Below are 56,585 nucleotides of genomic sequence, written 5' to 3'. Positions count from 1 at the left end.
CATTTTTGGAAATCGCCTGAAACTTTTTCTTAAATTTTTCTTTGATTTTTTTCTATAAATTGTAAGTGATCCTCCATTTTTCTTTGGAATATCTGTTAGATAAATTAAGAAATTATACAATCTCGTAATATCATCTCTATGAGGACGCAGTCTGTATCCTCCTTTAGAAACCGAAAAATCAATATCTAAATTAACTTTTGGGTTAGTGTAATTGTTTCCTAATAATTTTTTTAATTCACTTGAATTTAATTTCTTTTTAATAGTAAATTTTTTTTGATTAAATATTTTTGGTTTGTGAGTGTTTGTCCAAGATTCATCTTTAAAATTTTTAGAAAAAAGAGTTTCAATTTTTTTATAAAATGCATTGCTATTAAAAAGTTTGAAGAGTTTTGCAGAATTATTTGAAGATTTAATATAGTTATTAAAATTTTTTGAGCCTTTATTAATTCTGCTTCGACCACCCATTATCATGTCATCAAAAGCTTTAGATTTACTAATTTCATCAATTAATAAATTGCAAGTATTTTTCTCAACGACTTTATCTCCAACTAGTACAGGAAAGTTACTTTTAATTTTTTTTAATCGATTAATTTTAAGCATTAACTATACATACCTTCTTTAACCTTGATCATTTTATACATCAGGTCATTTAAAGGTGTTTTTACTCCATGTTTTTTTCCAATTTTAGAAACAGCACCACTTATAAAATCAATTTCTGTTTTTCTTTTGTATTGAACATCAAAAGCCATTGAAGATTTGTTAGTTTGCATAGAATCTACAATTTTATTGAACATAAATAGACACTCATCTTCAGAAACATTAACTCCATCAGCAAGTGCTACTTCTCTTGTCTCTAAAATGATTTCTTTACCAAGCCCTCTTGAAACATCATTAGCCTTATTATTTAGGTAAAGATCGGTGTGATGTAGGTCAAATATAGCTGAAAGAGGACCAATCGCTGTTAGAGCAAAAAGCTTCATCCATTTTCTTTTTTTAACATCTTCAGCTGCAATCATTTCTAAATTATGTGCAGTAAAAGTATCAGCTATTTCTGTAATTCTTTCCGTTATTCCTCCTTCATATTCACCAATCCATGAAGGCAATGCGCCATGGTTCATTATATGACCTGGTCCTAAAATATTAGAAGCTTGTGTTGTTGTTCCACCGATTACTTTTTCATTTCCAACAATACTTTGAATTATTGCTTCATGACCAATTCCATTTTGAAAAGACATGAAAACTGTTTTTTCACCAATAATATTTTTAATGCTATTTAAAGCTGGTTCTAATGCAGTTGCTTTACACATAACAATCACTGCATCCATTTTATCTAACGATGATGGATCTGAAGTAGCATTAACTTTAATTATACGATCACCACCGTGACCATCCATTTTCAAACCATCTTTATTAATTGCATCGACATGTTCTTTCCAAACGTCAATTAAAGTTACATTTAAACCTTTTTCAGCTAGCAATCCTCCAAACAGGCAGCCCATAGCACCAGCACCTAGTACGGCTACTTTTAAATCTTTATTTATCATCGTTACCTTTTTAAAATTATTTATGTATAGAAATTATATATATTATCTATAGACAATATGCAAAATAAATTATAGCTTATTAACATCATGCAATTAAAAATAGAAAAAGGAACTTTCACAAATCATTCACTTGAAGATATAGCGAATGCATTAAAAAAAGGACTTTCGGAAAATTTTAAAAATGTTGAGGTAGAAGTTGTAGACTGTCCCAATCTTCGTGAATGGGATTGTCCATCTGAAGGGATAAGCGGCAATCAAAAAATCATTGATGTTGGTGGTGAGCCATACATGCATGATCCTAATTTTATCGGTGCTGAATTTGATTACCAAGAAATTTCTAAAATGATTGGATCAGAAAAATCTTATGCTTTAGGTGCAGGATCTGGTGCAATGTCGTGTTTAGATGGTCACTGCGGAGAATTAGTAATTAATGAAAATTTAATTACTGACGAGTCTAGATCTATAATTGCAAGAGTAAGTCCTGATAAAAAATGTATTGTTGAAAAATATAGCGCACGAAAACACGGTGGACTTGGAAATATTTATTATACAGATGGTAAACAAGGAAAAGTAATTAAAATAAAAATCAAAGGAAGATCAGGTAATCAAGGTTCACTTCCGCAAGCAATGAGGTCTTCATTATCAAATAATTTAAATCTTAAAGAAAATGAACATGTTGCTATCGCAGGTGTGTTTAGAATTTTAGAAGGAAAAGTAAGATCGCATGTTCAACCAGATTATAAAGATATTAAACATGAATACTATGATCCAAAACAAATGAAGTGTGTAAAAGATTTTCTTCAATTTTATGAACCTGTTGGTCCAAAATTGCAGTGTTATACAGTACTTTGGACTGGAGATCCTACAGGAGGAGAATTGAATTTAAGAGAGTCTGGTGAACATACACATTTTCATTCTTATGAACATGATAAAGATGCTGGTCATTATCATTTTGATGTAACACCAGATGAAATCGAATATGAGGGATATTTTAATACAGCTTCAGAAGTGCATAGAGTAAATAACATTTATAAAGAGCTACTAAGCAAAAATAGTATTGAATAGAAAACTTAATAAGTTTAAGTTTATTTAAATGAAAAGACAGTTTAAGTATCCAAAAAATTTTGAAGAACAGAAAAAAATTTCAAAATCAACTCAAAAAAGAATTACATTAGCTGAAATTTCACTTGGAGATTTTGAGGGAAGGTTAGCAAATGATTTATTAAATTGGTTTTCTCTGACACCTCAACATTGGATTATGCTTCACATGGTTATGCTTGCTTATTATAAAAATAAATCTATTACAAAAAATGAACTATTAAGAGTTATAGAGAAATCTTATTTAACTTCTAATGTTTATATCGATACAGCAATCAAGAAAGGTTATTTTAGAATTATTAGAAACGAAAAGGACAAAAGATCAATTTTTATTTTACCATCAGTTGTTACCATTAAGACTTTTGAGGAATTTATTGATCGAAGAGACGTTCTTTATAAAGGTATTTAATGAAGAATGTATATACATGGGCTGCAAAACCAGCCAAAAGATCAACTACAGTAGGTGATTTAAAAGCAGCCAAAGGTAAAAGAAAATTTACTCAAGTTACCGCAAATACTGTTGATGAAGCTTCAGCTTCTGAAAAAGCTGGCTTTGATATGATTATTGCTAACGCTAAAAATGTTATTCCAGTAAGGGAAGGGTCTAAAAATCTTTTTTTAACTGCAGCTTTAGTTTTGAACGAATTTGTTACAGCAGATGACATTATGCGTGGAGCTTTTAAAGCTTTAGAAAACGGCGCTGATGCAGTGATGACACCAAGAAGTATGGACATAGTAGAAATGCTAGCAAAGGAAGATGTGCCTGTTATGGGTCACTTAGGATTAGTTCCAAGAAAATCAACTTGGATAGGTGGACTTCGAGCAGTTGGCAAAACTGCAAATGAGGCTTATGAGTTATTCCAAAAATTTAAAAGATTAGAAGATGCAGGAGCTTTTTCTGCTGAGTGTGAAGTAATACCTGAAAATGTAATGGGAGAAATTTCTAAACGAACAGATATTGTAACTGTCTCTTTAGGATCTGGAAGAAATGCAGATGTGATGTATTTATTTATGGAAGATATTTGTGGTGATACTGAAAATCCTCCAAGACATTCTAAAGCTTATGGAAATTTATTAAAACTTAGAAATGAAATTAAGGTTGAAAGAGTTAAAGCTCTTAAAGCATTTAAAAAAGATTCTATGGCTGGAAAGTTTCCAAGCAAGAAACAATCCTCTAATTTAGATAAAAATCAGTTTGAAGAATTTTTAAATCAACTTGATTAATAAGTAGCGTCGTTGTCTTTTTTAGACAAAGAACCTTTCATCTTATCAACAGTTGCTTTAGCGCCAGCACTTAAAGCTCTTAAATCAGAAGCTATCGTTACAAAATCAAAACCTTTTTCAATCATCTTCGTTGCGTATTCTGTTGTACCATTGTGAATTCCTGCAAAAATATTATTTGTCTTTGCATGTTCTAGAATTCTCAAAATTTCTGAATAAGCCTTTGTTGTTTCAGCTCGATCAAATCCAGGTTTTTCACCGATTGCTAAACTTAAGTCTGCAGGCCCAATATAAATACCATCAACACCTGGTGTTGACATTATCTCATCTAAATTTTCTAAAGACTCTTTAGTTTCTATCATTGCTAATTTAAGAATTTCTTCATTAGCGTGATCTGCATAATCTGCACCACCATAAATTAATCCTCTAACAGGACCAAAGCTTCTGTAACCATCAGGTGGGTACATACATGCTTGAACAAAATTTTCAGCTTCTTTTCTATTACTGACCATTGGACAAACAATTCCATAACAACCAGCATCTAAAATTTTCATTATTTGTCCTGGCTCATTCCAATTAACTCTAGCAAGTGGAGTGACATCTGTTGTCGAAATTGTTTGAAGCATCGGAAGAGCATTACTGTAATCAACTAATCCATGCTGCATATCTATAGTTAATGAGTCCCAACCTTGATGTGCCATTGCTTCTGCAGATGCAGTACTTGGAATTGCGCACCAACCATTAATGACGGGTTTACCGTCTTTCATCATTTGTTTAATTTTATTTTTTCTCATAATTATACCTTTAATGCCATGTGAGTGTATTTAACGTTTAGATAGTCTTTGATCGCCATTGATCCACCTTCACGTCCATAACCAGTTTGTTTGATACCACCAAAAGGAGCTTCTGCTACAGCAACTGCACCAGTATTAACAGCGACACAACCAGATTCTAACATTTCAGAACCTCTGTTCGCTTGGTCCATGTTATTTGTATACAAATAACTACATAAACCAAGGTCGTTATTGTTTGCTCTTTCAATAACTTCATCAAATGTTTTAAACGTAAGAACGGGTACGAGAGGACCAAATGGCTCTTCTCTCATAATCGTAAAATCGTCTTTTACATTATCAAAAACAGTTGGCTCATAAAAATAACCTTTGTTAAAACCCGAAGGTCTTTTTCCTCCCATCAAAACATTGGCTCCTTCATTTTTTGTTGTCTCAACTAGTTTTTCAATTTCATCTAATCTTTTTGCAGTAGTTAAAGGACCTAAGATAGTTCCTTCATCCATACCATTTCCAATTTTTAATTTCTTTGCTCTATCCATAAAAGCTCCAAGAAATTCATCTTTTTTATTTTCTTGGATATAAAATCTATTTGGAGAGATACAAACTTGTCCATTGTTTCTGAATTTTGCAGTAATCGCAATATCTGCAACTTTATTCATATCAACATCATCACATACAATAAAAGGTGAATGACCACTAAGTTCCATTGTTACTCTTTGAACTTTATCTGCTGCTTTCTTTAATATTAATTTACCAACTCTTGTTGAACCAGTGATTGATACTTTTTTAATAATATCAGATTCTAATAATTCATTTGAAATTTCTGCAGGATCACCAGATAATAAATTAACCACACCATCAGGTACACCTGCTTCTTTACAAATATTAACTAATTCCATAACTGCACCAGGTGTAATTACATCAGGTTTACAAATTACAGAGCAACCTGCAGCTAGTGCTGTTGAAATTTTTCTAGCAGCTAAAATGATTGGAAAGTTCCATGGTATTAAAGCAGCCACAACTCCTACTGGCTGATAATAAACATGAACTCTTGTATCAGGAAATCTACTCTGAACTGTTTGACCGTAAATTCTTTTTGTTTCTTCAGCATTCCACTCAAATATATCAGCTCCTCCACCAACTTCTCCAACTCCTTCAGCAAGAGGTTTACCAACTTCAAGTGTTAACCATTTAGCAAGAACATCTTTTTTCTCTCTCATTAGATCTGCAATTTTTCTAATTACATATGATCTTTGCCATGGAGTAGTGTTACTCCAAACTTTAAGACCTTTCTCAGCTGACTTTAATGCTTTTTGTACATCTACTGAAGATGCTTTTGATGCTTTTCCAATCACTTCCTCAGTTGCAGGGTTGATTACATCATATGTCTCTTTTTTTTCTGCTTCTTGCCATTTTCCATCAATGAATTGTCCAAATTTGCTATACATAATATTTTATTTTTTTAAGGTTTACTAAGTTGGGTTTTTTAATTTATAAATATAAATATATATAAACATTATACATAAAAAAAATAAACCCAATTATGAAAAAAATCACTCTTACTTGTGCACATGCAATCGTTAAATATTTAATTGCTCAAAAAATATTAATTAATGGCAAAAAAGAACCACTCTTTCCTGGTGTCTTTGGAATTTTTGGACATGGAAACGTAGCGTGTTTAGGTCAGGCACTTGAAGAAAATCAAAAAGAATTACCAACTTATAGAGGCCATCATGAGCAGAATATGGCTTTAACTGGAATAGGTTATGCCAGAGCTAAGAGAAGACAACAAATTTTTGTTGCTACTTCATCTGTTGGCCCAGGAGCAACCAATATGGTTACTGCAGCAGCAGTAGCGATGAGTAACAGATTGCCAATTTTATTTTTACCAGGTGATACTTATGCAAATAGAATGCCAGATCCAGTATTGCAACAAGTTGAACATTTTAACAATCCAAGTGTAACTGCAAACGATGCTTTCAAACCAGTTACAAGATATTTTGATCGTATAACTAGACCTGAACAAATAATTCAATCATTTCCTATAGCAGTTCAAACAATGTTAGATCCTGCTGATTGTGGCCCTGCTTGTATTGCTTTAAGCCAAGATATCCAAGGCCAAACTTTTGATTATCCAGAAGAATTTTTTCAAGAGAAAGTTCATACAATTAGAAGACCAAGACCAGATGAATTTCAAATTAAAGAGGCAGCTGAAAAAATTAAATCTTCAAAAAATCCAATCATAATATCTGGAGGGGGAGTTTTTTATTCAGATGCAATGGAAGAGTTAAGTCAGTTTGCAATTAAACACAATATTCCAGTTACACAAACTGTAATGGGTTATTCAACAATGAAGAGAGATCATTCTCATTTTGCAGGTCAAATCGGAGGACTTGGTGGAAAAAATACAAACTCATTAGCAAAACAAACTGATCTTGCTATTGCAATAGGTACAAAGCTAGCTGATTTTACTACTGGATCATGGGCTAATTTTGAAAACGAAAATTTCAAATTAGTTTCAATCAATGTATCAAGATATGATGCTAACAAACATTTGGCTCAAGCTGTTGTTGGAGACGCAAAAGTTTCATTAACTGAACTTTCACAAGCTTTAGGTGATTGGAAAGCAGGAGAAGATTGGAATAAGAAATCTCAAACAGAACTTAAGTCATGGAATGAACATATAGATAAAGAGAGCGCTCCAACTAATCAGGAAGTTCCAAGTTATGTTCAGGTAATTGGTGCTATTTATAGAAATTCTGATCCAACTGATATTGCAGTTACAGCTGCAGGAGGTTTGGTAGGTGAAGTAATCCAAGTATGGAGACCAAGAGAGCTTAATACTCATGAAACAGAGTGGGGCTTTAGTTGTATGAGTTATGAAATATCTGGAGCATTAGGAATTAAGATGGCTAATCCAGATAAAGAAGTGATCTCATTTGTAGGTGATGGATCTTATCTATTAAATAATACTGATATTTATTCTTCAGTGATTACAAAAAATAAATTGATCATAGTTGTTTGTGATAACGGTGGCTTTGCAGTTATAAACCGACTTCAATTATTCAAAGGTGGAAAAGAGTACAATAACTTATTGAAGAGCTCAAACACACCTGGCTTAGTTGATGTAGATTTTGCAAAACATGCAGAAAGTATGGGTGCAAAATCAGAACACGTTACTTCAATTTCAGATCTTGAAGCTGCGTTTAAAAGAGCTAAAGCATCTGATGTAACTTATGTTATTTCAATTAAAACTCATGCTTATAAATGGGTAGAAGGATCATCTTTTTGGGATAGCCCAACTTTAGAAATTCCAACTACTAAAGAAAATGAAGAAGCTTTAAAACTTTATAAAGAAGGAAGAAGTAAACAAAGACAAGGTATTTAATCCTTTATGAATAAAGTATTTAAAGTAGGTCTTATAGGATGTGGTCATATTTCAGAAACTTATTTTAGAGCTCAAGAGTATTTCAACAATATCAGGATTGTTAAATGTGCTGATATCAATATGGAAACAGCAAAGAAGTGTGCAATCCATTATAATATTGAAGCAGTAACTGTTGAAGAACTTCTTAAAGATAAAGAGATTGAAATAATATTAAACCTTACAATTCCTGGTGCACATTTTGAAGTTTCAAAAATGGCTTTAGAAAATGGTAAGCATTCTTATGCTGAAAAACCTATGGCTGTTAACTTTGAACATGGAAAAAAATTAGTTGAACTTGCTAAAGAGAAAAATCTTTATATTGGAAATGCACCAGATACTTTTTTGGGTGGGGGCATTCAAAAAACTCGTGAACTCATTGATAACGGTGTAATTGGTGAAATTAAATTAGGTAATGCTATTTTTGCTTTCCCTGGAGTGCAATCTTATCATCCAAACCCAGAACCTTGGTTTGCTGAAAATGAAGGGGGTCCCGTAATAGATATGGGTCCATATTATCTTACGGCATTAGTAAATTTAATTGGTCCAGCAAAACAAGTACAAGGAAGATGTACAAAAGTTTTTGAAGAAAGAGAAATTGGGATAGGCCCAAAAAAAGGTCAAAAATTTAAAGTAGAAACTCCAACAACTTATCTTGCAACTATACAATTTGAAAATGATTGCATCATACAGATTACTTTATCTTTTGATGTGGTTGCTCATCAAAGAAACCACATAGAGCTATATGGTAACAAAGGATCAATTATTGTTCCTGATCCAAATATGTTTGGTGGATCTGCCTTTGTTTCAGTAACTGCTGGTGGTAATTGGGGTGAACATAAAACCGACATGATGCCTTTAGGAAAAATTAATATTAAAAGTCAAAGCTCAAGAGCAAATGAATCTCCAACAAATGCAAATTATAGAGGAGCTGGTCTATCAGAGATGGCTTATGCAATTGAAAACAATTTAGAACATAGATGTAATGGAGAGCTTTCTTTACATGTTTTAGATATAATAGATTCAACTATGAGAGCTTCTCAAACAGGTATACCACAAGAAATAAAGACAACTTGCAAGAAACCAAAACCTTTTACTTTAGAAGAAATAAAAAAAATATTAAACTAATCATAAATTTTTATTTTAATGAAAGTTCAATATTTTGATTTAAAGGATAAACGTGCTTTAGTTTCAGGTGGAGCATCTGGTATTGGTGCATCAATAGTTGAACATCTTTGTGAACAAGGTGTTGAGGTTTATTTTTTTGATATAGATAAAAAAGAAGCTCAAAAATTAATTTCTAAAATTAAAAAGAAAAAACAAAAAATACCTACTTTTCAATTTTGTAATATTAAAAATATAAAAAAATACAAAACTCTAATTCAAGGTATTATTAAAAAAAAAGGTCCAATTGATATTTTGGTAAATAATGCATCCAATGATCAAAGGCACACACTTGAAGAAGTTACCGAAAAATACTGGGATGACAGAATGGCAATAAATTTGAAACACTATTTGTTTGCTATTCAAGCAGTTAAAAAAAGTATGATTAAAAACAAAGGTGGATCAATAATAAATTTAGGTTCTGTTAGTTGGATTAGAGGAGCTGTGATGTTTCCAGCTTATAGTACAGCAAAAGCTGCAATTTTTGGTTTAACTAAATCTCTAGCTAGAGATTTAGGACAACACAATATTAGAATAAACTCAATTGCACCTGGTTCAGTTGCAACTAAAAGACAGTCAAAATTATGGTTAAATCCAAAATTTAAAAAAGAAATTCTGGATAAACAGTGTCTTAAAAAACAAGTATTACCTGAGGATGTCTCAAGAATGGTTTTATATTTGGCATCAGATGTTTCATCTGGATGCACTAAACAAAATTTTACGGTAGATGCTGGTTTAATATAAGGCTTAGCTTAACTTCTTTTTATTTTCAGCCATTGATAATGCAATTTTAAATGAATTTAAAATTGGAGCTAAATTAGCTTCATTTTTTCCAGCAATTGCAAAAGCTGATCCATGTGCAGTAGTTGTTACAGGAACTGTTAACCCACCTTGAACTGTAACCCCTCTGTCAAAACCAAATGCTTTAAGTCCAGACTGAAGTGCATCATGATACATTCCAACCATACAATCATGGTTTTTATTTTTATAAGCAACCACAAAAGATGTATCACATGGTAACGGACCATCTGTATTAAATCCAAGTTTTTTTGCTTCTTCTATTGCTGGAATAATTTCATCTTTTTCCTCGGTGCCAAATTCAGCATGTGGGTTAAGTGCCTGAACTGCTATTCTAGGATTTTTTACGCCATTCAATTCCATAACTTCATTAATTAATTTAATAGGCTTTAAGATATTTTCTTTTGTGATGTGCTGTGCAACTTCTTTAATTGGAATGTGAGAGGTTACTCTTGCAGTCCAAAAATTATCTATAACATTAAACTCACAACAAAAACTTTTTACATCTAATTTTTCAGCCATTAATTGTAATTCATCTGAATGGGTATTTCCTCCAAGTTTCAAACTTGTTTTATTCATTGGAGCAAAATTGATTGCATCAATTTTTTTTTCTTTAGCAAGATTTAGTGCTAAATCTAAAGCCTCTAAAACACTTTCACCCGATTCTTTTGAAGGTTCAGCTATTTTATATTTATGGTTTTTTCCTTTTGAAATGTCTAGTAAATATCTGTTCGATTTATTAAAATCAATTTGATCAAAGCTTTCTACGACTTCAAGTTGGTGAGAATTGCCAGTTACATTATTTCCACTCTCGAGAATTTGTTTTTCACCAATAACAACAATATTTGCTTTGTTAATTATTTCCTCACTTAATAGTTTTGAAATAAGTTCAGGTCCTATTCCCGCAGGATCACCAAGTAGTAGAGCTATGTTAGCTTTTGTTTGAGTCATTTTTTACTTTACGTTTTGTATCAGAATATGATTATATATTTATATATAAGTTATATATATAAAAACTAAATAAACTAAAGAGGGAAATAATGAAAAAAAGCTTTAAACTATTTTTAGCAGCTGCTTTTTTAGTAACTGAATTTTTTGTTGTAGCTCTTCCATTAATGATCACTTCAGCAAAAGCTGATGGACATCCAATACAAGCAATTACTCACGCTGGTTTTGGTGGTGGAACTGACGTTACTACTAGAATGATGTTATTAAGAGCGAGAAGAGTTCTTAAACAAGATATGCAGTTAGTTAACAAAAAAGGTGGTGGTGGAGCAGCATCTATGGATTACATGATGTCTTTACCTGCAGATGGTAACCACACTTTAACTTGGACTACTGGTCACGCAGTATCAATGGCTTTAGGAAAAACTAAAGTAAAATTAAGCGATATGCAGCCTTTAGCAAGAGGTACAGACGATCCTCAATTATTTGTTGTTAACTGTAACAATGAAATTAAAGATGCTAAAAAATTCATTAGCGCGCAAAAATCAAAATCACTAAAATATGGAACAACACACACTGGTGGTATTGATGATGTTAGTGCAATTGCATTTACTAAAAAAGGTGGATTAACAGATCCAACTATTGTTGCTTACAAAGGTGTAGCGCCAATTAAAACTAACCTAATCAAAGGTGATATCGATGTAGGTGTTTTAAACTTAGGTGAAGCATTAACTGAAATCAACGAAGGTAAACTTTGTGTATCAGTTGTTTTAGCAAATAATAGAATGGCTAAAATTGGTGACTCTCCAACAGCTAAAGAATTAGGAATTCCTGTTTCTTTATCCACTGTTAGAGGTTTCGTAACTAAAAAAGGTGCTCCAGCAGACAGAGTAAAACAGTTAGAAGCTGGAATGATGAAAGCTATGAGCCACAACTATTACAAAAATTTCTTAACTGAAATTGGTCTTGATGACACTAGTGTAGTTGGTGCTGACGAGTGGGGTAAGCAAATGGAAGAAATGCTTGCTGAAATGACTGCTCAGCTAAAAGCTTTAGGTTACATTAACTAATCTAATTAAAAGTACATTTGAATATGAAAAATGTACAAAAACAAAAAAGGGCAAACAAAAGTTTGCCCTTTTTTTTTAGAGATGAGTTTAAAGTCTCTTTTGTAATTATTTTTATTTCTGTAGCATTATTAATCACTACTTTTACTTTTGATATTGTTCCTCCTATTTTAAATAGAGGAATACAGCCTGCAACATTTCCAAAGGCACTTTTGGTTTTAATAATAGTAATGACTTTATTGATTTATTATTTAGCAACAAAAAATCCTTGGAAGGTTCAAAAAAAATTACCAAAATCATTCTATTTAACACTTTCAAGTTTTGTAATTTTTTTAATCATCTCAAAAACTTTAGATTTCTTCTTGGCAATTTCAGTTTTATCTATTTTTGTTTCTTATTACTGGGGTGAGAAAAGAATATTCTATTTATTACTTGTTGGAATTATATTTCCTGTGATTGTCTTTATTTTTTTTGAAACAATTTTAGGTCTAAGATTTCCACCTGGAATTATAACTAACATTTATTATAGCTAGATGGATAATTTATTATTGATGATGGCTCCATTATTTAGCTCAAAGCTATTATTGGTTTTATTTTTTGGAACTTTGTTTGGATTAATTTTAGGTGTGTTACCTGGTTTAGGTCCTACAACTGGCGGTGCATTAATTTTACCTTTTACAATGACACTTGATCCATTGTCAGCAATTGTATTGTTAACTTCTATTTATTGTGCAGGTACTTATGGTGGTGCGATAACTGCAGTTCTAATTAATACACCAGGAACACCAGCTGCTGCAGCAACTTGTTTAGATGGTTATCCTTTGGCACAAAAAGGAGAGGCAGGAAGAGCTCTAGGAATGGCTACTGTATCAAGTACAGTTGGTGGTATTTTTAGTGTTGTAATACTTGTCTTTTTTGCACCTATATTAGCGCAGCTTGCATATGAATTTGGTCAGCCAGAATATTTTGCTTTAGCGATCTTTGGTTTAACGATGCTTGCATCAATTGGAGAGGGTAGTCCAATTAAGAATTTGATTGCAGGTGCATTTGGAATTTTGATTTCAACAGTTGGTAAAGATTTTATGACATCAATTGATCGATTTACTTTTGGAATTAATGAATTAACAGAAGGAATTGGTTTTATTCCTGTTGTTGTTGGATTATTTGCAATGAGTGAGATGTTAACTCAGTCAACTTTAATTAATCAAGTATTTAACAGAATAGCCTTAAAAGCAATCAAGCTTCCAAGTAAAGATGATTACAAAAAAACTTGGAAAACAATTTTAAGATCTAGTGGTATTGGTTCATTTATTGGAGTGCTGCCTGCAGAAGGAGGAACAGTTGCTTCTTTAATTGGATATTCAGAAGCAAAAAGATTTTCAAAAAACCCAGAGGAATTTGGAAAAGGTTCTATTGAAGGTATTGCAGGTGCAGAAGCTGCAAATAATGCAGCGACAGGTGGTGCGATGGTTCCAACACTTGCTCTTGGAATTCCTGGAAGTGCAACAACAGCTGTTATCTTAACTGGATTAATTATACATGGTGTTAGACCTGGTCCAGATTTATTTAAAGAACAACCTGATTTTTTATATGGAATTTTTGGTGCAATGTTAATTGCTAATGTTTTGTTCTTTATATTTGGTTTTTTCGGTGCAAAAATTTTTGCAAGAATAACATTGGTGCCTAATAAAATTCTATGGCCGATGATTTTTGCAGTTTCAGTTTGTGGAACCTATTCATTAAATCAATCTATAATTGATGTTTGGATCATGTTATTTTTTGGAGTGCTTGGTTTCTTCATGAGAAGATATGGTTTCTCAGTTGTCCCTGTTATAATTGGTTTAATTTTAGGTGAATTAGTTGAAGGTACTTTGAGACAATCTCTAGTTATATTTGACGGAAATTGGTTGATGTTTTTTACAAGACCAATAGCTTTAACATTCTTTATTTTATCTTTAATTGCTCTAGCTTTTCCATTAATAAGATCTAGAAAAATTAAAAAATAAACTATGATTAAATTTGATTTAAATAACAGAGTGGCAATTGTAACTGGTGGAGCCCAAGGGTTTGGATTAGCTATCACTGAAAGATTTATCGAGTCTGGTGCTAAAGTAGTAATTTGGGATATCGATGAAGGTGAAGCTAAAAAAGCATTAGAAAAAGTAAATTCAGAAAATTTAACTTATCAAATAGTTGATGTGAGCAACTATGAAACAATTAATTCAAAATTGTCTGAAGTTGAAAAATCTCATGGTAAGATCGATATCTTTATTAATAATGCAGGTGTAGCAGGCATGAACACTACTGTTGCAGAGTATCCAATAGAAGAGTGGAACAAAGTTATTAATCTTAACTTAAATGCAGTCTTTTATTGTTGCAAAGCAGTTGTTCCATTTATGACAAAGAATGATTATGGAAGAATTGTTAATATTGCCTCTATTGCAGGTAAAGAAGGAAATCCAAATGCAAGTGCTTACAGTACTTCAAAAGCAGGAGTGATAGGATTAACTAAATCTTTAGGTAAAGAACTTGCACAAAAAAACATTGCAGTAAATTGTGTTACTCCGGCTGCTGCAAAAACTAGAATTTTTGATCAAATGACTGAGGAGCATATAAATTATATGCTTTCAAAAATACCAAGAAATAAATTTGCTAAAGTAGAGGAATTGGCTTCCTTAGTTGCTTGGTTATCAAGCGAAGAAAACTCTTTCTCAACAGCTGCAGTGTTCGATCTAAGCGGTGGTAGAGCAACTTACTAATAATTATGCAAGTAGGTATAGACGTTGGTGCAACAAAGATAGAGAGTGTTGTACTCGAAAAAGATGGACAAGAAAAACATAGATCTAGAATAGCATGTCCAAAAAACTATACTCAAATTATTACTGCAATAAAAGATATTCACAAAAAATTAGAAGAAGAGTTTAAACAAGAACTTCCAATCGGTGTTTGTCATCCTGGAGTTCACTCTCCTCAAACAGGGTTGGTTAAAAACGTTCCCAACATCAGCTGGTTAGAAAAAAAACCTTTTCAAAATGATTTGCGTAAGGCATTGGGTAAAGAAGTATTTTGTGAAAATGATGCAAATTGTTTTGCTTTATCAGAAGCCATAGATGGAGCAGGGAAACATTATAAAATTGTTTATGGAATTATTTTAGGTTCTGGAGTTGGAGGTGGTTTGGTAATTGATAAAAAAATAGTAAGTGGTCCAAATGGTGTTGCCGGAGAGTGGGGTCATAATCAAATTCCTTACTTTGCTGCAAAAAAGGAAAATTTCGATTCAAGTAACCCTAGAGAAGCAGAGATTGAAAGTTTTTTATCTGGCTTAGGCTTAGCTAAAAGATTTAAAAAACTTTATGGAAAAAATTTGAAAACAAACGAGATTTTTGAATTAAATAGAAAACATGATTTAGATGCTGAAAAATTTATAGACGATTTTAAAGTAAATTTAGCAATGTCACTTTCGAGTATAATAAATATATTGGATCCTGATGCTTTTATATTTGGAGGAGGAGTTTCAAACGAAATTGATTTCTTACATGAAATAGATTCACTGGTGCGAAAATTTGTAATTGGCAGAGAATACGAAGGTGTTTTTTTAAAACCAAGATATGGCGATGCGAGTGGCGTTAGAGGTGCTGCAAGATTAGGAAGAAGCGCGACATATTAGTTTTAAATTTAAATTTAGAAAAATTCTAAAATTTAAAGACAAGCAAAGAAGCGAAAAAAATTTAAAAAAAAAATTTCAATTAAAAGTTGTATCTATATTTTTTGTTATGATCTTTACTCAAAGTGGGTATATTTCATTTTTTAAATTAATTTAAAAACATAAAAAAAGGGAGAAATAATGAAAAAACTTATACTTTCGATTGCAGCTCTTGCATTATTTGCAACTTCTGCGTTCGCTGAAAGATATGTCATGATTACTCATGGTGAAGGAAAAGATCCTTTTTGGCCTGTAGTTCAAAAAGGTGGTGAAGATGCAGCTAGAGCAATCGGTGCTGACTTCGAATATATCTACAACCCTTCTGCTGATATGGCTGATATGGCAAGCTCAATTCAAGCTGCTGCAGCTACTCAACCAGATGGTATGGTAATTTCTTTACCAGATCCAGATGCATTAGGCCCAGCTATTAAAGCTGCTGTTGCTGCTGGTGTTCCAGTAATTACAATGAACTCTGGTTTAGAGTCATCTGCTAGCCTAGGTGCTTTAATGCACGTTGGTCAGCCTGAATTACTTGCTGGACAAAAAGCTGGTGAAAGAGCAAAAGCTGAAGGTGCTTCTAAAGCACTTTGTATGATTCAAGAAGCATACAACACAGCTCTTGTAGACAGATGTGAAGGTTACGGTTCTGCTGTTCCTATGCAAATGACTGATACTACATCTGACCCTGCAACTATTCAAACTAGAGCAACTGCTGCTTTACAAGCTAACAGCGATATCGATGCGATCCTTTCAGTAGGACCACACGTGTGTGAAGCTGTTGATAAAGCTTTAGCTGATCTAGGTATGACAGTACACCACTCTTGCTTCGACTTAAGTCCTGCAGTTATGGATTTAATCGGATCTGGAAGAGTTGCTTTCACTATCGATCAACAACAAAGATTACAAGGTTATATGCCAATCATCGTATTACACTTGTACAACAACAGTGCTGGACTTTTACCAGGAGCTAACATCCCATCAGGACCTGGCTTCGTTGACAAGTCTAACGCTTCTTCAGTTGCTGCTTTAGCAGGTATTGATAGATAGTCTGTAATAATTTAAAGGGTCGATTATTCAATCGGCCCTTTTTTTTTAACAAAATTAATAAGTCTTTAATTAATGAATACTTCAACAACAAAAAAACCAAGACAAGAGTCAGACCGACAAGGTGAAAAAAAATGGTACTCTGCATTTATGTCTCGACCAGAAGTTGGACCTTTTGGAGTTATGGTTTTACTTTTTTGTATGTTGGGATACTTTTCTATTCCAGAAGGACAATTTTCTCTTAACCCTTTCTCTGGTGAAGGATTTAACGCTTTAGGAATTAGAAATAATTTTAGGGTAATTGCTCAATTAGGGATAGTTGCTCTTGCTGCTGGAATGTTAATCATTGCAGGTGAATTTGATCTTTCTGTTGGTTCAATGATCGGTTTTGCCGGTGGTTGTATGGCAATGATACTTAAATGGGGTTTTGCTGTTGTTATCCCTTATATATCTTTTGAAGGTGGTTTTCATTTTGAAGGATTTACATTATTTAAAATTCAAGATGTATCTCCATTATTAGCAATATTAATTACATTATGTATGACATTATCTTTTGGATGGATACAAGGATGGATAATTGTTAAGAGTGGAATATCTTCTTTCATTGTTACACTAGGTGGACTTTTCTTCTTAAGAGGTTTAACTGAGGTATCATACAGAGCATTTAACAAAGCTCCTGATCAAACTGCTGGATCAACAACTGTTACAGATTTACCTGATATCAAAAACATTATAAATGTCCCAGGTCATGGAGAAATGGAGAGAGATGCCGCTAAATCTTTACCAAATGACCAATTATTAGAAATTCTTAGCACTGTGCCAGCTAGCACGGTTGCAAAATTAACTGAACGATTAACATATATTAACGAAAAAGTTGCAGCTTATAAAACTGCTATGAATGCTGAAAAGATGATTGCAACCTTAGAAAAATCATTAGCTGGGGCAAAAAAATCTGGCAATGACTCAATGGTTGAAATTTTGACAAAGAAAATTGAAGCTGGTGTTAATGTTCCCGAAGTTGCAGCAAAAGCGGTAACTGATATCGATATAGCAAAAGCATACATCGACACGATAGTTACTGCAAGACCTGTAGCTAATTTCTTTGGTGGCGATATTATGGAACCAGTATTTAACTGGCTATATTATACGGTAGATTGGAACGTAAATAACTTCGGAAACATTTTTGCTAAAGGAATGTATTCTTGTTTGATGATTTGGGGACTGATTGCATTTATTTGTTATTTAATTTTAAGTAAAACTCAAGCAGGTAACTGGATTTATTCAACTGGTGGAAATCTTAATGCCGCAAAAGCTAATGGTGTGCCAACGAATAAAGTTAAAATTTCATTATTTATGTTCACAGCATTCTGCGCAACTATGTTTGCGGCTTGTCAGGTATTTGAAGTTAATACTGCAGATACAGCTAAAGGTAATTTAAAAGAGTTAGAAGCAATTGCTGCAGCGGTTATTGGTGGTGTTGTTTTAACTGGAGGTTTTGGAACTATAGGTGGAATAATTCTAGGAACAATTATTTTTGGAATTGCAAAAGAAGCTTTCTTTTATATTCCTGGAATTGATGGATCGTTCTACAGAGTGTTCCTTGGAGCAGTACTTGTTACTGCTGCCTTTACCAATGAAAATATACGAAAACGAATTATGGGAAATATCTAATGGATAAAAAACCATTAATTGAAATAAAAAATTTAGTAAAAAAATTTGGAGCATTTACTGCTTTAAATGGTGTTTCATTAGATGTTTATCCAGGTGAAGTTCACGCATTGTTAGGTGATAATGGTGCTGGAAAATCAACTTTGATCAAAGTGTTATCAGGTGTTCATCCTATGACAAGTGGAGAAATAAAAGTAGATGGAGAAAATGTTAACTTTACTACACCACGACAAGCATCTGATGCAGGAATTGGAACAGTTTATCAAGATTTAGCACTTAACGCTCTAACTTCAGTAACAAGAAATTTTTTTCTTGGACGTGAAATAATAAAAGGACCTAGTGGATTTGGTTTAATGCAAATGGATGAGATGGACAGAATAACAATAGAGGAAATGTCTAAAATTGGAATTAACATTGCAAACCCTAATCAACCAGTTGGAACAATGTCAGGAGGACAAAGACAAACTTTGGCTATTGCAAGGGCAATTTATTTTGGTGCGAAGATATTAATATTAGACGAACCCACATCAGCATTAGGTCAAAAGCAACAAATGGAAGTTTTAAAGACAATTAAAAAAGTTCAAAATTTAGGAAATATTGCAATTATACTTATCACCCACAATGAAATTCATGCACGTCTTATAGCTGATCGATTTACTTTTTTAAGTTTAGGAGAAGTAATTGGTTCAGGATTGTCTTCAGAACTAGGTAATGAAGAAGTTAAAAGATTGATGGCAGGTGGTGCTAAAATTGGTGATCTAGCTAAAGAATTAGAGTTATAATTTTTTTTATTTTTTTTTAATTTTTTTTCACTTAAAATTTATTGATGCGTAAATTCTCAAGAAATACTTTTAATATTACCGAAGCAATAAATGAATTAATGCATGAATCTGGAGTTATTGTTGTTGAAAACGTATATAATTTAAACGATATCAAAGAAGCAAGAGAGATTGTTAATCATTTTGCAGATACACAAGAGCAAAAAGAAACCCACTTTAACGCCGAGGCTGAGGCGTCTGATAAAATTAAACTACAGCAAAGAATATGGAATTTATTTGGTAAAGGAGAGGTTTTTAGTAAATTAATAACAAATGACATTATTTTTAGCTTAATGTCTAAACTTTTAGGTTCAGAGTTTTTTTGTGGATCATACTGCGCAAGTAGATTGCTACCAGGATCAATAGGTCAAGAACTACATATCGATTATCCGTATTGGGATTTTTATAATAGTGAGACTTTTCCAATGGGTCTTAATAGTTCATTTGCACAAAACTGTCAGGCTACTATACCTTTAGATATCTGCTCAGAACAATCAGGAGCAACGGCTTTCATACCAGGATCACAAAAGAAACTACACTATCCAAATGAAAATGATGACTTTTCAAACAAACAACAAATGATTGCTAATCCTGGAGATTTAGTTTTTTTTAATGGTAACTGTTGGCATGGAGCATCACCAAATAAATCAGATCACCAAAGAGCAGCATTACTGATAGAGTTTCTTCCAAAGTATATAAAACCAGTTGAAGATTTAGTTACTTATTTATCGGAAGACTTCAAAAATAATTCAAATCCAAAAGTGCGACAGCTTTTAGGATTAAATTATGAATATCCAAAAATAATGGATGCAAGTAAAAAAATAAATAATATTGGTTTAGGTTATAAAGCTAAATAAAATATATATTTTTAATTTAAATACTCTATAACTAGTAAAAATAATAAAAACAGCATTAAGAAAATTGATTAAAAAAATATAAATAATGCTGATAGAGATTTTTGTAACTAGTGGAGGATTAAGAAAATGAAAGTAAAATATTACGATTTAGAAAATAAAAGAGTATTTATCACTGGCGGAGGATCAGGAATTGGAGCTTCAATTGTTGAACATTTTTGTGAACAAGGTTCAGAAGTTTACTTTATAGACATTAATGTATCAGAATCTGAAAAATTAATTGAAAGTATAAAAAATAAAAAATATTCAATACCAACTTTTATTGAATGTGATTTATTAAACATAAAACAACTTCAAAAGACAATTGCAGACATCATAGATCAAAAAGGTCCAATTGATATTTTAATCAATAACGCTGCTAATGACACAAGACATAAAATTGATGATGTTACAGAAGAATATTGGAATGAGAGAATAAATGTAAACTTAAGACATTATTTTTTCACAGTACAGTCAGTTAAAAAATCAATGATTGAAAATAAAGGTGGTGTAATTGTTAATATGGGTTCAGCATCTTGGATGGTTGGACAAGGTGGTATGGCAGCTTATACAGCAGCGAAATCTGGAGTAGTTGGCTTAACAAGGTCATTCGCTAGAGATTTAGGAGAATTTAATATTAGAGTTAACTCAGTAGTTCCAGGGTGGGTCTTAACACAAAGACAAATTGATATGTGGTTAAACGAAGAATCTGAAAAAGATTTGATGAAAAACCAATGTTTAAAAGAGAAACTAATGCCTCATGAGCTTGCTCAAACAGTATTATTTTTTTCATCAGAACAGTCTTCTGGTTGCACAAATCAATCTTACATCGTTGATAAAGGTTGGCTATAAGAGACTTTGTGCAAGTACAAAGTTCAACGATAGAAAATAAATATTTAAGAGTTAAGTCAATTAATATTGGCGCTTGTTTGTACGAGGTTTATGACAAGAAAAGGAGAATTAACTTAATCTTAAATCTAGGTCCTACAAAAAATTATAGCAGTAAGAATTTTTATGTAGGTGCTACTTGCGGCAGGTACGCGGGCAGAATTTCAAATTCAAAATTTAAGATTAAAAATAAGATTTATAAACTTGATGGCAACGAAGGAAGAAATACACTCCATGGAGGAAAAATAGGATTTGATAGATTAGAATGGAAAATAAAACATCATTCAAAAAATAAAATTATTTATAAATTATTATCTAAAAATTTAGACCAAGGTTTTCCAGGAGATCTAAATTCAGAGTGTATTTTTGAAATCAAAAACAAAAGTTTATTTATAAAATATCAATATAAATCAAGCGAATTAACCCATGTGAGTTTAACCAATCATAGTTATTGGAACTTGAATAAGAGTAAAAAAGAGACAATTTTTAATCATGATTTAAAAATTAACTCTGAAAAATATCTTGAAGTAACTAATAAATTAATCCCAACTGGTAAAATTAAAAAAGTTAAAAATACTATTAATGATTTTAATAAGTTTCAAAATATTGGAAAAAAAATAGACATTATTAAAAACAAAAAAATAAAGAGAGTATCTAATACAATCAATCAATTGGGATTTGATTTAACATATTGTATTAAAAAAAATTCTAAAAATTATTTAGCCTCTCTAAAAAATAAAAAAACTAATATTCAATTAGACTTTTATTCAAATCTTCCTGGTGTACAGCTCTATACCAGTCAAGGTTTGAGGTATAAAAATAAACTTGCTCCTTACCAGGGGGTTTGTTTAGAAACGCAACACTACCCAGATGCACCAAACAATAAAAATTTTCCAAGTACTTTAATTAAACCTAAAAAACTTTATAGGTACTTTACAAAAATAAATATTTTGTAAAATGAATAAAAAAATAAATATATCCATTGTTGGAACAGGCTTAATGGGGTTGCAACATATAAAGGCAATTTCAAAATCTAAAAAAGCAAACCTTCATTCAATAGTAGATATTACTATGAATGCTAAAAATTTATCAAAAACTTATAAAATCCCATTATTTTCAAATGTAGACGAACTTTTAAATTCAAAGAATTTGGATGCAGTAATTGTAGCTACTCCAAATCAACTTCATGAAAAGCATACAGTCAGTTTTTTAAAGAAAAAAATTCCGGTATTATTAGAAAAACCTATTTCAGATAACATTAATTCAGCTAAAAAAATTATTAGTAGTGCTAATAAAAATAAAACACCGTTACTGATAGGTTATCATAGAAGACATAACTCTATTGTATCAAAGGTAAAAGAGTTAATCGATAAAGGTAAATTAGGAAACATCGTTTCAGCAAATGTATTGTGTTGGTTATATAAACACAAAGCTTATTACAAAGAAAAATGGAGAATTAGTAAAGGTGGAGGGCCTTTAGGAATTAATTTAGTCCATGATATCGATATGATTTGCTACCTACTTGGATCTATTAAATACGTTCAAGCATTTACAACCAATAAAACTAGAAAATTTGCAGTTGAAGATACAGCAACAATTAGCTTAATTTTTAATTCAGGTGCACTTTGTACATTAAATTTATCAGATACAATTGTTGCTCCATGGAGTTATGAGTTAACTGCAGGGGAAAACCCAGCCTATCCTATAACTAATCAATCCGCATATATGATCGGTGGTACTAAGGGATCATTGCAATTTCCTAATTTAAAATATTGGTTTTATAAAAATGAGCGAAGTTGGTGGAATAAGATCTTTGTTAATGAAGATAAAAATAAAAAAGACGACAGTACTTTAGTAAACCAAATTGATCATTTTGCTGATGTGGTATCTAAAAAAGTTAAGCCAAAAGTAAATGGCAATGACGGTTTAATTTCTTTAAAAATTTTTGCAGCAATAACCAAAAGTGCAAAAACTGGTAAGAAGGTTAAGATTTAAAGATTAGCCAATATTGAACTAGAACATTTTAAGGTATCAGCTTCTCCACCTAAGTCTTTAGTTCTATTTTCTTTTTGACTTAAAGATTTTTCAATAGCCTCAACAATTGAATTAGATGCTTCTTTTTCTCCCAAATAATCTAACATCATTGCTCCTGACCAAATTTGTCCTACAGGATTAGCAATACCTTTTCCCGCAATATCAGGTGCTGAACCATGAACTGGTTCAAATAAAGATGGAAATTTATTTTCAGGATTAATATTACCAGATGGAGCAATTCCAATAGTTCCAGTGCAAGCAGGTCCTAAATCAGAAAGAATGTCTCCAAATAAATTAGATGCAACAACAACATCAAACCATTCTGGATTTAGTACAAATCTAGCAACCAAAATATCAATATGATATTGATCTGTTTCAATATCAGGATAATTTTCTTTCATTGCATTAAAACGTTCATCCCAAAACGGCATTGTAATTGAAATACCATTTGATTTTGTTGCATTCGTTAATTTTTTTCTTTTTCTTTGTTTTGCTAATTCAAAAGCAAATTTTTGAACTCTATCTATTCCATGGGCAGACATGATAGTTTCCTGAATAGCTATTTCTCTATCAGTATTTTTAAACATTCTTCCACCAACAGAAGAGTATTCACCTTCAGTATTTTCTCTAACAATTAGCATATCAATGTCACCTGGTTTTTTATTTGCTAACGGAGGATTAATTCCAGGAAACAATTTTACCGGTCTAAGATTTATATATTGATCAAATTCTCTTCTAAACTGAAGTAAGGATCCCCATAACGATATATGATCTGGAACTTGATCTGGCATTCCAACTGCGCCAAAGAATATTGCATCATGTTTTCCTAATTTTTCCTTCCAATCATCTGGAAGCATTTTTCCATGTTTTTCATAATAATCACATGAAGCAAAATCATATTCTGTAAAATTTATTTTAAATTGATGTTTTTCAGCAGCGTCTTTTAGTACTTTTAAGCCTTCAGGGACTACTTCTTTTCCTATCCCATCTCCTGCTATTGAAGCAATGTTATATTCTTTCATAGGTTGATTTTTATACTTCAAAAATACATTAATTTATAATGTTAAATTATTTTTAAAGGCATAAACCTTCATTGTTTTGACATATTTTATTTGTTAATTTTAATTATGAAAAAAATACTTCTTTTAATATTCTTTAGCTTCTTTTTTGTTTCAAATTCAAATGCTGCATGCGATGATCCATTAACAGATGGTGTAGATTATTCTAAATGCAGATTTTCAGATGCACAGGATCTACAAGGTAGTTATCTACCTAACTCAAATTTATCTTTTGCAAGTTTTGTGCAAGTAAATTTAGATAAAAGCATTATGATGAATTCAAATTTATCTTTTGGAACTTTTCCAGAATCAACATTTGTTAGAGCTAATCTTTATGAAACAATTAGTATTGGTGGAAATTTTGAAAAAACAAATTTTACTAATGCAAACTTAACTAGAGTTGATTTCATGGGGGCAACTCTAATAGAAGCTAATTTTCAAAATGCAAATTTGATGGAAGCAAATTTTACATCTGCAAACATTACTAATGCAAATTTTGAAAATGCAAATCTGATTGGTGCTACTTGGACTAATGGTAAGACATGTGGTCCAGACTCAATCGGAACCTGTATTGAGCAATAAGACATGAACACTTCAGTTAATACTGATGATGTTATTTTTAATTTTTTCAAACAAATCTGTGATGAAAAAGATGACCAAAAATGTGTTGAGCTTGGAAAAGAATGGATAAAAGCAATGGAAACCAACCTTTCTTCTATGGAAGCAAATCTAAATGGGGCTGATTATCTAAAACATAAAGACGATATTCAAAGTAACAGAGATCATTTAAATAGCTTAAAAAACAAGAATTCTACAGAGTGGAGAGAGTATGCTACTCAGTGTATGATCGAAATAATGAATCATAAAGGTCAACAATAATGAGTAATCAAGAAAGAGTATTTCTAATTATTTGTGCTTCTTTAATTATTTTTACTCTTCATTATTTAATTGAAAAACACTTCTTTTAATAAGAACTAGATCTTGCCCACTTATTAATATTTCCTTCTTTAGCTTTTTTATTTATTTCTTTAAGCTCAGATTTAGAAAAATTTAAATTGTTTAAACTTTCAATATTTTCTTTTATTTGTTTTACACTACTCGCACCGATTAAAGCTGTAGTTACCGCTTTATTATTTAACACCCAAGCCAAAGCCATTTGCGATAATGTTTGACCTCTTTTTTTAGCAATTTGATTTAAATCTGAAATTATCTTTATGTTTCTTTTAGTTATGAAACTTTTATCTAATGCAGATTTTGGATCACTTGCTCTTGATGCTTTTGGTATACCTTTTAAATATTTATCTGACAGCATTCCTTGTGCTAATGGTGAAAAAGCAATAGTTCCAATTCCTAATTTAATTAAATTTTTATCCAAGTCTTTTTCAAACCATCTATTGATTAAAGAGTAAGAGGGTTGATGGATAAATATTTTAATGTTTCTTTTCTTTAAAATATTAAACATCTCAATTGTTTTCTTTGAAGAATAAGAAGAAATACCAATATAAAGTGCTTTACCAGATCTATAAATAAGCTCTAAAGCATCTGCTGTTTCTTCTAATGGTGTATTTGGATCAAATCTATGTGAATAAAATATATCCACATAATCTAAACCCATTCTCTTTAAACTTTGATCACAGCTTGCAATGATATATTTTTTAGAACCCCATTCACCGTAAGGTCCTTCCCACATATCATAACCTGCTTTAGATGAGATAATTAATTCATCTCTATATCTTTTAAATTCTTTACTTAAAATTTTTCCAAAATTAGCCTCTGCACTACCTGCTGGTGGACCATAATTATTTGCTAAATCAAAATGAGTAATCCCTGAATCAAAAGAATAAAACAACATCTTCTTTGCTTCAGATGTAAGTTGTTTACCACCAAAATTATGCCAAAGACCAAGGCTTATCAAAGGTAGATCAACACCACTCTTCCCACATCTTCTATATTTCATGTTGGAATATCTTTTTGGTGATGCTTTGTAGTTCATAACTCTTAATATAACTTAATATTTTAGTTTAAAAACATAAAATTAAATATATATTTAAAACAAAGGGGTGTCTTAACAGACTGAGATTAAACCCTACGAACCTGTCCGGTAATTCAGAAAGGGATAAAATGGATAACACATACTTTTTAAGTCAATCATCATCATTAACATTAGTAATTGTAATTAGTTTGGTATTTGCTGTTTTAGGAATTTATCATTCTAAAAAATTCCAAGGAATAAGTAACTATTTAACAGCAAATAGAAATATAGAATTATTTTCATTAACGACCAGTCTTGTTGCGTCTGCTTTAGGAGCATGGATTTTATTTGGCCCTGTTGCTGCTGCTACATGGGGTGGAATAGGGGCTGTTATTGGTTATGCTCTTGGTACAGCTTTTCCCATGATTTTCTTAATTTATTTTGGAAGAAAAATTAGATCTGAGTTTCCAAAAGGTTCTTCTCTAATTGAGTTTATGAGAAAAAAATTTGGAAAAAGTTTGTTTAAACTGATTTTGTTAATGACAATTTTTTACATGTTTATTTTTCTTTGTGCAGAGGTGACAGCTGTTGCAGTTTTGATAAATTATTTATCAGGTACAGATCTTTGGATCACAGCATTAATAGTACTTTTAGCGACTTTAACGTATACGCTTTATGGCGGTCTAAGGGCTTCTATTTTTACTGATAATATTCAAATGATAGTAATTGGCTTTCTTTTATTAATTCTAATTTTAATTATCAGTTCATCAACAGGAGATAATTTTTCTTTTGCACTAATTAAAGAAAAAAATCCGCAATTGTTAAGTTCATCCTATATTCCAAGTTATACAGCTGGGTTAACTTTTTTTATAGCTGTTGCTGCTACAAATTTATTTCACCAAGGAAATTGGCAAAGGGTTTATGCTGCTAAAGATTACAACACTTTAAAATCAGCATTAATCATTTCGTTTTTTGTAATTGTACCGATAGTTTTTTTAATGGGCTTTATTGGAATGGTTTCATTTTCTATTGATCCTTCAGCAAGAGCTGATTTAGGATTTTTTACTTTATTGTTAAAAGAACAAACCGAAATGCTTTCCTTAATTATTATTATTCTTGGATTAGCTTTAACAATTTCAACAGTTGATACATTGGTTAATGCGATATCAAGTTTGTTTGTTGTTGATGGTAAGGCAACTTTTAATTTAGATAAAAAAACAGATTATTTAAAAATTTCTAAATACTTTATCGTATTTTTATCATTGATTGCATTTGGTGTTGCATCAAAAGGATTTGATATTTTGTATTTATTTTTACTTGCAGATTTATTTTGTTGTGCATTTGTGTTCACAGTCTTTTACAGCTTTTACAACAAGGTAAATGAAAAAACTGCTTATGTTTCAATTATCATAGGTTTAATTGGTGGATTTTTAATGTTTCCTTATCCAGATTTTTCTAAGAGTTTATTAGTTGGGGGATTGATGTCTAAAGATCTATTTTCACCATTTGTTGCACAATCTTTATTATTTTTATCATTTGTTGTTGCAACTTTTTTACCAGCAGTAATTTTGAAATTGAAAAGTAATTAATTTAGATAACTGATTTTAAAGCATCATAAATAAGATCTTTGGTTGTCTCACCAATGCTTCTGTAAACTTCTTTATTATCTTTAAAAATTAAAAGTGTCGTTTGATATTGAACATTAAAAAATTTAGCAATTTCTTTATTGGTTACATCAAATTTAAAGTATTCAATATTATCAAAATCATTTTTTGCTTTATCAAGAACTTTCATTTGACTAGCACAAGATGTGCAATATTTAACCCAAGAACTAACCACTACAACTTTTCCATCCGCTAAAGCCTTGTCAAACAACTCTTTAGTGTAAGTTGTTTCTTTAGCCATCCCATTAGCTGTGAATGCAAAGATAAAACAAATAAATACAAAAATTTTTCTCATTAATGGTGGGTTGTAAACAAATTTTAAAATATTGTAATACAATAAATTGTCTCTATATATGCCTAGTTCATGTCAGATCAAATAAGCATAAATAATCTATCAAAAGTCTACGATAATGGCTTTGAAGCATTAAAGAAAATAAACCTAAACATTAAAAAAGGTGAAATTTTTGCAATGCTTGGACCAAATGGTGCAGGTAAAACTACCCTTATAAGTATTATTTGTGGAATCGTTAGACCATCTTCAGGAAAAGTTACAGTAGATGATTTTGATATCATTGATGATTATAGAGAAACAAGATCTAGAATTGGATTAGTTCCACAAGAATTAACCTTAGAACAATTTGAAACTGTATTTAACAATGTTTCTTATTCAAGAGGTTTGTATGGAAAAAAACCAGATCCAAAACATATTGAAAAAATTTTAAAAGACTTAAGCTTATGGGATAAAAAAGATTTAAGATTAAGACAGTTGTCTGGAGGAATGAAGAGGCGGGTATTAATTGCAAAAGCATTGTCTCACGAGCCAACTATATTATTTTTAGATGAGCCAACGGCTGGTGTGGATGTTGAATTGCGTCAAGACATGTGGAAGGTAGTTGAAACACTAAGAAAAACTGGTGTTACTATTATTCTTACCACTCATTATATTGAAGAAGCAGAGGCTATCGCTGATAGAGTAGGAGTAATCAATCAAGGAGAAATTATCGTTGTTGATGAAACAAAAGAATTATTGAAAAAAATGGGACATAAAAAGCTTACAGTAGATCTTCAAGAAGAAATCACTGAAATCCCAAGCAGTTTAGATAAGTATAATCTAGAAATCGGAGAAGATAAAAAATCAATTAATTACACATATAATGTTAGAGCTAAAAGCACTGGAATAACTAACTTGTTACAAGATTTAAAAGATGCAAATTTAAAATTACAAGATTTAAAAACTGAACAAACTACTTTAGAGAAAATATTTGTGACATTAGTAAAGGAGAACAATGAAGTTTAATTATTACGCATTTAGAGCAATGTACTTACATGAAATGGATCGATTTAAGAGAACATTGATGCAATCATTATTTTCACCAGTTCTATCAACCTCTCTTTATTTTATTGTTTTTGGATCTGTAATTGGTGGATATGTAGAAAAGATTGATGGAATTAGTTATGGATCTTTTATTGTTCCTGGTCTTTTAATGTTAACGTTGTTAACTCAATCTATCAGTAACACTTCATTTGGGATATTTTTTCCAAAATTTAATGGAACTATTTATGAAATTTTAGCTGCACCAATTTCAACTTTTGAAATTGTTTTAGCTTTTGTTGGTGCAGGTGCTACTAAAACTCTTATTGTTGGATTGGTAATATTTTTAACATCAACGTTCTTTGTTGAGGTTCAAGTAATGTATCCATTATTAATGATATTTTTATTAGTATTAGTAGCATTTACATTTGCTCTATTTGGTTTTTTAATTGGTTTAATGAGCTCTAATTTTGAGCAAATGTCTATCATTCCAACTTTAGTTATTACGCCAATGGTATTTTTAGGTGGTAGTTTATATTCTTTAGATATGTTGCCTGAGTTCTGGCAAACAGTTACTTATTTTAACCCAGTTGTTTATTTAATTAATGGTTTAAGATTTGCCTTTTATGGTGTTTCAGATTTCAATATTTGGGTGAGTGTTATTTCAATGGTAGTATTTTTGATGTCATGTGTAACTGTGGTTACAGTTCTATTGAAAAAAGGATACAATATTAAATCTTAGCTACTAGCTATTTTCTTTTTTGGATCGTAAAAAGGTTTTTCTACTATTGTAGCTGAATATTTTCCTTCGTGAGTTTCTATATTTAATTTATTACCTAATTCTGAATGATTAACTTCAATCATTGCAAGTGCAATATTCTTTTTTAATCTAGGTGAATATACAGCTGAAGTTACCTTACCAATTTTCTTGCCATCTTTTTCAATCTGCCAAAAAGTTGTGTTTGGTCCTGATAATGGATCACAATCAATGATAAGACCAACTTGTTTTCTTTTAATTCCTTCTTGCTTGATTTTTTTAAGTGCTTCTTTACCTATAAAATTTATATCAGCATCTAAATTAACTAATCGATCAAATCCTAATTCGAATGGATTTGTATGAATATCTGCATCTGCGTGATAAGAAAGCATACCACCTTCTATTCTTCTAATAGAGGATGTATGACCAGGTTGAATACCATGTTCTTTACCAGCTTCCATTATTTTTTCATAAAGTTCATTACCTCTTGAGCCATCTCTTAAATATATTTCGTAACCAAGTTCACTTGACCAACCAGTTCTTGATACAATTAATGGAATTCCATCAAGTTCATATTCTCTTAACCAATAATATTTAAGATCTCTGATATCTTCACCAAATAGTTTGACCATTATTTCTTGTGAGGTAGGGCCTTGTAACTGTAGAGGGGATACATCTGGTTCAGATATTTTAACATCTAAACCTGAGTTAACTGCAACACCTTGTGCCCATAACAAAACATCACTATCTGCTAAAGATAACCAGAAATGATTTTCAGCTAGTCTTAATAAAACTGGATCATTTAAAATTCCACCATCATTATTTACAATTAAAACATATTTACATTGTCCAACTGATAACTTTGAAAGATCTCTAGGAGTTAAAAGCTGAGTAAATTTATATGCATCAGGACCAGTGATCTCAACCTGTCTTTCGACTGCAACATCACATAAAATTGATTTTTCAATAAGGTTCCAAAAGTTTTGCTCAGGACTTCCAAAATCCCTTGGAATATACATGTGATTATATACAGAAAAACCTGTTGCTCCCCATTTTACAGTAGCATCAAAATATGGAGACTTTCTTATTTGTGTTCCAAAACCAAAGTTTTTATTAGACATTTGTGACCCTTAACAGTCTGAGTATTAATTACAAATAAAAAAATAGCCCAATTAAGGGCTACTAAAAAAAATGGAGAGGGAAAGTATTTTTTTTAAAATTGTTCAGATTCAGTAGATCCAGCCATAGCTGTTGTTGAGCTTTGGCCGCTGCTAATAGTATTTGAGACTGCATCAAAATAAGATGTACCAACTTCTCTTTGGTGCTTAACACTAGTATAGCCATCTTTTTCTCTAGCAAATTCTTGTTGTTGAATTCTAGAATATGCAGCCATACCTTCTTTTCTATATTTTTCAGCAAGCTCAAAAATTGCAATGTTTTGAGTATGAAATCCAGCAAGAGTAATGAACTGGAATTTGTAACCCATTTTAGCAATTTCTTGTTGGAATGAAGCAATCTCGTCATCACTTAAATGTTTTTTCCAATTGAATGATGGAGAACAATTGTAAGCTAATAGTTTTCCAGGAAATTTCTCATGAATTGCATCTGCAAATCTTTTGGCTTCAGCTAAATTAGGAGTAGCTGTTTCACACCAAATTAAATCAGCATACGGTGCATAAGCTAAACCTCTAGAGATAGCTTGTTCAATTCCATCTTTAACATAATGAAAACCTTCAGGAGATCTTTCGCCAGTTAAAAATGGTTTATCATTTTCATCAAAATCATTTGTAATAAGTTTTGCAGCATTAGCATCTGTTCTTGCCAATATAATTAGTGGAACTTCTGCAATATCAGCAGCTAATCTTGCAGCTTTTAGGTTTTTGACCATAGTGCCGGTTGGAACAAGAACTTTTCCACCCATATGACCACATTTCTTTTCGCTAGCTAATTGGTCTTCAAAGTGAACACCTGCAGCACCAGCTCTTATAAATTTTTTAGTTAATTCAAATACATTTAATGGTCCACCAAAACCCGCTTCACCATCAGCTATAATTGGAAGCATATAATCAACTTTTTCTTCAGGTTTCATATCACCATCTTGTGTTTCCATATGTTGAATTTGATCTGCTCTAATTAAAGAGTTGTTCATAGACTCAACTAATTTAGGAGCACTATCATAAGGATATAAAGATTGATCTGGATACATTTCTCCAGCAGTATTAGCATCTGCTGCAACTTGCCAACCACTTAGATATATTGCTTTTAATCCAGCTTTTGCATGTTGAACAGCTTGGTTACCTGACAAAGAACCAAGTGTATTAACATAAGCTTCAGTATTTAATAATTTCCAAAGTTTTTCAGATTGATTTTTGCAAAGTGAGTATTCAATTTTAATTGAACCTCTTAATCTCTCCACTTCTTGATCAGTGTAGTCTCGTTTGATACCAGCATATCTTTTTAACTCATAAGAGATTTTCTCTGCACTCATTATTTATAATCCTTTTTTTTAGAAAATTGAAAAAGTTGAATTAGTTACTATCGTTTAAAGCTTCGATTAGTTCACTCATTCCACTTGAACCCCAATCACAATGATCATCTCTCATGTAAATTCCTTTATTATGATGGTGATCTAAATCCTCTTTTTTGATGATTTGAGCTTCATTTTCTGTGTTTTTTAAGTTTTTATCCATACGAGTCATATATTTTACAAAATTTACAAAATCTATAAAAAACGTTAAAAAGCTTTGTAAATAGGGAAAAAATATTGTAAAAATAAATTTACAAAATTTACAAATAGTAAAATGAGTCAAATAGATCTTAAAATAGGGCCAAAAATAAGAGCTTTTAGAAGACAACTTGGGCTACAAGCCAACAAATTAGCTGAAGATTTAAGCATTTCTCCTAGTTATTTGAACTTAATTGAAAGCGGTAAAAGAAAAATAGATGGCGATTTACTTTTAAATGTTTGTGAAAAACTAAATATTCAATTATCAGATCTTACATCAAAGACAGATATCAATCTTCAAAATACAATTTCTGAAATTTTAGATGATAGTTTATTTGAAGACTTAGATATTTTAGGTCCAGAGGTGAAAGATTTAGTAAGCACCAACCCAAAGATTGGAAAAGCAATTGTAAGACTTGGAGATATTCTTAAAAAAAAAGATCATGAATTAATAAGTAAGATTGAAAAAATTTCAGGTAAAATTGTAGATAATAGAAAAAATTCTTTTCCTGGAGAAGTAGTAGTTGATTTTTTTCAAGAGAATAAAAATTATTTTCCAAAGCTAGAAGAGTTTGCAAATAAAGTTTTTAATAAAATTCAAAAAAATAATCGAACAAGATATTTATCTCTATGTGATTATTTACAGTCAGAATATTCAATCACCGTAAAAGATGTCATTCCTGATGAGGATAAACCATTTTCAAAAATTTATAACAAAAATAAAAAAGAGTTATTACTTAGTGATTATAGTTCTTTAGAAACAAAAAAATTACATGCTGCCTCTCAAATTGCACAACTGGGTGCAATTAAAGATGTTGAATATTATTTAACTAAATTTAGCTTTCCATCAGAAGAGTCAAAAAAACTTACTAAAGTTGCTTTGTTAAATTATTGTGGTGCTGCAATTTTGATGCCATACAAACTATTTCATTCTGAATGTAAAAAACTAAAATATGATTTAGAGCTATTGCAAAATACATTTGCAACTTCATTTGAACAAGTAGCTCACAGAGTTACATGTTTGCAAGATCCAAAACTACCAGGTATTCCATTTCATTTCTTAAGAGTTGATATGGCTGGAAATATTTCAAAAAGATTTTCTCTATCTGGAATTGATATACCAAGATATGGTGGAGCATGTCCAAGATGGAATGTTTACACTGCATTCACTACTCCAGGAGTTTTACATACGGCAGTTAGCAAAATGAATAATGGTGAAAAATATGTTTGTATTGCAAAAACTGTGGAAAAAGGAATTGGAAGATTTGGACAATCTAAAAATGTATTATCGATTGGTTTAGGTTGCGAAGCAAAATATGCAAAAGATTTTATTTATACTGAAAATATGAACATTAATGATAAATCAACGGAAATTCCTATTGGTGTTTCATGTAGAACCTGTGACAGATTAGATTGTTCACAAAGAGCATTTCCACCACTACATAAAAAATTCGACGTTGACTTAAATAGTCGTGGGGTTTCTGTTTATGTTAGTGACGATAAATCTTAAACTATGATTAAATATATTTTACCTGCCATAATAATTTTTCTGATCGTATTATTTTGGGAAAAAATAACTGGTTTTGTTGAGAAAAAGTTCAACATAAAGCTTAATTATATCGTTGTTAGTTCTATAGTTGCTGCAATAGCAATTATCCTTTTGCTCCTTAATTACTAGGATTTATGAACAGCATTGATTTATCTACTTATAAATTAGATGAAGCAGATGGTGTTTTTACTTATAAAAATGAAAATACAACACTAGGCTTTGTTAGATTTAATGAAAAGGGAGAAGTCGAATACATTTTTGTTAATCCAATTTTTAGAAAAAGGGGAATAGCAACAAAATTGTTACAGTTGGTTAAACAAAAAACAGGAAAAGAAATAATTCTTCAAGAACCAATTAGTCCTTTAGGATCAAAACTATTAAATTCATTAAATAAATGGAAATAAACTTTTTATTTTTCTTCACAGTTGTTCCAGCAATAATTTTGTACGGTATAGCAAAATCAGGTTTGGGTGGATCGATGACATTAATATCTATTCCATTAATGACCATTGTAATGCCTTTGAACCAAGCGTTAGGAATAATTTTACCAATTTTAATATTTTCAGATTTTATTGCAGTTTATAAATATAGAAAAGAATATGACTTAGGTACTTTAAAGTTAATGGTTCCATTTGCTGCTGTTGGAATAATAATTGCATCTTTCACATTCACATATTTTTCTGAAGATCTATTAAAATTTATGATTGGTTTAATGGGATTTATTTTTGCAGGTCATTATTTTTTTTTTAAAAAAGATAAAGAAGCTAAATCTCAAAAAAATTCTATCAAAGGAAGTATTTGTTCTGTCATAGCTGGCTTTACAAGTTTCTGTGTCCATGCAGGAGGAACACCTGTAAGTGTTTATATGCTTCCTTTAAGAATGCAGAAAGAAATTTATGTGGGAACAAGAATTATATTTTTTACTTTTGTTAATCTAATAAAACTTCCTTTATATATTAACCTTTCAATGACAAATTTAGTGACTTTTAAACAATCAGTATTTTTATTTCCAATTGCTTTTATAGGAATACTAATTGGTTATCGATTAATTAAAATTATAAACGAAAAATTATTTTATAATATTTTGTATATTTTGATTTTTATAAGTAGTTCAAAACTTTTATATGATTATTTAATATGAAAAAAAAATTTAATCCTAGAATAAAAGCTCGTATTAGAAAAAATAAGCAAGTTCTTAATAAAAAAATTGATAATTTTTTCGGTTGGGTAAAAGGTGCTAAACTTGTTGAACTTAAAGAATGTAATGCAGAGGAAGATCCAGTTCGACCAGAATTAGATAATGAATTTAGAACAGGATTTGGAAGAAAAATTTATGGAGTTGAGTATCAAGGCGAAATTCATGCTGTTATGTGTTTTGCTTATACTAATGAAATTCCCAAAAGTGTAGATGAACTTGAAAAATTAAGTACTGATGCTTTTTTACAAAGTGCAATGAGAGATCAAAAAGGGGGTCAAATTGCTATTGCTTATACAGTATGGTCAAAGAAAAAGGGTGGAGGAAAGTTAATTGTAAAAGAAGTGTTTAAAAAGATAAAAAAATCTAATCATTTAAATAGATTAGTAACACTCTCACCTTTAACAGAAATGGCAACGAATTTTCATGAAAGAAATGGAGCAAAATTAGTTCAAATTAATGAAACTACACAAAATTTTGAATATAAAGTTATTTAACCATGAAGTTAAAAAAACTATTAATTCTTCTATTTTGTACTTTCTTTGTTTTACCGTATTCTATTGTCATGGCTAATGAAGAAGCAAAGTATGAGGTAGTAGATAAAAATGAAATTTATGAGATTAGAAAATATTCTGATCGTTTAGCAGTTGAAACCTCTAGAGTAGGAATAGATAGTAATTTTAGAAAATTATTTAATTATATTTCTGGAAGAAATGATGCTCAAGAAAAGATAGCAATGACCACTCCGGTTACTCAAATCGAAAAAAATGGAAATATGACTATGCAGTTTTATTTACCTTCAAAGTTTAATTCAGATAATGTACCTAACCCAAGTAGAGATGATATAAGAATAGTAAATATTGAAGGAGGATATTATGCTGTGCTTAGATATTCTGGTCGAGCTTCTGATGGAAATTTCATAAAACATAAAGAAATCCTAGAAAAAGAGTTAAACAAAAATAATATTTCAATTATAAGTCCACCTATTAGAGCTACATATGATAGTCCTTTTACCCTTCCAATGAATAGAAGGAATGAGGCAATGTATAAAGTGGAGTTTAATTCATGAAGTCAAAGTTTAAAGCAATGGTGTTATCTTGTATGGACCCAAGATTTCAACATTTAGTTCACAATCATTTAAAGAAAAAAAAATTAACTGGTAAGTACAGTGCTTTCACTATTGCTGGTGCTGCGGTTGGTGTCACACATAATAAATTTAAAAAATGGCATAATACTTTTTATGATAATCTTGGAACTTCAATTCAGCTTCATAAAATAGAAAAGCTTATTGTTATTAATCACAAAGATTGTGGTGCTGCAAAAATTGCTAATGGAAAAAAAGAATTTACACCTCCTAATGAAAAAAAAATACACCAAGACTCATTTAATAAACTTAAAAAAGAAATTAAAAAAAGATTTCCAAAACTTAAAGTAGAATTAAATGTAATTGCTTTAGATAGTAAAATTACTAAATTTTAATTATTGATTTCTAATCAAAGGGTAAACTTTTGGATTTAAATACTTTAAATTTGTTAACATAATCAATATCAATGTTACAAATCCAATTGAAAAACCTAAGTAGATTAAAACTTTAAAATCAAACACCCAAACAAGTTCAAAGATATTTTCCATAATAAATTTAGAACCAATTACTGCAAAGAATATTGCAATCAGTATGACCGATTTAAAGATAATAATGAATTCTATTAATGATGAGAGGATTATTTCTCTTTTTGAAAAGCCTAGAATTTTAAATACTAAGTTTTGATACTCTTTAACTTTACCTTGAACCATAATTGCACTCGAAATAACAATTAAACCAATAACAATTGTTACAGCTGATATCAGAGTAACTGCAATGAATACTTTATTTAGCACAGCTGTCACTTTTGTGAGATAATCCGCAATTTTAATCATGGATAAGCTAGGCATAACTTCTAGCATTTCAGTTTCATCAAATTTATCAGAATTAAATTTTGCTGTTGCTAAATATTCATGAGGAATATTTTGAGCAAATTGAGGATTAAATAGCATTGCAAAGTTTATACTTAAATCACGATAATCAACTTCTCTAAAATTAACTACCTCTCCATCAATTTCTCTTCCATATATATTTAAAGTAAAAATATCTCCTAATTGAATGTTAAAATCTCTTGCAACTTTAGCGTCTAAAGATATCTGAAGTTGATTTGGTTTATTCAAATCCCACCATTCTCCAGCAACTAATGGATTATCTTCAGGAACATCTTCCACCCATGAAGATCTTCTCTCACTTCCAATTACCCAATAACTATCATTATCAGGTTTAATATAAGTATTTGGATTAATACCATTAATTTTTGTAATGCCAGATGAAACCATTGGAACAACTTCAATGTCTGCATTTGGATCCATTTTTAATATTCCTTGTTCAAATTTTTCACGTTCTCCTTTTTGAATACCCACAAAGAAATAATCAGGTGCAATATCAGGAATTGATTTAGCAATTTCTCTTTGAAAATTTGTTCCAACTAACGCCAACGTTAAAAGTAATGTAACTCCCAACCCTAAAGACATAATAGTAATTGGAGTGATACTTTTAGTTTGAGTGATATTTTTAATTGATACCTTTAATGAGATATTGGAGCTTGATTTAAATTTTTTAAGAAAAAATATAATTATTCTTGAAAGAAAGAAAAATACAATCAAACACACAAAAAATGCAGCAAAGTACCCAAGACTGTAAGTTGGTTGCTCTGAACCAACTGTAAATAACAAAACCAAAATAGAGAGCAAAATAAAACTTAAAACAACAGATTTTTTTGAATAATAAAATTGTAAGTTTTGAAAAACATTTCTAAATAAATTAGAGGCTTTTACTTGGTCAATTGAACTTATTGTTGGGATAGAAAATATTACAAGTACCAATAAACCTACTAAAAATATTTTAATAAAATTAACTATAGAAAATACTGGATAAACATTTAATCCAAGTCCATCTGATAAGTATTTGTCGGCAATAGGGACTATTAAAAAACTAGATCCATAGGAAACAACTGTGATTACAAACAACAAAATTAATAATTGAAGATAATAAAGTGTCTTTATATTTCCTGAGTAAAATCCAACTGCTTTTCTAACAGCAATTGACATATTGTTTTGGTTAATAAAAGAGAGAAGGGTGTTTGCAATTCCAATACCAGCAATCAACATTGCACTTATTGAAACAAGAGATAAAAATTGTGAAAAATTATTAATTATTCTCTTTATTCCACTCGCTGAATTTTCAGGATAACGAAGTTTTACTTTTTGATCATCTTTAAAAATATTTTCAATTCTTTGTTCTAATTCTTCAGGGTTATCTCCTTCATTAAATTTTACTTTGTATTCGTAGTTTAAAAAGCTTCCTATACCATTTAGTTTTAATATTTCTAAAGTTTGTTTTCCTGCTAGCGCCCAATCACCAAAAGCAACAAATCCACTTACATCAGGAACTGATTTTATAATTCCAATAACTGTAAAGTTTTGGTCTTGAACTTTAACTTGTTCATTAAGTTTTATGTTTAGTGTTTTTGATAAGCTTTCATTTATTAAAATAGTGTTTGGTTCTTTTTGCATTCGCTCATATGCACCTTCAGGCTCAAATACTACTTCTCCATATAACGGGTATTTTTCATCAACTGTTTTTATTCTAGTGAATAAAGATTTGTTTTTTTCTCTTCCAGTTGTTGAAAGCATAGTGCTGAACTCAATCATTTGAGATACAGTTGCAAATTCTTTTACCTGATTAACTAATTCTAGATTTCCTTGGTTACGATTGTAATCAATTTCTAAATCACCACCTAATAAGGCTTTTGCATTATCGTTCAGTTCTTTTTTAAGACTATCTTCAATAGTAAAAATAGCACTTAATATAAAGAGACTGATAAATAGAGTAACAATAATACTTGAGATTTTGTGATAGTTTCTGCTTAAATCCTTTAAAGCATATTTAAAAATCAAACTAAATTCAGATCGATTATTTAATTTTTCCATCTTTTATTTTGATTTTTCTTTTTGCTTTGTTTGCAAGTTTTGGATCGTGCGTTACCATGATTAAGGAAGACCCTTCCTCTTTTACATATTTAAATAGAATATCTGAAATCATTAATGAGTTTTCAGTATCCAAGTTTCCAGTAGGTTCATCAGCTAGGATTAATTCAGGCTTCATTGCTATAGCTCTTGCAATTGCAACTCTTTGCTGTTCACCACCAGATAACTGACTAGGTAAATTATAAAATCGGTGCTTTAAACCAAATCTATCTAACAAATTTTTTGCCTCACTCTCAGGATTTTTAAAATTATTTAATTCTAATGTTAAAGCAACGTTTTCAACTGCTGTGTAGTTTGGAATTAAATAGAAAGATTGAAATATAATTCCAATATTCTTCTTTCTAATCTCTGAAACTTCATCTTCATTTAAACCTGTTATTTCTTGATCTTGAAAAACAATTTTACCTGAAGTTGGTTTTTCTAGTCCTCCAACCAACATTATTAAACTAGTTTTACCAGATCCACTTTCACCTACGACAGAAACTGTCTCTTTTTTCTTAATAGTAAGATCAATATTCTTTAAAACACTGATACTTTCTTTACCAGTTTGGTATTTGAGATTTATTTTTTTTAATTTAAGAAGATCATTCATGAATAAAAGTTTATTTATAAAAATTTTGATGATCTTTCTAGTGCACATAAACGCTTTCGCAATAGAAAAGGTTGTCTTATTTGGCGATAGTTTGATGGCTGGATATGGTTTACCTAAAGAACATCATTTATCTGTAGTATTAGAAGATAATTTTAAAAAAGATGGTTTAAATATAAAGATAATTAATGGCAGTGTTTCTGGAAGCACATCTTCAGGAGGATTAAATATTGCTGAATGGAGTTTATCAGAACCTGGTATTGACTTAATCATTTTAGGTTTAGGCGCCAATGATATGTTGAGAGGAATAAAACCAGAGGAAACTGAGAAGAATTTAGAAGAAATTATAAAGATAGCTAATAATAAAAAAATCAAAATAGTAATTGCAGGCATGGTTGCTCCAACCACACATGGTGCTGAATACAAAAAAAGGTTTGATGCAATCTATCCAAAACTATCAAAAAAATATAACTTACCCTTGATCCCATTTTTACTTGAGGGAGTTGCACTCAATCCAAATTTAAATCAACAAGATGGAATTCACCCAAATAAAGAAGGAACAATTAAAGTAAGTGAAACTATTAAAAAAAGTATTATTAATATTTTAAATTAAATGAATAAATTTTTATATAATCTTAAAGAAAGCAGAATTTTCCAATTTGTTGTTATTTCAATTATCATATTAAATGCAATTACAATTGGAGTTAACACTTATGAATTAAGTGATCTTACCAGACAAGCAATTAACTATTTAGATTATTCAATTACTATATTTTTTGTAATCGAAATTATAATTAGATTTGTTGGAGAGCCTAAAAAACTACACTTTTTTAAAAGTGGATGGAATGTATTTGATACTTTAATTGTTTTAATTTCATTAATTCCTATACCTAATAATTCTAGCTTCTTACTTTTAAGATTATTAAGAGTATTTAGAGTATTAAGAATTATTTCAGTTGTTCCAGAATTAAAAAAAATCATTGAAGCGCTGCTTACTTCCGTCAAAAGAGTGTTTTATGTTGGATTATTATTGTTTATCATTCTTTATATATACGCAACTATAGGCTCAATTTTATTTAGCACAGATATTCCTGAAAGATGGAGCGACGTTGGAGTTGCTATGATTACGTTGTTTCAGGTTTTAACTCTATCTAGTTGGGAACAAGTAATGCTACCATTACAAGATGTTTACTGGTGGGCTTGGATTTATTTTTTCAGCTTTATAATTATTTGTGGAATTACAATGCTTAATTTGTTGATTGCGATATTAGTGGACGTAGTAATCAATCAGAAAAAGTTATAAGACTTTTTAATGAAAAGATTTGTTGTAGTTTTAAGTTTTATTTGTTTTGGTTATGCCAATGCACAGAATACAAATATTATCATAGATAGAAATTTAAATCTTTCATGTGCATTTGAAAAAGTAATTTTAAAAAATCCAGATCATAACTTTGAAACATTCACAAAAGATCAAATTAAGAGGGATGATATTAATAAATTAGTAATAGAGTCTAAATCACCAAATCTATTAAACATTAAAAATTTATCTAATTTTATTGATAAAATTGAACTAGACGTAAAAATTTCTAATAAAGATATCGTTTTAATTCAAGCTTTTGATGAAAATAAAAATTATTCAGAATCAGCTGTTTTAACTTTTAAAACAGGAGAACTTATTCACGAAATAACAAAAAATATTAATCAAAAAGAAAAAGAAAAGGAAAAAGAAATTTTATTTTACAACTGCAAGAATAAAAATCAAAATACTTGATGATTTTAACCAAATAATTCTAGGAATATTATCAATTTATATAAATAATAAACTACAGAAAGTGCTATAGAAACTTTCACAACTCTTGGCCAAAACCAATTTTTATTATTACTTGCACTTCTCCACATCGCAACAGTAATTATTAATGTATAAATCAACAGTATTGCTAACTCTATTACGAGTATTGTTGCGTAAAAATTATTAATATTAGAAAAAATTTGTTTAATAATTAACTCAGGATTTTGATTATAATTTATAAGAGATTTATCAATTGAATCTAAAGCAAAAAAAAATGTTATAAAAATTATTAAGCTAAATATTAACTGGTATAGGGTTCCATAAACCCAGAATGTTTTACCAAGTCCGTAGTCACCTTTAATCAAATTTTTTAAAAAATTCATTGATCTTCTATAGTCCTAAAAATCACTAAAAAATAAACAAAATATTTAAATCTATTAAGCAATAAAGAGATTTTTTGATAAATAAATATTTTTTTTTCCATATAATAATTTAAAGTGAAATAATCGTTTCATGAAAAAAGTACTAATTACATTATTTTGTTTAAATTTTATTTTTTCTTCAGCTATTGCCGACTCTCTTGGAAATCTTAGAACAGTAAATCATTATCTATCAAATGGATATAATTTAGATAGTACAATTTTAATAAATGATCAAAAAATATTGTATAATCTTAAAAATAATGGTTCGTCAAAAATGCAATTTGAACCTAAGTTAATTACTTGTATTTATAATATAAAAAAAGAAACAACAAATTGTTACAAACCTTAAGAATTTTCATCTTAATAAATTTATAAATTCATTTTGAAGTTGTAAAAATATGATCAAATTGTTTTAAGAATAAAGACTCTATTATTCATATTTGTTAATATTTAATTATGAAAAAGTCATTTATAGTAATTTTAATTTTATTACTTTCACAATTGCAATCTTTTGCAAATGATCGAGACATAAGGCTAAATCAATTATTTAATGAGCTCAAAGTTAATAAAGCAAAAGTAGCATCTATTGTTGAACAAGAAATTTGGTCTTTATGGAGCACTCATCCAACTGATGAAAAGCTGACTGCTCGTTTAGAAGAAGGTTCAATGTTTGTTAGAAACCAACAGCCAAAAAGAGCAAGAGAAATATTTACTGAAGTAATAAATCTTGATGAAAATTGGGCTGAAGCTTGGAATAAGAGAGCAACTGTACTTTATATGTTAGGAGAATATCAAAAATCACAAGATGATATTGATAAAGTCTTAGAATTAGAGCCAAGACATTTTGGTGCTTTAGCAGGACAAGGTTTAGTGAACATTCAATTAAAAAATTTTGAAAAAGCAATTAGAAGTTACAAACAAGCACAAGAGATTTATCCGTCCATGCGATCTCCAGAAATCATGATAAAACAAATCGAAGATTTGATGAAAGAACAAACAATTTAAAATGTGTGGAAGATACGTTGTTAAAAATCCAGTTACTAAAACTAGTTCTCTAGTTAAATCTGCAATTCAGGTTGAAGATAGTGAAAACTATAATGCTCATCCTTATCAAAAACTTCCAGTTATAAAAAAATATAAAAATGGAAATACCTTAGAATCTTTGAAATGGGGTTTGGTTCCAAGCTGGGCTAAAGATAAAGATTTTAAAGCTCTGATTAATGCACGACTTGAGACCATAGATGAAAAGGTTTCATTTAAAAAATTGATAAAAAATAATCGATGTGTTGCAGTTGCGGATGGATTTTATGAATGGAAGAGGGAAGAGAAAGAAAAAACTCCTCATTATTTTACCCGTAAAGACACCAATACCATCTATTTTGCTGGAATATTTGAAGATGATCAGTTTTGTTTAATTACAGAAGAAGCAAAAGAAAATATTAAGGAAATTCATCACCGACAACCAGTTATTCTTAATCAAGCGGATGTTAATAGATATTTAAATTTAGAATTACAAGGATCAGCGTTTCTAAATGAACGTAAATCACCAGATCTTATATTTCATGAAGTTTCAAAAGATGTAAATAAGCCTACTAATAACAGCGCTTCTTTAATACAAAAATTATAAATCTATTTTCTTTTATTTTTTTTAAACTTAAAGTTTTTAGGTCTTTTTCTATTTTTAAATTTTCTTTTATTATCTTTGTTTTCAAATTTTTTGAATTTCTTCTTTTTACTTAATTTATTGTTAGAAAATTTATTCTTAAATTTCTTTTTAAATTTATTTTTTTTATTAAATTTCTTATTCTTTTGATTGTTTGGTCTTGCTTCTTCTTTAAGTTTAAAGTCAGGATCTATTAATTTTTGTATAGATCTCCACATACTTCTGTCGTTGTTTGTTAAAAAAGTTAAAGCAGAACCATCTTTTCCAGCACGACCAGTTCTACCTATTCTGTGAATATAATCTTCTGGAACTTGTGGAAGATCGTAATTGATTACGTGTTTTATAACTGGAATATCTAATCCTCTTGCTGCAACATCTGTTGCAATTAAAATCCTACTATTACCATTTCTAAATCCTCTAATAACTCTATCTCTTTTACTTTGTCTAAGATTTCCATGAATGGCATCAGCTTTATGGCCATCATACTTTAATCTTTTTACAATTTTATCAGCACCATGTTTAGTTTTAACAAAAACTAAAATAGATCCACTTCTTTCAACTAATTGATTAATCAACTCATGATATTTCTTGTCTGCTGTGATTTGAAAAGTTTCTTGTTTAATTTTTTCAATTGGAGTTGATAAAGATCCAACAGACACTCTTTCAGGATTGTTAAGATACTTTTGAGAAATTTTTAAAATGTTTTCAGGTAAAGTTGCAGAAAACAATAATGTTTGATGATTTTTTGGAATAAATTTTAAAATTACTTCTATTTGAGGAGTAAATCCCATATCTAACATTCGATCTGTCTCATCTAGAACTAAGTAATTTACTCTAGATAAGTTCAAACTTTTTCGTTCTATGTGATCGTTAATTCTTCCAGGGGTTCCAACTATAATTCTTGCTCCTTTTTTTAATTGTCTAAGTTGTTTTTGCATACTCTCACCACCAATTAAAAGAGCATTACCAATTCCTATCTCTCTAATATTTAGTTTTAGAACAGTTTCCATGACCTGTGTTGCAAGTTCTCTTGTTGGACAAATTATTAATGCCATTGCTTGCTTATCTTTTAAAAGCTTATTCAGCATTGGAATTGTAAATGCTAATGTTTTACCGGTACCGGTTTGAGCAGTTCCTAAAACATCTTTTCCTTCTAAGCTAATTGGTATTGATTGACTTTGAATAGGGGTTGGAGTTTTAAATTCAGCTAATTCAATTGATCTTTTTAATTTATTTTCAATGTTTAGATCAGAGAAGTTCATTATGTCGGGATTGGTATAAATTTTTAAGTAATTGAGTGTCTGCTTATATCTTTTTGTACCAAATACAATAAATAGTTTGGGAGGATTAATCTCTAAAGTTTACAAAGTCTATTGGAAGCCCAATATCAATAGCTTTAATTGCTGCTATAGCTTCTTGAAGATCATCTCTTTTTTTACCATCAACTCTTAATTCATCTCCTTGAATTTTAACCTGAATTTTAAGTTTAAGTTTTTTAATGTCTGCTATAACTTTTTTTGCATTTTCTTGGCTAATACCTTCTTTAAGTTCACTTACTTGTCTTATTGCTCCACCTGAAGCACCTTCGGAACTTTTAACTTCTAAAACTCTTGGATCTACTTTTCTTCTTACTAAATGTGTTTGTAGCAATTCATTAACTTGCTTTAATTTTAATTCATCAGGAGCATTAGTAGTTACTGATTTATCTTTTCGCTCAATAGTGATGTGAAGTCCTTTAAAATCATATCGATTGCTAATTTCTCTTAAACAATTTGCTAAAGCATTATCAAATTCTTGATAATTAATTTTACTAATTACATCAAATGAAGGCATAGTTATTTATACAATAATCTATTTTTTATTAAACGAAATTAAAGATAATATTAATTTAAAATATGAAAAAAATTAAAATCCATATCAGAAATAATCATTGGAAAGAGGGATTTTTACCTTGTGATGCTGAAGGGGAGAAAAATAATACAATCACTAAGGAAAAAATTGAAAAGGGTTTTGATCAATATCCTGAATTAAGAGACAAAGTTGAATATGTAATTGATTGGGATGATGATAATTTTGTCTCTTCAATGCAATCAGCTGACATTTTACTTGGTTGGCAGTTTCCAACACAAGATTTAAAAAAAATTGCACCTAACCTTAAATGGATCCATGTGATTTCAGCTGGTGTTAATCATTTATCTCCATTTGATTGGATGACAGAAGATTTAGTTTTAACAAACAGTAGCGGTGTTCATGCTAAAAAAGCAGGGGAATTTGGTTTGATGAGTATTTTAATGCTCCAAAATCACATGACGAGAATTGTAACGAACCAAAAAAATAAAGAATTTGTATCTTTACTTGGAAAACCAATAGAGGGAAGAAAAGTAGTTGTTGTTGGAACTGGTTCTTTGGGTGGTTCAATGATTAAACATATCAGCAAACTTGGAGCAAACGTTATTGGTGTTAATAGAAAAGGAAAAAATGTTGAGGGATGCTCTAAAGTTATTACATTTGATAAAATTGATGAAGTTTTACCTGATGCTGATTTTTTATATCTAGCAGTTCCAGAAACAGAGGAGACTAAAGGATTAATTAATAAATCAAGATTAGATAAATTAAAATCTACGTGTGGGATTGTTAATATTGGAAGGCAATCAGTTTTAGATTACGAAGCTTTAAGGATTAAACTTCAAAACAATGAAATTGCTGGAGCAATTTTAGATGTATTTTCACAAGAACCAATTCCAAAAACATCAAACCTTTGGGATACCCCAAATTTAATTATCACTCCTCATATATCCTCTGATAGTGAGGGTAATTATATTGAGATGGTTCTTAAAATTTTCTTTAAAAATTTAAAATTATTCACAGATAATAAAGAATTAATTAATCAAATAGATAGAAAGTTAGGTTATTAGATCTAGCTTAAACAAGCATTAAATGTTTGGGAAAAAACATTTATATTTTCTATTTTCTTTATCAGTTTCTGAAGGATTAACATCTTTGCATTTTTCAGCTTTATTTTCACATCTAGAATAAAACGAACATCCTTTAGGTGGATTAATAGGATCAGGCAATTCTGTTTCAACTAAACTTTGAATTTCAATTTTTTGATTAGTTTTAGGTACACTATTTAAAAGTAAATTTGTGTATGGATGATAAGGTTTTTGAAATAATTCTTTAGCATCAGATTTTTCAACTATATCACCAAAATACATAACCATTACTCTGTCACATATAGCTTCTATCACAGCAAGGTCATGACTAATTACAATATAAGACAATTCAAACTTTTTCTGCAAATCGTTTAATAAATTTAATATTTGTGATTGAACTGAAACATCTAGAGCAGAAACTGGCTCGTCTAGGATTATAATCTTCGCTTTAGATAGTAATACTCTTGCAATACCAATTCTTTGAGCTTGGCCTCCTGAAAATTCGTGTGGGAAACGATTTAAAAATTCTTCTTTTAAATTAACTTCTTTAATTATGCTTTTAATTTCTTTTTCAATTTCTTTTTCATCAAGATTTCTAAGATATTTTAAAGGTGCTGCTAAAGATTGATAGATTGTTTTTCTTGGATTGAGACTACTGATTGGGTCCTGGAACATATATTGAATATGATTTGGTAGTTCATGCTTTTCATAATTATTTATATCTTTGTCTTGTATCTTTATTTCACCAGAGGAAGGTGAAATTAATCCTGCTAACATTTTTGCCAATGTTGATTTACCACAACCAGACTCGCCAACTATTCCAAGTGACTCTTTTGCTTTTAAATTAATATTAATATTGTTTACGGCTCTTAGATTTATTGATTGCTTGTTAAATAAACCTTTATTTTTTGAATAAAACTTTGAAAGATTGTTTGCAGATAAAATGTCCATTGTGTTATTCATGAGGATATAAACACCTAACCTCACTATCTCCTTTCTGAACTATTTTGATATCTTCATTTAGACAGTTATCTTTTTTAATTAAGCAACGACTAGCAAATGAACATCCAATTTCTTTCTTATGCGTAATTGATGGGGGACTACCTAATATCGTTGGAAGTTTTCTTTTGCCAAATCCAATATGAGGAACACACTCCATTAACTGACTAGTGTATGGATGTCTTGGTTTGCTCATTATATTTTCTGTTTTACCTTCCTCAACAATTTGACCTCCATACATTACAATCACACGATCACAAATTTGTGAAACAACTCCAAAGTCATGTGAAATAAATAACACGGATAATCCTCTCTCTTTTCTTAAAGTATCCAGTAATGATAATATTTGAGCTTGAACTGTTACATCTAAAGCAGTTGTTGGTTCGTCTGCAATAATTAATTCTGGATCATTGGTTAATGCCATTGCAATAGAAACTCTTTGTCTCATTCCACCAGAAAGTTCATGAGGATAGGAATTCCATACATTTTCAATATTAGGAATTTGAACTAATTTTAATAACTCTTTCCCTTTTAATGTAGCTTCGTTATTTTTTTGATGATTGTGTTCAATAAATGCTTCTTCAAGCTGTTTTCCAATTTTAATCAGTGGGTGTAGGGTAGAGAGAGGATCTTGGAAAATATATGAAATTTTATTTCCTCTTAACTCTCTAATTTGTTCATAATTCATTTTTAAAATATCATCACCCTGAAATTTTACTGATCCATCAACAATCACGCCTGGAGGAGAAGCAACAAGACAAGTAATTGATAAGGCTGTTACCGATTTTCCTGAACCACTTTCACCAATTAAACCTAAACATTCACCTTTTTTTATATCAAACGAAACATCCTTGGATGCTAGGTGTAATTTGTTATCAAATTCAAAAGCTGTAGTTAAATTCTGTACTGATAAAAAAGAATTACTGTTATTTTCAACATTTCTTTCTAACTTAATTTGAGTAACAGGTTGAGGTTTAACCAATTCTCCTTTGCTTAACCTTGGATCTAATGCATCTCTAATACCATCACCAAACAAATTAACGCCAATAACAATTAAGAAAATCATAGCTCCAGGTACATATGATGTATGAGGATTTACAATTAGAGAACTTCTTCCTTCACCAAGCATTGAACCTAAATCAGCTTGTGGTGGTTGTGAACCTAAACCTAAAAATGATAATCCAGCTGTTTCTAGTATCATCCAGCCAACAGTTGTTGAAATTGTAACAACTATTACCGGAAGAATATTTGGAAAAATTTCATAAATAATAATTTTAAAATTACTCATCCCAGATAATCTTGCAGCATCAATAAACTCTTTATTAGCAATCGTGACTGTGACACCTCTGATATTTCTTGCAAAAAAAGGAATGTTAACTAGAGCAACTGCAATCATAGCATTAAAAAGACCAGGGCCTAAAACTGCAACTATTGCAAGTGCTAACAAAATATAAGGAAATGCCATCAAGACATCTATGATACGCATAATAACGTTGTCAGTTTTATTTCCATAAAACCCAGCAATAGTTCCAAGTATTGATCCAATGGTTGCTGAAATTAAAGCTGCTGATATTCCAACCAATAAACTTAATCTAGTTCCCCATAATAATCTTGATAACAAATCTCTACCTAAATGGTCTGTACCAAGCAAATATCCTTCTGAAAAAGGTAAAAGAAATCTGTCACTCGTTTTAATGACATCAGGATCTTTTAATGGCAACAAAGGGCTTAAAAATGACACTACAAAAATAATTACTAATAAAATCCCACCAAATAAAGCAAGTTTGTTTCTTGAAATTAATTTTAAAAAATTAATCATTTAATCCTTGGATCTAAATATCTTTGCAACAAATCAACTGCGATATTGAATAATACATAACAAGCAGCAACAAACATGACACCACCTTGAACAAGTAAAATATCTCTTTTTAAAATTGCATCGACCAACATTCGTCCAACACCTGGCCATTGAAAAACAATTTCAATAAAAACAGATCCAGATAAAACAAATCCAGCCTGCAAACCTAAAATTGGAAGAATAGTGACAATTGCAATTCTTAAAACATGTTTGAAAAGTACATTTGCTTCTCTAACTCCTTTAGCTCTTGCTGTTCTAATGTAGTCTTGTCTAAGTATTTCTAAAACAGAGTTTCTTGTTATTCTTGCAACTACTCCAGTTGCAACTAATGCAAGTGCTATTGCAGGCATAATCAAATGATGAATTAGATCTAAAAAATCACCCCCACCATAAATTGCATACATTCCTGATACTGGGAGCCACTGAAGATTAACTGCAAATAATAAAATCATCATCATTCCTAAAAAAAATGATGGCAATGAAATTCCAGTTAAAACAGTAAAAGTGATTATCTTATCTGTAATAGTGTATTGTTTAAATGCTGAAATTGTTCCAATTAAAACTCCAACAACAGAACATAAAATAAATGCAGTCCCTGATAAAATTAAAGTAGCATTAAATCTTTCTAAAATTTCATCCAATACTGGACGATTTAAAGCAAACGATCTTCCAAGATCACCTTGAACTAAATTACCAAGCCAAATGAAATATCTTTGAACTAATCCCTTATCTAATCCTAGCTGTTCATTAAGAAGTTTTACATTCTCAGGTGTTGCATAAGAACCAAGTATTGCTGTTGCTGGATCTCCTGGAATTAGTGAAATAATAAAAAAAACTATAATTGTAATACCTAAAAGAACAGGGATTGCTGATAGTAATCTTTGAAGGAGATAATTCATGATAATACCCTAGGCTTTTTTAAGCCTAGGGCAACTATTATAATTCTTAACTTTTTTTAGTTTTTCTTAACGTCTTTTAATAAAAGTAAGAATGAAGGTTGAAGTGAGAAGTTACTCACTTTGTTGCTAGTAACTGCATTTTGTTTCCAGTTAGCAACAAATACCCATGGAGCATCTTCTTGAACAATTTCTTGCATCTCTTGATACAGTTTTGCTCTTTCTGCTTGGTCAGTAGATGATCTTGCTTTATTTAAAAGATCGTCAACTTTAGGGTTTGAGTAATATCCAGAGTTAAATCCTCCTTTGTCAGGCCAAGATTCTGTTCTTAGCGCTAAGAAAGGAAGTGTATCAGGATCGTTTGTCATCCATGCCATTTCTGCCATGTCTGCTTTTCCTTCTAAACCTGGGTTTACTTCACCTAGGAATGAGTTCCATTCAAAAGTTTTGATTTCAACATCAAAACCTACAGCTTTAAGATCTGCTTGTATTGCAGTTCCCATTGCAACAGGATCTAACATTCCAGAACCACCTTCAGTAACATAGAAAGTAAGTTTTGCACCTTCAACACCTGCTTCTTTAATTAAAGCTTTAGCTTTAGCAGGGTCATAAGGATATGGTTGTAAACTATTGTTATACGCCCAAGCAAATGCAGGAGGTGTTGGTCCAGCAGCTATCGCAGCTGTTCCTTCTAACACGTCATTTACAATTGCTTGTTTGTTAATTGCATAGTTAGCAGCTTGTCTTACTTTCTTATTAGCAAAAGGACCTTCTTTTGCATTTAAGATCAAGAACCAAACGTGAGGTCCTGCTTGTTCAACTACGCTAAATTTACTTCCACCAAATTTACTTAATGATGCAGGAGGAACTTCAACCATCATGTCAATTCCACCTGAAAGCATTTCTGCAACTCTAGTGTTAGCATCAGTTATAGGTCTAAAAACAACTGCATCTGTTCCAGCTTTTCCATCCCAATAACCAGAGTTTTTGTCAACAACAACTCTTTCATTTGATTTCCATTCATTAAATTTAAATGGACCAGTACCAGAAGGATTTCTTCCAAAATCTTTTCCGTATTTTTTAACACCTGCTGGTGAAACAATTAAACCTGTTGGATATGCCAAGTTAGATAAAAAAGGAGCGTAAGGCTCATTCAATGTAAACTTAACTGTATTAGCATTTACTACATCAACTGATTTGATTGCTGAAAAAAAGAAAGATAGCGGGAAAGGTCCTGTATTGTGATAAGGATGATCTTTGTTTAACATTCTATCAAAGTTAAACTTCACGGCATCAGCGTTAAAGTCTGATCCATCATGAAATTTAATTCCTGATCTTAAATTGAATGTATAAACTGTTCCGTCGCTACTAATGTCCCAACTTTTTGCTAAAGCTGGTTCAACTTCTAATTTTCCGTCTGTATATCTTACAAGTCCATCATAGATATTCATTACTATTCTAAAGTCATTTACAGCCGTAACTGTACTTGGATCTAAAGATTTTGGCTCAGCTATTTGACCTACCACCAATACTTTGGCGTTAGATGCAACTGTAAAACCAGTTATGAAAACTAATGATAAAAGACTAATAAAAAACGTTCTTAACTTTTTTAACATTTTATCTCCATCGTTATATTTATTATAAATAAAGCCTAACAATTGATAATTTTGAATTCAACCCGATCATTTGTTCATTTCAGTTTTTTTCTGGTTAAAAAAAATATTAAAATAAAACAATTTTGTAGTAGGGTACCCATTTTATGACATTTTCAATTTTAGCTAGAAATCCAAAAACGGGCGAAATAGGTGGAGCCGCTGCTACAGGAAATCTTTGTGTAGGAGGATGGGTTTTAAGAGGAGATATAAAAAAAGGTGTTACAGCATCACAAGGTTTTTATCCAAGCACTATTTGGGGTGAAAACATTTTAAATAATCTAAATAAATATTCACCGACAACAGCAACCAATAAAGTTATCAAAAATGATAAGCAAAAACATTACAGACAAGTTGCTTGTTTAAACATATCTGGCAAAGGTTTTTCATTTACAGGAAATAAAAATACAAAATACTTTAATCATATTGTTATGCCAAATTTGATTGTAAGTGGAAATATGCTGTCCAACGATAAAGTGATTAATAAAATTGTGGATAATTTTAAGTTTAAAAATGAGCCATTAGCTAAGACATTGCTAGAAGCTCTTAAAATAGGCAAAAAGTTTGGCAGCGACAAAAGAGGATTGATGTCTGCTGCATTACTAGTCTTTAAAAAAAACAATCCACCACTAAATATAAGAGTGGATCATGATACAAATCCATTGGTAAAACTAGAAAAAATTCTAAAAATGACTAATAAAACTAAATATAAAGAGTGGTTAAAAAAACTTCCAACTAAATAATGATTATACAAAATTATATTGAAAAAATTGCAAAATGTTCAAAACCTGCAGAAGGTGTTACGAGGTTACCTTTTACAAAAGAACATAAATCTGCAAACAATCTTTTAAAACAATGGATGAGTGATGCTGGATTAAAAATTAGTTTAGATGCAGCTGGAACTTTAATTGGTAAATACGTCAGTCCTAAAAAAAATGCTAAAACATTATTGATAGGTTCACACCAAGATAGCGGTTACAACTCTGGAAGATATGATGGTATCATGGGAGTGATACTTCCAATTTTAGCTTTAAAAGAATTAAAGAAAAAAAAAATTATTTTACCTTACAATGTAGAAATTTTAGCTTTTGCAGATGAAGAAGGTGTTAGGTTTCCAACAGCATTAATGGGACCAAGATCATTAGCAGGAACGTTTAATAAAAAAGATTTAAAACTTAAAGATAAAAATAATATTTCTATTGAACAAGCTTTAAAAAGTTTTGGATGCAATCCATCAAAAATTAATTCATTAAAAAGAAATAAAAAAGATCTATTAGGCTTCTTTGAAGTTCATATTGAACAAGGACCAGTTCTAGAAAGTAAAAACTTAGCAGTTGGAATAGTGAATGGTATTTCTGGAATATCTAGATTTAAACTTGAAATCGAAGGTTATGCTTCTCATGCGGGTACTACTCCAATGCATCTTAGAAAAGATTCATTAGCTGCAACTGCAGAAGTAATTAATGCTGTAGAAAATTTGGCTAAAAAAAATAAAAACTTTTTAGCAACGATGGCATCAATTGAGAATAGACCAAATAGTGTAAATGCAATACCTGCAAAATCTTTATCGTTTGTAGAATGTAGAAGTGTCGATGATAAAAAAAGAAAAAAAGTAGAAAAAGAGATTTCTAAAAAAATAGGGCTAATTTGCAAAAAAAGAGGTCTTAAATTTAATTTAAACAAAACTTACGATCAAAGTGCTGTTAGTTGTGATAAGAAAATTATGAGTACACTTAAAAAATCATTTCAGAATTTAAAATTAAATCCATTTGTATTGATGTCAGGAGCAACACACGATGCATCAGCAATGTCTGATTTATGTCCTATTTCAATGCTTTTTGTAAGAAGTCAAAAAGGTTTAAGTCATAACCCAAAAGAATTTACTATCGAAAAGGATATGCAAATAGCGGTTAAAGTTATTGAAAAATTTTTAATTAATTTTAATTGATTTAATAAGAGGTGTTGATGTTGAAAGTATATTTAGCAGGAGAAATTCACACAAATTGGCGAGATGAAATTATTGATGAATGTAAAAAACAAAATTTAGACATTCAATTTTCATCTCCAGTTACTGATCACGCATCTTCAGACGATTGTGGAGTTGAAATCTTAGGTCCTGAAGAGAAAAATTTTTGGAAAGATCGAAAAGGAGCCAATATCAATTCAATTAGAACTAAAAAATCAATCAAAGAAAGCGATGTTGTCGTTGTTAAATTTGGTGAAAAATACAAACAATGGAACGCAGCTTTTGATGCTGGATATGCATCTGCATTAAACAAATCTATTATAGTTATTCATAGTGATGATCATCAACATGCTCTTAAAGAGGTAGATGCTGCAGCCTCAGCAGTTGCCTCAGATCAAAAACAAGTAGTTAGAATTCTAAAATATGTTCTAGAGGGCTCTTTAAAATAAAATAATGAAATTATTAAAATCGTTATTTTTTATTATTTTTTTTATCTCAACAAATTCGTACGCCGAAATTTATAAATTAATCTCAAGTTTCATATCGCTTGAAACAGTAAAGGAAGCATCTTCAAATGAGGGTGGTCCAAACTTACCTTTGGCATTATTACTAAAACCAAATTGCTCTTTTGGCACACCAAACAAATTTCTATCCATTTTATTATTGTAGTTTTTATCAACAAAAATACCGATAGCATAAGTACCATCTGGTAATTCAAATGTGTAAGTGACACTTCCAGTTTCTACATCTTCGATTACACCTTGAATAATGCCTTCTGCTGCACCACCTTTTTCACCATCATCATTTTCAAATACCTCTGCATCATCATAAATAGCTAAATGCATTTCACCTTTTTTTCTCAATATTATTTACTTTCACAATTACAGTTGCAGCATAAGTATGAGATATAGTAATAAGAAATGGTAAGATAAAAATTACAAATAAATTTCGATAAAATTTGATCATGACTTTATTATTCAATGAAGCACACCCTATACCACTTCATGCAATTATGGCAATGATTGCAATAATTTTAGGTGGTATTCAACTTTCTATGAAAAAAGGTGGAACAATTCATAAATTGTTAGGTCGTATTTGGGTAGCCTTAATGCTGATTGTAGCGATAACCTCTTTTTTCATACACGAAACAAAAATGTGGGGAGATTATAGTCCTATACATTTATTGAGTTTGTGGACAATTTTCTCTCTTGGTCTTGGAATTTACTTTGTAAGAGTTGGTAATATTAAACGTCACAAACAAGTAATGATCGCAACTTATTTTTTTGCTTTAATTCTTACAGGCTTTTTTACGCTTTATCCAGGACGTATCATGCATCAAATTTTGATAGGCTGAAAATACTAAAATTAAGATCTAATTTATACGTTTAAAGATTTTGTTAAATTGTATTTAGCTAATAATAAAAACATATCATTTAGAAACTCACCAGGTATATTTCTATCAAAACAAGTTTTGCAGCTAAGATTATCTTTATTAATCAAGAGATGAGCAAAAGCTTTATTTACATTAGAAAAAGGGTTTCCAAAATCTAGTTTTTGACCTTCTGAGAATGAAATTCTAATTATATCACTTAGCTCTTGAGACATCTTTTCTGCATCTCTAAAATTACCCTGTTCAACATTATTACAAATTTCTCTTAAAATTTTCCCAAAACAATTTGCTGAGCTTAATAAAAATCCATCATATTTTCCGTGTGGCTGTAAATGATCAAAATAATTTTCCTCTGCTCCTCTTAAAAATATTAAATCATTAAAATTAATTCCAGAATTAACAACATCATCCTCACCACTAGTGTCCTTAAATAATTGAATTCTATCGTGAAAATTATCTTTTAAAATTTTTAATGTTTCAGGTTCAATATTGCATTTTACTACTTGAGGCAGTTGATAGATAGAAATTGGTAAATATGTATTTTCAATAATACGTTTAAAATGTGAAATAATTTCTTCTTGTTTGATGTTTTCATCAACAGGAGCACATAAAGTTAATCCAAAAAATCCTGCAGAGGTTCCATTTTTAATTATATATCTTTCAATTATATCTGTCCGTTTTAGAACATCTTCTGTTGTTTTTCCAAATGCTCCAAATAAAACTTTGTTATCTTTTTTAATTAAAGAATTATCATTTAATATATCTAACCAATTGATTATTAATTCATCAGTTAAATCCCACCCATCCCCTGTAGTCCCGCATACCAAGAATTGTTTTACATATGGGTCTAACCAATTGATATGTTTTTGAATAAGCTTTTCATCTAGCTCTAAATTTTTTGTGTTTTGATATTGAGAAATAATTGGAACCCAAAGTGGATCAAATGATTTAGATTTATTCATATAATTATTAATTACATGAAATAAAAAATAAATTTTCTCTATTATTACTAATTTATAGTTGAA

62 protein-coding genes (1 of these 62 running past the window's edge) are annotated in these 56,585 nt (G+C 30.3%); 40 read left to right on the top strand and 22 right to left on the bottom strand.

Annotated elements, in window-relative coordinates; translation table 11 throughout:
- A protein-coding gene (locus ACTTA5_RS02770; RefSeq protein ID WP_440647731.1) for a 2OG-Fe(II) oxygenase crosses the window boundary here: on the bottom strand, positions 1-600 show its 5' portion. The gene continues 270 nt to the left of window position 1, outside the view; 600 of the gene's 870 nt are visible here — the first part of the coding sequence; its start codon is at positions 598-600; its stop codon lies off the left edge, out of view.
- Positions 600-1,544 carry a ketopantoate reductase family protein gene (locus ACTTA5_RS02765; RefSeq protein WP_440647729.1) on the bottom strand — a complete coding sequence of 315 codons (945 nt, stop codon included), beginning with the start codon at positions 1,542-1,544 and terminating at the stop codon, positions 600-602. The genes ACTTA5_RS02770 and ACTTA5_RS02765 overlap by 1 nt, the downstream gene beginning before the upstream one ends.
- Positions 1,545-1,631: 87 nt before the next feature.
- Here ACTTA5_RS02765 and ACTTA5_RS02760 point away from each other — a divergent pair, with 87 nt between their 5' ends.
- The 3 genes from ACTTA5_RS02760 to ACTTA5_RS02750 are packed head-to-tail and all read left to right on the top strand — an operon-like array spanning position 1,632 to position 3,866.
- Positions 1,632-2,609, top strand: coding sequence for a DUF1907 domain-containing protein (locus ACTTA5_RS02760; RefSeq protein ID WP_262589475.1), 978 nt, complete (start codon positions 1,632-1,634; stop codon positions 2,607-2,609).
- Positions 2,610-2,637: 28 nt separating this feature from the next.
- Positions 2,638-3,051 carry a MarR family transcriptional regulator gene (locus ACTTA5_RS02755; RefSeq protein ID WP_262589473.1) on the top strand — a complete coding sequence of 138 codons (414 nt, stop codon included), beginning with the start codon at positions 2,638-2,640 and terminating at the stop codon, positions 3,049-3,051.
- Positions 3,051-3,866, top strand: a complete 816-nt coding sequence (locus ACTTA5_RS02750; RefSeq protein WP_440647727.1) for a 3-methyl-2-oxobutanoate hydroxymethyltransferase — start codon at positions 3,051-3,053, stop codon at positions 3,864-3,866. The genes ACTTA5_RS02755 and ACTTA5_RS02750 overlap by 1 nt, the downstream gene beginning before the upstream one ends.
- Here ACTTA5_RS02750 and ACTTA5_RS02745 read toward each other — a convergent pair.
- Both ACTTA5_RS02745 and ACTTA5_RS02740 read right to left on the bottom strand, forming a co-directional pair.
- Positions 3,863-4,657: an HpcH/HpaI aldolase family protein gene (locus tag ACTTA5_RS02745; protein ID WP_440647725.1), complete on the bottom strand. Its 795-nt coding sequence runs from the start codon at positions 4,655-4,657 to the stop codon at positions 3,863-3,865. The two genes, ACTTA5_RS02750 and ACTTA5_RS02745, sit on opposite strands and share 4 nt — an antisense overlap.
- Before the next feature lie 2 nt (positions 4,658-4,659).
- Entirely contained in the window at positions 4,660-6,102 is a 1,443-nt protein-coding gene (locus tag ACTTA5_RS02740; RefSeq protein WP_440647723.1) for an NAD-dependent succinate-semialdehyde dehydrogenase, read from the bottom strand.
- A gap of 95 nt (positions 6,103-6,197) precedes the next feature.
- Between ACTTA5_RS02740 and iolD the strand changes: the two genes are divergently transcribed.
- Genes iolD through ACTTA5_RS02725 form a run of 3 tightly spaced genes read left to right on the top strand, consistent with a single transcriptional unit; the run spans position 6,198 to position 9,986 of the window.
- Positions 6,198-8,042, top strand: a complete 1,845-nt coding sequence (gene iolD, locus ACTTA5_RS02735) for a 3D-(3,5/4)-trihydroxycyclohexane-1,2-dione acylhydrolase (decyclizing) (protein ID WP_440614575.1) — start codon at positions 6,198-6,200, stop codon at positions 8,040-8,042.
- A 6-nt stretch (positions 8,043-8,048) separates the two neighbouring features.
- A complete protein-coding gene (locus ACTTA5_RS02730; protein ID WP_440647721.1) occupies positions 8,049-9,206 on the top strand; it encodes a Gfo/Idh/MocA family protein in 1,158 nt (385 codons plus the stop codon).
- Between the two features lie 18 nt (positions 9,207-9,224).
- Entirely contained in the window at positions 9,225-9,986 is a 762-nt protein-coding gene (locus ACTTA5_RS02725) for an SDR family NAD(P)-dependent oxidoreductase (RefSeq protein WP_440647719.1), read from the top strand.
- A gap of 3 nt (positions 9,987-9,989) precedes the next feature.
- On the opposite strand, the gene ACTTA5_RS02720 is transcribed toward ACTTA5_RS02725, so the two are convergent.
- The gene (locus ACTTA5_RS02720) at positions 9,990-10,991 is read right to left on the bottom strand and encodes a 4-hydroxythreonine-4-phosphate dehydrogenase PdxA (RefSeq protein WP_440647717.1); all 1,002 of its coding nucleotides are present in this window, start codon (positions 10,989-10,991) and stop codon (positions 9,990-9,992) included.
- A gap of 89 nt (positions 10,992-11,080) precedes the next feature.
- Here ACTTA5_RS02720 and ACTTA5_RS02715 point away from each other — a divergent pair, with 89 nt between their 5' ends.
- From ACTTA5_RS02715 to ACTTA5_RS02660, 12 genes are all read left to right on the top strand, one after another.
- A complete protein-coding gene (locus tag ACTTA5_RS02715; RefSeq protein ID WP_440647715.1) occupies positions 11,081-12,055 on the top strand; it encodes a Bug family tripartite tricarboxylate transporter substrate binding protein in 975 nt (324 codons plus the stop codon).
- 23 nt (positions 12,056-12,078) lie between these two features.
- On the top strand, positions 12,079-12,585 hold the full coding sequence (locus ACTTA5_RS02710) for a tripartite tricarboxylate transporter TctB family protein (protein ID WP_440647713.1): 507 nt from the start codon (positions 12,079-12,081) through the stop codon (positions 12,583-12,585).
- The gene (locus ACTTA5_RS02705) at positions 12,586-14,058 is read left to right on the top strand and encodes a tripartite tricarboxylate transporter permease (RefSeq protein ID WP_440647711.1); all 1,473 of its coding nucleotides are present in this window, start codon (positions 12,586-12,588) and stop codon (positions 14,056-14,058) included.
- A gap of 3 nt (positions 14,059-14,061) precedes the next feature.
- Positions 14,062-14,811 (top strand): SDR family NAD(P)-dependent oxidoreductase, encoded by a 750-nt coding sequence (locus tag ACTTA5_RS02700; RefSeq protein ID WP_440647709.1) that lies wholly within the window; start codon positions 14,062-14,064, stop codon positions 14,809-14,811.
- Positions 14,812-14,816: 5 nt separating this feature from the next.
- Positions 14,817-15,719: an ROK family protein gene (locus ACTTA5_RS02695; RefSeq protein WP_440647707.1), complete on the top strand. Its 903-nt coding sequence runs from the start codon at positions 14,817-14,819 to the stop codon at positions 15,717-15,719.
- Positions 15,720-15,896: 177 nt separating this feature from the next.
- A complete protein-coding gene (locus tag ACTTA5_RS02690) occupies positions 15,897-16,802 on the top strand; it encodes a sugar ABC transporter substrate-binding protein (protein WP_262589451.1) in 906 nt (301 codons plus the stop codon).
- Between the two features lie 72 nt (positions 16,803-16,874).
- Positions 16,875-18,470 (top strand): ABC transporter permease, encoded by a 1,596-nt coding sequence (locus tag ACTTA5_RS02685; RefSeq protein WP_440618598.1) that lies wholly within the window; start codon positions 16,875-16,877, stop codon positions 18,468-18,470.
- Entirely contained in the window at positions 18,470-19,249 is a 780-nt protein-coding gene (locus tag ACTTA5_RS02680; protein ID WP_440647706.1) for an ATP-binding cassette domain-containing protein, read from the top strand. The genes ACTTA5_RS02685 and ACTTA5_RS02680 overlap by 1 nt, the downstream gene beginning before the upstream one ends.
- A 44-nt stretch (positions 19,250-19,293) precedes the next feature.
- Entirely contained in the window at positions 19,294-20,142 is an 849-nt protein-coding gene (locus ACTTA5_RS02675) for a phytanoyl-CoA dioxygenase family protein (protein ID WP_440647704.1), read from the top strand.
- 126 nt (positions 20,143-20,268) lie between these two features.
- Positions 20,269-21,030, top strand: a complete 762-nt coding sequence (locus tag ACTTA5_RS02670) for an SDR family NAD(P)-dependent oxidoreductase (RefSeq protein WP_440647702.1) — start codon at positions 20,269-20,271, stop codon at positions 21,028-21,030.
- An 8-nt stretch (positions 21,031-21,038) separates the two neighbouring features.
- Positions 21,039-22,022: an aldose epimerase family protein gene (locus ACTTA5_RS02665; RefSeq protein WP_440647700.1), complete on the top strand. Its 984-nt coding sequence runs from the start codon at positions 21,039-21,041 to the stop codon at positions 22,020-22,022.
- 1 nt (position 22,023) lies between these two features.
- Positions 22,024-23,061 carry a Gfo/Idh/MocA family protein gene (locus ACTTA5_RS02660; protein ID WP_440647698.1) on the top strand — a complete coding sequence of 346 codons (1,038 nt, stop codon included), beginning with the start codon at positions 22,024-22,026 and terminating at the stop codon, positions 23,059-23,061.
- Here ACTTA5_RS02660 and ACTTA5_RS02655 read toward each other — a convergent pair.
- On the bottom strand, positions 23,058-24,122 hold the full coding sequence (locus tag ACTTA5_RS02655) for a tartrate dehydrogenase (protein WP_440647696.1): 1,065 nt from the start codon (positions 24,120-24,122) through the stop codon (positions 23,058-23,060). The genes ACTTA5_RS02660 and ACTTA5_RS02655 overlap by 4 nt on opposite strands.
- Positions 24,123-24,227: 105 nt before the next feature.
- On the opposite strand from ACTTA5_RS02655, the gene ACTTA5_RS02650 reads away from it, so the two are divergent.
- Positions 24,228-24,740 carry a pentapeptide repeat-containing protein gene (locus ACTTA5_RS02650; protein ID WP_262589441.1) on the top strand — a complete coding sequence of 171 codons (513 nt, stop codon included), beginning with the start codon at positions 24,228-24,230 and terminating at the stop codon, positions 24,738-24,740.
- Between the two features lie 3 nt (positions 24,741-24,743).
- Positions 24,744-25,037 (top strand): hypothetical protein, encoded by a 294-nt coding sequence (locus ACTTA5_RS02645; protein ID WP_262589440.1) that lies wholly within the window; start codon positions 24,744-24,746, stop codon positions 25,035-25,037.
- Positions 25,038-25,122: 85 nt separating this feature from the next.
- On the opposite strand, the gene mgrA is transcribed toward ACTTA5_RS02645, so the two are convergent.
- Positions 25,123-26,151 carry an L-glyceraldehyde 3-phosphate reductase gene (mgrA, locus tag ACTTA5_RS02640; protein ID WP_440647694.1) on the bottom strand — a complete coding sequence of 343 codons (1,029 nt, stop codon included), beginning with the start codon at positions 26,149-26,151 and terminating at the stop codon, positions 25,123-25,125.
- Positions 26,152-26,279: 128 nt separating this feature from the next.
- Between mgrA and ACTTA5_RS02635 the strand changes: the two genes are divergently transcribed.
- Positions 26,280-27,719, top strand: a complete 1,440-nt coding sequence (locus ACTTA5_RS02635; protein ID WP_440647692.1) for a sodium:solute symporter family transporter — start codon at positions 26,280-26,282, stop codon at positions 27,717-27,719.
- Position 27,720: 1 nt separating this feature from the next.
- Here ACTTA5_RS02635 and ACTTA5_RS02630 read toward each other — a convergent pair whose 3' ends face one another.
- Entirely contained in the window at positions 27,721-28,089 is a 369-nt protein-coding gene (locus tag ACTTA5_RS02630; RefSeq protein WP_440647690.1) for a thioredoxin family protein, read from the bottom strand.
- Between the two features lie 69 nt (positions 28,090-28,158).
- On the opposite strand from ACTTA5_RS02630, the gene ACTTA5_RS02625 reads away from it, so the two are divergent.
- A complete protein-coding gene (locus tag ACTTA5_RS02625; RefSeq protein WP_262589436.1) occupies positions 28,159-29,091 on the top strand; it encodes an ABC transporter ATP-binding protein in 933 nt (310 codons plus the stop codon).
- Complete coding sequence (locus ACTTA5_RS02620) at positions 29,081-29,848, top strand: ABC transporter permease (protein ID WP_262589435.1); 768 nt, start codon at positions 29,081-29,083, stop codon at positions 29,846-29,848. Before ACTTA5_RS02625 ends, ACTTA5_RS02620 begins: the two co-directional genes overlap by 11 nt.
- Here ACTTA5_RS02620 and ACTTA5_RS02615 read toward each other — a convergent pair.
- From ACTTA5_RS02615 to ACTTA5_RS02605, 3 genes are all read right to left on the bottom strand, one after another.
- Positions 29,845-30,984 (bottom strand): glycine cleavage T C-terminal barrel domain-containing protein, encoded by a 1,140-nt coding sequence (locus ACTTA5_RS02615; RefSeq protein WP_440647688.1) that lies wholly within the window; start codon positions 30,982-30,984, stop codon positions 29,845-29,847. The two genes, ACTTA5_RS02620 and ACTTA5_RS02615, sit on opposite strands and share 4 nt — an antisense overlap.
- 92 nt (positions 30,985-31,076) lie before the next feature.
- Positions 31,077-32,351, bottom strand: coding sequence for an isocitrate lyase (gene aceA / locus ACTTA5_RS02610; protein WP_440647686.1), 1,275 nt, complete (start codon positions 32,349-32,351; stop codon positions 31,077-31,079).
- A gap of 40 nt (positions 32,352-32,391) precedes the next feature.
- Positions 32,392-32,553, bottom strand: coding sequence for a hypothetical protein (locus ACTTA5_RS02605; RefSeq protein ID WP_440647684.1), 162 nt, complete (start codon positions 32,551-32,553; stop codon positions 32,392-32,394).
- Between the two features lie 111 nt (positions 32,554-32,664).
- Between ACTTA5_RS02605 and ACTTA5_RS02600 the strand changes: the two genes are divergently transcribed.
- The 6 genes from ACTTA5_RS02600 to ACTTA5_RS02575 all read left to right on the top strand — a co-directional run bounded on the left by ACTTA5_RS02600 (position 32,665) and on the right by ACTTA5_RS02575 (position 36,811).
- Entirely contained in the window at positions 32,665-34,098 is a 1,434-nt protein-coding gene (locus tag ACTTA5_RS02600) for a helix-turn-helix domain-containing protein (RefSeq protein ID WP_440647682.1), read from the top strand.
- Positions 34,099-34,271: 173 nt separating this feature from the next.
- Positions 34,272-34,541 (top strand): GNAT family N-acetyltransferase, encoded by a 270-nt coding sequence (locus tag ACTTA5_RS02595; protein WP_440647680.1) that lies wholly within the window; start codon positions 34,272-34,274, stop codon positions 34,539-34,541.
- Positions 34,532-35,278 (top strand): sulfite exporter TauE/SafE family protein, encoded by a 747-nt coding sequence (locus ACTTA5_RS02590; RefSeq protein ID WP_440647678.1) that lies wholly within the window; start codon positions 34,532-34,534, stop codon positions 35,276-35,278. Before ACTTA5_RS02595 ends, ACTTA5_RS02590 begins: the two co-directional genes overlap by 10 nt.
- The gene (locus ACTTA5_RS02585; RefSeq protein WP_440647676.1) at positions 35,275-35,829 is read left to right on the top strand and encodes a hypothetical protein; all 555 of its coding nucleotides are present in this window, start codon (positions 35,275-35,277) and stop codon (positions 35,827-35,829) included. Before ACTTA5_RS02590 ends, ACTTA5_RS02585 begins: the two co-directional genes overlap by 4 nt.
- A gap of 2 nt (positions 35,830-35,831) precedes the next feature.
- Positions 35,832-36,401, top strand: a complete 570-nt coding sequence (locus ACTTA5_RS02580) for an SOUL family heme-binding protein (protein WP_440647674.1) — start codon at positions 35,832-35,834, stop codon at positions 36,399-36,401.
- The gene (locus ACTTA5_RS02575; protein WP_440647672.1) at positions 36,398-36,811 is read left to right on the top strand and encodes a carbonic anhydrase; all 414 of its coding nucleotides are present in this window, start codon (positions 36,398-36,400) and stop codon (positions 36,809-36,811) included. The genes ACTTA5_RS02580 and ACTTA5_RS02575 overlap by 4 nt, the downstream gene beginning before the upstream one ends.
- Here ACTTA5_RS02575 and ACTTA5_RS02570 read toward each other — a convergent pair whose 3' ends face one another.
- Entirely contained in the window at positions 36,812-39,346 is a 2,535-nt protein-coding gene (locus ACTTA5_RS02570; RefSeq protein WP_440647670.1) for an ABC transporter permease, read from the bottom strand.
- Positions 39,330-39,995 (bottom strand): ABC transporter ATP-binding protein, encoded by a 666-nt coding sequence (locus ACTTA5_RS02565; protein ID WP_440647668.1) that lies wholly within the window; start codon positions 39,993-39,995, stop codon positions 39,330-39,332. The genes ACTTA5_RS02570 and ACTTA5_RS02565 overlap by 17 nt, the downstream gene beginning before the upstream one ends.
- Between ACTTA5_RS02565 and ACTTA5_RS02560 the strand changes: the two genes are divergently transcribed.
- From ACTTA5_RS02560 to ACTTA5_RS02550, 3 genes are read left to right on the top strand one after another with little or no spacing between them, the layout of a single operon-like run.
- Positions 39,994-40,605, top strand: a complete 612-nt coding sequence (locus tag ACTTA5_RS02560) for an arylesterase (protein ID WP_440647666.1) — start codon at positions 39,994-39,996, stop codon at positions 40,603-40,605. The two genes, ACTTA5_RS02565 and ACTTA5_RS02560, sit on opposite strands and share 2 nt — an antisense overlap.
- Complete coding sequence (locus tag ACTTA5_RS02555; protein ID WP_440647664.1) at positions 40,606-41,295, top strand: ion transporter; 690 nt, start codon at positions 40,606-40,608, stop codon at positions 41,293-41,295. It begins immediately after the preceding gene.
- 9 nt (positions 41,296-41,304) lie between these two features.
- A complete protein-coding gene (locus tag ACTTA5_RS02550; RefSeq protein ID WP_440647662.1) occupies positions 41,305-41,763 on the top strand; it encodes a hypothetical protein in 459 nt (152 codons plus the stop codon).
- 5 nt (positions 41,764-41,768) lie between these two features.
- Here the strand turns inward: ACTTA5_RS02550 and ACTTA5_RS02545 are convergent, their stop codons facing one another.
- On the bottom strand, positions 41,769-42,164 hold the full coding sequence (locus ACTTA5_RS02545; protein WP_440618578.1) for a hypothetical protein: 396 nt from the start codon (positions 42,162-42,164) through the stop codon (positions 41,769-41,771).
- Positions 42,165-42,294: 130 nt separating this feature from the next.
- Between ACTTA5_RS02545 and ACTTA5_RS02540 the strand changes: the two genes are divergently transcribed.
- The 3 genes from ACTTA5_RS02540 (at position 42,295) to ACTTA5_RS02530 (ending at position 43,830) form a co-directional block, all read left to right on the top strand.
- The gene (locus tag ACTTA5_RS02540; RefSeq protein WP_440647660.1) at positions 42,295-42,552 is read left to right on the top strand and encodes a hypothetical protein; all 258 of its coding nucleotides are present in this window, start codon (positions 42,295-42,297) and stop codon (positions 42,550-42,552) included.
- Positions 42,553-42,659: 107 nt separating this feature from the next.
- Entirely contained in the window at positions 42,660-43,208 is a 549-nt protein-coding gene (locus ACTTA5_RS02535) for a tetratricopeptide repeat protein (RefSeq protein ID WP_440647658.1), read from the top strand.
- Between the two features lies 1 nt (position 43,209).
- On the top strand, positions 43,210-43,830 hold the full coding sequence (locus ACTTA5_RS02530) for an SOS response-associated peptidase (protein ID WP_440618575.1): 621 nt from the start codon (positions 43,210-43,212) through the stop codon (positions 43,828-43,830).
- 2 nt (positions 43,831-43,832) lie between these two features.
- On the opposite strand, the gene ACTTA5_RS02525 is transcribed toward ACTTA5_RS02530, so the two are convergent.
- A complete protein-coding gene (locus tag ACTTA5_RS02525) occupies positions 43,833-45,128 on the bottom strand; it encodes a DEAD/DEAH box helicase (RefSeq protein ID WP_440647656.1) in 1,296 nt (431 codons plus the stop codon).
- Positions 45,129-45,213: 85 nt separating this feature from the next.
- On the bottom strand, positions 45,214-45,699 hold the full coding sequence (locus tag ACTTA5_RS02520; RefSeq protein ID WP_262589405.1) for a YajQ family cyclic di-GMP-binding protein: 486 nt from the start codon (positions 45,697-45,699) through the stop codon (positions 45,214-45,216).
- 62 nt (positions 45,700-45,761) lie between these two features.
- Between ACTTA5_RS02520 and ACTTA5_RS02515 the strand changes: the two genes are divergently transcribed.
- Positions 45,762-46,781 (top strand): D-2-hydroxyacid dehydrogenase, encoded by a 1,020-nt coding sequence (locus ACTTA5_RS02515; RefSeq protein WP_440647654.1) that lies wholly within the window; start codon positions 45,762-45,764, stop codon positions 46,779-46,781.
- Positions 46,782-46,799: 18 nt separating this feature from the next.
- On the opposite strand, the gene ACTTA5_RS02510 is transcribed toward ACTTA5_RS02515, so the two are convergent.
- From ACTTA5_RS02510 to ACTTA5_RS02495, 4 genes are read right to left on the bottom strand one after another with little or no spacing between them, the layout of a single operon-like run.
- A complete protein-coding gene (locus tag ACTTA5_RS02510; RefSeq protein WP_440647650.1) occupies positions 46,800-47,762 on the bottom strand; it encodes an oligopeptide/dipeptide ABC transporter ATP-binding protein in 963 nt (320 codons plus the stop codon).
- A complete protein-coding gene (locus ACTTA5_RS02505; protein ID WP_440647645.1) occupies positions 47,755-49,617 on the bottom strand; it encodes a dipeptide/oligopeptide/nickel ABC transporter permease/ATP-binding protein in 1,863 nt (620 codons plus the stop codon). Before ACTTA5_RS02505 ends, ACTTA5_RS02510 begins: the two co-directional genes overlap by 8 nt.
- Complete coding sequence (locus tag ACTTA5_RS02500; RefSeq protein WP_440647643.1) at positions 49,614-50,555, bottom strand: ABC transporter permease; 942 nt, start codon at positions 50,553-50,555, stop codon at positions 49,614-49,616. The genes ACTTA5_RS02505 and ACTTA5_RS02500 overlap by 4 nt, the downstream gene beginning before the upstream one ends.
- A gap of 56 nt (positions 50,556-50,611) precedes the next feature.
- Positions 50,612-52,168 carry an ABC transporter substrate-binding protein gene (locus ACTTA5_RS02495; protein WP_440647641.1) on the bottom strand — a complete coding sequence of 519 codons (1,557 nt, stop codon included), beginning with the start codon at positions 52,166-52,168 and terminating at the stop codon, positions 50,612-50,614.
- Between the two features lie 143 nt (positions 52,169-52,311).
- Between ACTTA5_RS02495 and ACTTA5_RS02490 the strand changes: the two genes are divergently transcribed.
- Genes ACTTA5_RS02490 through ACTTA5_RS02480 form a run of 3 tightly spaced genes read left to right on the top strand, consistent with a single transcriptional unit; the run spans position 52,312 to position 54,619 of the window.
- The gene (locus ACTTA5_RS02490) at positions 52,312-52,947 is read left to right on the top strand and encodes a DUF1028 domain-containing protein (RefSeq protein ID WP_440647639.1); all 636 of its coding nucleotides are present in this window, start codon (positions 52,312-52,314) and stop codon (positions 52,945-52,947) included.
- Complete coding sequence (locus ACTTA5_RS02485) at positions 52,947-54,152, top strand: M20 family metallo-hydrolase (protein WP_440647637.1); 1,206 nt, start codon at positions 52,947-52,949, stop codon at positions 54,150-54,152. Before ACTTA5_RS02490 ends, ACTTA5_RS02485 begins: the two co-directional genes overlap by 1 nt.
- Positions 54,153-54,169: 17 nt before the next feature.
- Positions 54,170-54,619, top strand: coding sequence for a YtoQ family protein (locus ACTTA5_RS02480; protein WP_440647635.1), 450 nt, complete (start codon positions 54,170-54,172; stop codon positions 54,617-54,619).
- Positions 54,620-54,688: 69 nt separating this feature from the next.
- Here the strand turns inward: ACTTA5_RS02480 and ACTTA5_RS02475 are convergent, their stop codons facing one another.
- Entirely contained in the window at positions 54,689-55,015 is a 327-nt protein-coding gene (locus ACTTA5_RS02475) for a DUF2141 domain-containing protein (protein ID WP_440647633.1), read from the bottom strand.
- A 119-nt stretch (positions 55,016-55,134) separates the two neighbouring features.
- On the opposite strand from ACTTA5_RS02475, the gene ACTTA5_RS02470 reads away from it, so the two are divergent.
- Entirely contained in the window at positions 55,135-55,524 is a 390-nt protein-coding gene (locus ACTTA5_RS02470) for a DUF2306 domain-containing protein (protein ID WP_440647631.1), read from the top strand.
- A 23-nt stretch (positions 55,525-55,547) separates the two neighbouring features.
- On the opposite strand, the gene ACTTA5_RS02465 is transcribed toward ACTTA5_RS02470, so the two are convergent.
- The coding region (locus ACTTA5_RS02465) for a dihydrodipicolinate synthase family protein (RefSeq protein WP_440647629.1) at positions 55,548-56,585 on the bottom strand (1,038 nt) is incomplete at its 5' end.

Source organism: Candidatus Pelagibacter sp. HIMB1521, assembly GCF_052047875.1.
Taxonomy (GTDB): Bacteria; Pseudomonadota; Alphaproteobacteria; order Pelagibacterales; family Pelagibacteraceae; genus Pelagibacter.
This window is presented reverse-complemented; position numbering and strand designations above follow the sequence as displayed.

Bases quoted from the DNA above. Each gene is read 5' to 3' on its own strand.
- ACTTA5_RS02585 (WP_440647676.1), top strand. From the start codon at position 35,275: ATGAAAAAAAAATTTAATCCTAGAATAAAAGCTCGTATTAGAAAAAAT.
- ACTTA5_RS02765 (WP_440647729.1), bottom strand. From the start codon at position 1,544: ATGATAAATAAAGATTTAAAAGTAGCCGTACTAGGTGCTGGTGCTATG.
- ACTTA5_RS02720 (WP_440647717.1), bottom strand. From the start codon at position 10,991: ATGACTCAAACAAAAGCTAACATAGCTCTACTACTTGGTGATCCTGCG.
- ACTTA5_RS02550 (WP_440647662.1), top strand. From the start codon at position 41,305: ATGAAAAGATTTGTTGTAGTTTTAAGTTTTATTTGTTTTGGTTATGCC.
- aceA (WP_440647686.1), bottom strand. From the start codon at position 32,351: ATGAGTGCAGAGAAAATCTCTTATGAGTTAAAAAGATATGCTGGTATC.
- ACTTA5_RS02620 (WP_262589435.1), top strand. From the start codon at position 29,081: ATGAAGTTTAATTATTACGCATTTAGAGCAATGTACTTACATGAAATG.
- ACTTA5_RS02565 (WP_440647668.1), bottom strand. From the start codon at position 39,995: ATGAATGATCTTCTTAAATTAAAAAAAATAAATCTCAAATACCAAACT.
- ACTTA5_RS02525 (WP_440647656.1), bottom strand. From the start codon at position 45,128: ATGAACTTCTCTGATCTAAACATTGAAAATAAATTAAAAAGATCAATT.
- ACTTA5_RS02505 (WP_440647645.1), bottom strand. From the start codon at position 49,617: ATGATTAATTTTTTAAAATTAATTTCAAGAAACAAACTTGCTTTATTT.
- ACTTA5_RS02725 (WP_440647719.1), top strand. From the start codon at position 9,225: ATGAAAGTTCAATATTTTGATTTAAAGGATAAACGTGCTTTAGTTTCA.
- ACTTA5_RS02485 (WP_440647637.1), top strand. From the start codon at position 52,947: ATGATTATACAAAATTATATTGAAAAAATTGCAAAATGTTCAAAACCT.
- ACTTA5_RS02670 (WP_440647702.1), top strand. From the start codon at position 20,269: ATGAAAGTAAAATATTACGATTTAGAAAATAAAAGAGTATTTATCACT.
- ACTTA5_RS02615 (WP_440647688.1), bottom strand. From the start codon at position 30,984: ATGTCTAATAAAAACTTTGGTTTTGGAACACAAATAAGAAAGTCTCCA.
- ACTTA5_RS02495 (WP_440647641.1), bottom strand. From the start codon at position 52,168: ATGTTAAAAAAGTTAAGAACGTTTTTTATTAGTCTTTTATCATTAGTT.
- ACTTA5_RS02475 (WP_440647633.1), bottom strand. From the start codon at position 55,015: ATGCATTTAGCTATTTATGATGATGCAGAGGTATTTGAAAATGATGAT.
- ACTTA5_RS02750 (WP_440647727.1), top strand. From the start codon at position 3,051: ATGAAGAATGTATATACATGGGCTGCAAAACCAGCCAAAAGATCAACT.
- ACTTA5_RS02635 (WP_440647692.1), top strand. From the start codon at position 26,280: ATGGATAACACATACTTTTTAAGTCAATCATCATCATTAACATTAGTA.
- ACTTA5_RS02655 (WP_440647696.1), bottom strand. From the start codon at position 24,122: ATGAAAGAATATAACATTGCTTCAATAGCAGGAGATGGGATAGGAAAA.
- mgrA (WP_440647694.1), bottom strand. From the start codon at position 26,151: ATGAACTACAAAGCATCACCAAAAAGATATTCCAACATGAAATATAGA.
- ACTTA5_RS02520 (WP_262589405.1), bottom strand. From the start codon at position 45,699: ATGCCTTCATTTGATGTAATTAGTAAAATTAATTATCAAGAATTTGAT.
- ACTTA5_RS02560 (WP_440647666.1), top strand. From the start codon at position 39,994: ATGAATAAAAGTTTATTTATAAAAATTTTGATGATCTTTCTAGTGCAC.
- ACTTA5_RS02650 (WP_262589441.1), top strand. From the start codon at position 24,228: ATGAAAAAAATACTTCTTTTAATATTCTTTAGCTTCTTTTTTGTTTCA.
- ACTTA5_RS02515 (WP_440647654.1), top strand. From the start codon at position 45,762: ATGAAAAAAATTAAAATCCATATCAGAAATAATCATTGGAAAGAGGGA.
- ACTTA5_RS02760 (WP_262589475.1), top strand. From the start codon at position 1,632: ATGCAATTAAAAATAGAAAAAGGAACTTTCACAAATCATTCACTTGAA.
- ACTTA5_RS02700 (WP_440647709.1), top strand. From the start codon at position 14,062: ATGATTAAATTTGATTTAAATAACAGAGTGGCAATTGTAACTGGTGGA.
- ACTTA5_RS02535 (WP_440647658.1), top strand. From the start codon at position 42,660: ATGAAAAAGTCATTTATAGTAATTTTAATTTTATTACTTTCACAATTG.
- ACTTA5_RS02500 (WP_440647643.1), bottom strand. From the start codon at position 50,555: ATGAATTATCTCCTTCAAAGATTACTATCAGCAATCCCTGTTCTTTTA.
- ACTTA5_RS02540 (WP_440647660.1), top strand. From the start codon at position 42,295: ATGAAAAAAGTACTAATTACATTATTTTGTTTAAATTTTATTTTTTCT.
- ACTTA5_RS02590 (WP_440647678.1), top strand. From the start codon at position 34,532: ATGGAAATAAACTTTTTATTTTTCTTCACAGTTGTTCCAGCAATAATT.
- ACTTA5_RS02530 (WP_440618575.1), top strand. From the start codon at position 43,210: ATGTGTGGAAGATACGTTGTTAAAAATCCAGTTACTAAAACTAGTTCT.
- ACTTA5_RS02715 (WP_440647715.1), top strand. From the start codon at position 11,081: ATGAAAAAAAGCTTTAAACTATTTTTAGCAGCTGCTTTTTTAGTAACT.
- ACTTA5_RS02705 (WP_440647711.1), top strand. From the start codon at position 12,586: ATGGATAATTTATTATTGATGATGGCTCCATTATTTAGCTCAAAGCTA.
- ACTTA5_RS02490 (WP_440647639.1), top strand. From the start codon at position 52,312: ATGACATTTTCAATTTTAGCTAGAAATCCAAAAACGGGCGAAATAGGT.
- ACTTA5_RS02660 (WP_440647698.1), top strand. From the start codon at position 22,024: ATGAATAAAAAAATAAATATATCCATTGTTGGAACAGGCTTAATGGGG.
- ACTTA5_RS02740 (WP_440647723.1), bottom strand. From the start codon at position 6,102: ATGTATAGCAAATTTGGACAATTCATTGATGGAAAATGGCAAGAAGCA.
- ACTTA5_RS02630 (WP_440647690.1), bottom strand. From the start codon at position 28,089: ATGAGAAAAATTTTTGTATTTATTTGTTTTATCTTTGCATTCACAGCT.
- ACTTA5_RS02755 (WP_262589473.1), top strand. From the start codon at position 2,638: ATGAAAAGACAGTTTAAGTATCCAAAAAATTTTGAAGAACAGAAAAAA.
- ACTTA5_RS02690 (WP_262589451.1), top strand. From the start codon at position 15,897: ATGAAAAAACTTATACTTTCGATTGCAGCTCTTGCATTATTTGCAACT.
- ACTTA5_RS02570 (WP_440647670.1), bottom strand. From the start codon at position 39,346: ATGGAAAAATTAAATAATCGATCTGAATTTAGTTTGATTTTTAAATAT.
- ACTTA5_RS02555 (WP_440647664.1), top strand. From the start codon at position 40,606: ATGAATAAATTTTTATATAATCTTAAAGAAAGCAGAATTTTCCAATTT.
- ACTTA5_RS02470 (WP_440647631.1), top strand. From the start codon at position 55,135: ATGACTTTATTATTCAATGAAGCACACCCTATACCACTTCATGCAATT.
- iolD (WP_440614575.1), top strand. From the start codon at position 6,198: ATGAAAAAAATCACTCTTACTTGTGCACATGCAATCGTTAAATATTTA.
- ACTTA5_RS02510 (WP_440647650.1), bottom strand. From the start codon at position 47,762: ATGAATAACACAATGGACATTTTATCTGCAAACAATCTTTCAAAGTTT.
- ACTTA5_RS02580 (WP_440647674.1), top strand. From the start codon at position 35,832: ATGAAGTTAAAAAAACTATTAATTCTTCTATTTTGTACTTTCTTTGTT.
- ACTTA5_RS02685 (WP_440618598.1), top strand. From the start codon at position 16,875: ATGAATACTTCAACAACAAAAAAACCAAGACAAGAGTCAGACCGACAA.
- ACTTA5_RS02575 (WP_440647672.1), top strand. From the start codon at position 36,398: ATGAAGTCAAAGTTTAAAGCAATGGTGTTATCTTGTATGGACCCAAGA.
- ACTTA5_RS02545 (WP_440618578.1), bottom strand. From the start codon at position 42,164: ATGAATTTTTTAAAAAATTTGATTAAAGGTGACTACGGACTTGGTAAA.
- ACTTA5_RS02745 (WP_440647725.1), bottom strand. From the start codon at position 4,657: ATGAGAAAAAATAAAATTAAACAAATGATGAAAGACGGTAAACCCGTC.
- ACTTA5_RS02605 (WP_440647684.1), bottom strand. From the start codon at position 32,553: ATGGATAAAAACTTAAAAAACACAGAAAATGAAGCTCAAATCATCAAA.
- ACTTA5_RS02730 (WP_440647721.1), top strand. From the start codon at position 8,049: ATGAATAAAGTATTTAAAGTAGGTCTTATAGGATGTGGTCATATTTCA.
- ACTTA5_RS02680 (WP_440647706.1), top strand. From the start codon at position 18,470: ATGGATAAAAAACCATTAATTGAAATAAAAAATTTAGTAAAAAAATTT.
- ACTTA5_RS02600 (WP_440647682.1), top strand. From the start codon at position 32,665: ATGAGTCAAATAGATCTTAAAATAGGGCCAAAAATAAGAGCTTTTAGA.
- ACTTA5_RS02710 (WP_440647713.1), top strand. From the start codon at position 12,079: ATGAAAAATGTACAAAAACAAAAAAGGGCAAACAAAAGTTTGCCCTTT.
- ACTTA5_RS02595 (WP_440647680.1), top strand. From the start codon at position 34,272: ATGAACAGCATTGATTTATCTACTTATAAATTAGATGAAGCAGATGGT.
- ACTTA5_RS02625 (WP_262589436.1), top strand. From the start codon at position 28,159: ATGTCAGATCAAATAAGCATAAATAATCTATCAAAAGTCTACGATAAT.
- ACTTA5_RS02675 (WP_440647704.1), top strand. From the start codon at position 19,294: ATGCGTAAATTCTCAAGAAATACTTTTAATATTACCGAAGCAATAAAT.
- ACTTA5_RS02480 (WP_440647635.1), top strand. From the start codon at position 54,170: ATGTTGAAAGTATATTTAGCAGGAGAAATTCACACAAATTGGCGAGAT.
- ACTTA5_RS02645 (WP_262589440.1), top strand. From the start codon at position 24,744: ATGAACACTTCAGTTAATACTGATGATGTTATTTTTAATTTTTTCAAA.
- ACTTA5_RS02695 (WP_440647707.1), top strand. From the start codon at position 14,817: ATGCAAGTAGGTATAGACGTTGGTGCAACAAAGATAGAGAGTGTTGTA.